47 protein-coding genes (2 of these 47 only partly in view) are annotated in these 57,356 nt (G+C 69.5%); 32 read left to right on the forward strand and 15 right to left on the reverse strand.

Annotated features, from left to right (window positions below):
- The 4 genes in view from LCHO_RS18025 to LCHO_RS22365 are tightly spaced (each overlapping or abutting the next) and all read left to right on the forward strand, a layout consistent with a single transcriptional unit that may run on beyond the window.
- Positions 1–1,165, forward strand: partial view of a glycosyltransferase family 2 protein gene (locus LCHO_RS18025; RefSeq protein WP_012348623.1) — the 3' portion only. 32 nt of this gene lie to the left of the window's left edge; 1,165 of the gene's 1,197 nt are visible here — the last part of the coding sequence; its start codon lies beyond the left edge, outside the window; it ends in the stop codon at positions 1,163–1,165.
- Positions 1,162–2,973, forward strand: coding sequence for an ArnT family glycosyltransferase (locus LCHO_RS18030; protein WP_012348624.1), 1,812 nt, complete (start codon positions 1,162–1,164; stop codon positions 2,971–2,973). The genes LCHO_RS18025 and LCHO_RS18030 overlap by 4 nt, the downstream gene beginning before the upstream one ends.
- On the forward strand, positions 2,970–4,733 hold the full coding sequence (locus LCHO_RS18035; protein WP_012348625.1) for a glycosyltransferase family 39 protein: 1,764 nt from the start codon (positions 2,970–2,972) through the stop codon (positions 4,731–4,733). The genes LCHO_RS18030 and LCHO_RS18035 overlap by 4 nt, the downstream gene beginning before the upstream one ends.
- A complete protein-coding gene (locus LCHO_RS22365) occupies positions 4,730–5,518 on the forward strand; it encodes a phosphatase PAP2 family protein (protein WP_012348626.1) in 789 nt (262 codons plus the stop codon). The genes LCHO_RS18035 and LCHO_RS22365 overlap by 4 nt, the downstream gene beginning before the upstream one ends.
- Here LCHO_RS22365 and galU read toward each other — a convergent pair.
- On the reverse strand, positions 5,494–6,360 hold the full coding sequence (gene galU, locus LCHO_RS18045) for a UTP--glucose-1-phosphate uridylyltransferase GalU (protein ID WP_012348627.1): 867 nt from the start codon (positions 6,358–6,360) through the stop codon (positions 5,494–5,496). The two genes, LCHO_RS22365 and galU, sit on opposite strands and share 25 nt — an antisense overlap.
- A 144-nt stretch (positions 6,361–6,504) precedes the next feature.
- Between galU and LCHO_RS18050 the strand changes: the two genes are divergently transcribed.
- Positions 6,505–7,533 (forward strand): NAD(P)-dependent oxidoreductase, encoded by a 1,029-nt coding sequence (locus LCHO_RS18050; RefSeq protein WP_012348628.1) that lies wholly within the window; start codon positions 6,505–6,507, stop codon positions 7,531–7,533.
- Here LCHO_RS18050 and LCHO_RS18055 read toward each other — a convergent pair.
- Positions 7,499–10,360 carry a valine--tRNA ligase gene (locus tag LCHO_RS18055; protein ID WP_012348629.1) on the reverse strand — a complete coding sequence of 954 codons (2,862 nt, stop codon included), beginning with the start codon at positions 10,358–10,360 and terminating at the stop codon, positions 7,499–7,501. The genes LCHO_RS18050 and LCHO_RS18055 overlap by 35 nt on opposite strands.
- Positions 10,361–10,465: 105 nt before the next feature.
- Here LCHO_RS18055 and LCHO_RS18060 point away from each other — a divergent pair, with 105 nt between their 5' ends.
- From LCHO_RS18060 to LCHO_RS18110, 11 genes are all read left to right on the forward strand, one after another.
- Positions 10,466–11,425 (forward strand): 3-hydroxybutyryl-CoA dehydrogenase, encoded by a 960-nt coding sequence (locus LCHO_RS18060; protein WP_150105631.1) that lies wholly within the window; start codon positions 10,466–10,468, stop codon positions 11,423–11,425.
- A gap of 41 nt (positions 11,426–11,466) precedes the next feature.
- Positions 11,467–12,477, forward strand: coding sequence for a diacylglycerol/lipid kinase family protein (locus LCHO_RS22370; RefSeq protein ID WP_012348631.1), 1,011 nt, complete (start codon positions 11,467–11,469; stop codon positions 12,475–12,477).
- Between the two features lie 31 nt (positions 12,478–12,508).
- Complete coding sequence (locus LCHO_RS18070; protein ID WP_012348632.1) at positions 12,509–13,429, forward strand: LysR substrate-binding domain-containing protein; 921 nt, start codon at positions 12,509–12,511, stop codon at positions 13,427–13,429.
- A gap of 80 nt (positions 13,430–13,509) precedes the next feature.
- Entirely contained in the window at positions 13,510–14,538 is a 1,029-nt protein-coding gene (locus LCHO_RS18075) for an amidohydrolase family protein (protein WP_012348633.1), read from the forward strand.
- A gap of 14 nt (positions 14,539–14,552) precedes the next feature.
- Positions 14,553–15,236, forward strand: a complete 684-nt coding sequence (gene ligK / locus LCHO_RS18080) for a 4-carboxy-4-hydroxy-2-oxoadipate aldolase/oxaloacetate decarboxylase (protein WP_476703320.1) — start codon at positions 14,553–14,555, stop codon at positions 15,234–15,236.
- Positions 15,237–15,246: 10 nt separating this feature from the next.
- Positions 15,247–16,188 (forward strand): NAD(P)-dependent oxidoreductase, encoded by a 942-nt coding sequence (locus tag LCHO_RS18085; protein ID WP_012348635.1) that lies wholly within the window; start codon positions 15,247–15,249, stop codon positions 16,186–16,188.
- Positions 16,189–16,191: 3 nt separating this feature from the next.
- On the forward strand, positions 16,192–17,136 hold the full coding sequence (locus LCHO_RS18090; RefSeq protein ID WP_012348636.1) for an amidohydrolase family protein: 945 nt from the start codon (positions 16,192–16,194) through the stop codon (positions 17,134–17,136).
- Between the two features lie 357 nt (positions 17,137–17,493).
- Entirely contained in the window at positions 17,494–17,934 is a 441-nt protein-coding gene (gene ligA, locus LCHO_RS18095) for a protocatechuate 4,5-dioxygenase subunit alpha (protein WP_012348637.1), read from the forward strand.
- A gap of 1 nt (position 17,935) precedes the next feature.
- On the forward strand, positions 17,936–18,793 hold the full coding sequence (locus LCHO_RS18100; RefSeq protein WP_012348638.1) for a class III extradiol dioxygenase subunit beta: 858 nt from the start codon (positions 17,936–17,938) through the stop codon (positions 18,791–18,793).
- 11 nt (positions 18,794–18,804) lie between these two features.
- On the forward strand, positions 18,805–19,761 hold the full coding sequence (locus LCHO_RS18105; RefSeq protein WP_012348639.1) for a Gfo/Idh/MocA family oxidoreductase: 957 nt from the start codon (positions 18,805–18,807) through the stop codon (positions 19,759–19,761).
- A 23-nt stretch (positions 19,762–19,784) separates the two neighbouring features.
- Positions 19,785–20,735 carry an AEC family transporter gene (locus LCHO_RS18110; protein WP_012348640.1) on the forward strand — a complete coding sequence of 317 codons (951 nt, stop codon included), beginning with the start codon at positions 19,785–19,787 and terminating at the stop codon, positions 20,733–20,735.
- A gap of 35 nt (positions 20,736–20,770) precedes the next feature.
- On the opposite strand, the gene LCHO_RS18115 is transcribed toward LCHO_RS18110, so the two are convergent.
- Entirely contained in the window at positions 20,771–22,096 is a 1,326-nt protein-coding gene (locus LCHO_RS18115) for a hemolysin family protein (RefSeq protein WP_012348641.1), read from the reverse strand.
- A gap of 141 nt (positions 22,097–22,237) precedes the next feature.
- On the opposite strand from LCHO_RS18115, the gene bioA reads away from it, so the two are divergent.
- The 5 genes from bioA to LCHO_RS18140 all read left to right on the forward strand — a co-directional run bounded on the left by bioA (position 22,238) and on the right by LCHO_RS18140 (position 27,975).
- Positions 22,238–23,659, forward strand: coding sequence for an adenosylmethionine--8-amino-7-oxononanoate transaminase (gene bioA, locus LCHO_RS18120; RefSeq protein ID WP_012348642.1), 1,422 nt, complete (start codon positions 22,238–22,240; stop codon positions 23,657–23,659).
- Positions 23,625–24,851 (forward strand): 8-amino-7-oxononanoate synthase, encoded by a 1,227-nt coding sequence (bioF, locus tag LCHO_RS18125; RefSeq protein ID WP_012348643.1) that lies wholly within the window; start codon positions 23,625–23,627, stop codon positions 24,849–24,851. Before bioA ends, bioF begins: the two co-directional genes overlap by 35 nt.
- A complete protein-coding gene (gene bioD / locus LCHO_RS18130) occupies positions 24,848–25,558 on the forward strand; it encodes a dethiobiotin synthase (RefSeq protein WP_012348644.1) in 711 nt (236 codons plus the stop codon). The genes bioF and bioD overlap by 4 nt, the downstream gene beginning before the upstream one ends.
- A gap of 90 nt (positions 25,559–25,648) precedes the next feature.
- On the forward strand, positions 25,649–26,686 hold the full coding sequence (bioB, locus tag LCHO_RS18135) for a biotin synthase BioB (protein WP_012348645.1): 1,038 nt from the start codon (positions 25,649–25,651) through the stop codon (positions 26,684–26,686).
- On the forward strand, positions 26,686–27,975 hold the full coding sequence (locus LCHO_RS18140; protein WP_012348646.1) for a cytochrome P450: 1,290 nt from the start codon (positions 26,686–26,688) through the stop codon (positions 27,973–27,975). Before bioB ends, LCHO_RS18140 begins: the two co-directional genes overlap by 1 nt.
- Before the next feature lie 88 nt (positions 27,976–28,063).
- On the opposite strand, the gene sugE is transcribed toward LCHO_RS18140, so the two are convergent.
- A complete protein-coding gene (sugE, locus tag LCHO_RS18145) occupies positions 28,064–28,378 on the reverse strand; it encodes a quaternary ammonium compound efflux SMR transporter SugE (protein WP_012348647.1) in 315 nt (104 codons plus the stop codon).
- A gap of 110 nt (positions 28,379–28,488) precedes the next feature.
- Entirely contained in the window at positions 28,489–29,490 is a 1,002-nt protein-coding gene (locus LCHO_RS18150; RefSeq protein ID WP_012348648.1) for an NADP-dependent oxidoreductase, read from the reverse strand.
- Positions 29,491–29,686: 196 nt separating this feature from the next.
- Here LCHO_RS18150 and LCHO_RS18155 point away from each other — a divergent pair, with 196 nt between their 5' ends.
- Positions 29,687–30,301 carry a TetR family transcriptional regulator gene (locus LCHO_RS18155; RefSeq protein WP_012348649.1) on the forward strand — a complete coding sequence of 205 codons (615 nt, stop codon included), beginning with the start codon at positions 29,687–29,689 and terminating at the stop codon, positions 30,299–30,301.
- A gap of 67 nt (positions 30,302–30,368) precedes the next feature.
- Here the strand turns inward: LCHO_RS18155 and LCHO_RS18160 are convergent, their stop codons facing one another.
- From LCHO_RS18160 to LCHO_RS18200, 9 genes are all read right to left on the reverse strand, one after another.
- Positions 30,369–31,082: an ABC transporter ATP-binding protein gene (locus LCHO_RS18160; protein WP_012348650.1), complete on the reverse strand. Its 714-nt coding sequence runs from the start codon at positions 31,080–31,082 to the stop codon at positions 30,369–30,371.
- 1 nt (position 31,083) lies between these two features.
- A complete protein-coding gene (locus LCHO_RS18165) occupies positions 31,084–31,932 on the reverse strand; it encodes an ABC transporter ATP-binding protein (protein ID WP_012348651.1) in 849 nt (282 codons plus the stop codon).
- On the reverse strand, positions 31,929–32,936 hold the full coding sequence (locus tag LCHO_RS18170) for a branched-chain amino acid ABC transporter permease (RefSeq protein ID WP_012348652.1): 1,008 nt from the start codon (positions 32,934–32,936) through the stop codon (positions 31,929–31,931). Before LCHO_RS18170 ends, LCHO_RS18165 begins: the two co-directional genes overlap by 4 nt.
- Positions 32,937–33,016: 80 nt before the next feature.
- Positions 33,017–33,898, reverse strand: coding sequence for a branched-chain amino acid ABC transporter permease (locus LCHO_RS18175; protein ID WP_012348653.1), 882 nt, complete (start codon positions 33,896–33,898; stop codon positions 33,017–33,019).
- A 126-nt stretch (positions 33,899–34,024) separates the two neighbouring features.
- Positions 34,025–35,197, reverse strand: coding sequence for an ABC transporter substrate-binding protein (locus LCHO_RS18180; protein WP_012348654.1), 1,173 nt, complete (start codon positions 35,195–35,197; stop codon positions 34,025–34,027).
- Entirely contained in the window at positions 35,194–36,012 is an 819-nt protein-coding gene (locus LCHO_RS18185; protein WP_012348655.1) for an alpha/beta fold hydrolase, read from the reverse strand. Before LCHO_RS18185 ends, LCHO_RS18180 begins: the two co-directional genes overlap by 4 nt.
- Positions 36,009–37,604: a benzoate-CoA ligase family protein gene (locus tag LCHO_RS18190; RefSeq protein WP_012348656.1), complete on the reverse strand. Its 1,596-nt coding sequence runs from the start codon at positions 37,602–37,604 to the stop codon at positions 36,009–36,011. The genes LCHO_RS18185 and LCHO_RS18190 overlap by 4 nt, the downstream gene beginning before the upstream one ends.
- Before the next feature lie 33 nt (positions 37,605–37,637).
- Positions 37,638–39,197, reverse strand: a complete 1,560-nt coding sequence (locus LCHO_RS18195) for a 3,4-dehydroadipyl-CoA semialdehyde dehydrogenase (protein ID WP_012348657.1) — start codon at positions 39,195–39,197, stop codon at positions 37,638–37,640.
- Between the two features lie 10 nt (positions 39,198–39,207).
- Positions 39,208–39,672: a DUF4863 family protein gene (locus LCHO_RS18200; protein WP_012348658.1), complete on the reverse strand. Its 465-nt coding sequence runs from the start codon at positions 39,670–39,672 to the stop codon at positions 39,208–39,210.
- A gap of 99 nt (positions 39,673–39,771) precedes the next feature.
- Here LCHO_RS18200 and LCHO_RS18205 point away from each other — a divergent pair, with 99 nt between their 5' ends.
- The 8 genes from LCHO_RS18205 (at position 39,772) to pcaF (ending at position 49,781) form a co-directional block, all read left to right on the forward strand.
- Complete coding sequence (locus LCHO_RS18205; RefSeq protein ID WP_012348659.1) at positions 39,772–40,728, forward strand: helix-turn-helix transcriptional regulator; 957 nt, start codon at positions 39,772–39,774, stop codon at positions 40,726–40,728.
- A 114-nt stretch (positions 40,729–40,842) separates the two neighbouring features.
- Complete coding sequence (gene boxC, locus LCHO_RS18210) at positions 40,843–42,510, forward strand: 2,3-epoxybenzoyl-CoA dihydrolase (RefSeq protein WP_012348660.1); 1,668 nt, start codon at positions 40,843–40,845, stop codon at positions 42,508–42,510.
- Between the two features lie 123 nt (positions 42,511–42,633).
- Complete coding sequence (gene boxB / locus LCHO_RS18215; protein ID WP_012348661.1) at positions 42,634–44,061, forward strand: benzoyl-CoA 2,3-epoxidase subunit BoxB; 1,428 nt, start codon at positions 42,634–42,636, stop codon at positions 44,059–44,061.
- Between the two features lie 205 nt (positions 44,062–44,266).
- A complete protein-coding gene (gene boxA / locus LCHO_RS18220; RefSeq protein WP_012348662.1) occupies positions 44,267–45,562 on the forward strand; it encodes a benzoyl-CoA 2,3-epoxidase subunit BoxA in 1,296 nt (431 codons plus the stop codon).
- A 143-nt stretch (positions 45,563–45,705) separates the two neighbouring features.
- On the forward strand, positions 45,706–46,509 hold the full coding sequence (locus LCHO_RS18225) for an enoyl-CoA hydratase-related protein (RefSeq protein ID WP_012348663.1): 804 nt from the start codon (positions 45,706–45,708) through the stop codon (positions 46,507–46,509).
- Entirely contained in the window at positions 46,506–48,053 is a 1,548-nt protein-coding gene (locus LCHO_RS18230) for a 3-hydroxyacyl-CoA dehydrogenase (RefSeq protein WP_043704468.1), read from the forward strand. Before LCHO_RS18225 ends, LCHO_RS18230 begins: the two co-directional genes overlap by 4 nt.
- Before the next feature lie 23 nt (positions 48,054–48,076).
- Complete coding sequence (locus tag LCHO_RS18235) at positions 48,077–48,532, forward strand: MaoC family dehydratase (RefSeq protein ID WP_012348665.1); 456 nt, start codon at positions 48,077–48,079, stop codon at positions 48,530–48,532.
- A 46-nt stretch (positions 48,533–48,578) separates the two neighbouring features.
- Complete coding sequence (pcaF, locus tag LCHO_RS18240; protein WP_012348666.1) at positions 48,579–49,781, forward strand: 3-oxoadipyl-CoA thiolase; 1,203 nt, start codon at positions 48,579–48,581, stop codon at positions 49,779–49,781.
- A gap of 61 nt (positions 49,782–49,842) precedes the next feature.
- Here the strand turns inward: pcaF and LCHO_RS18245 are convergent, their stop codons facing one another.
- Positions 49,843–54,588, reverse strand: a complete 4,746-nt coding sequence (locus LCHO_RS18245; protein WP_012348667.1) for a cupredoxin domain-containing protein — start codon at positions 54,586–54,588, stop codon at positions 49,843–49,845.
- A 670-nt stretch (positions 54,589–55,258) separates the two neighbouring features.
- Between LCHO_RS18245 and LCHO_RS18250 the strand changes: the two genes are divergently transcribed.
- Entirely contained in the window at positions 55,259–56,605 is a 1,347-nt protein-coding gene (locus tag LCHO_RS18250) for a hypothetical protein (protein WP_012348668.1), read from the forward strand.
- An 8-nt stretch (positions 56,606–56,613) separates the two neighbouring features.
- Positions 56,614–57,356: the beginning of a fibronectin type III domain-containing protein gene (locus LCHO_RS18255; RefSeq protein ID WP_012348669.1), read on the forward strand. It continues 1,768 nt past the right edge of the window; the window shows 743 of its 2,511 coding nt (coding positions 1–743); the start codon lies at positions 56,614–56,616; its stop codon lies off the right edge, out of view.

The following is a 57,356-nucleotide window of genomic DNA, read 5'->3' on the forward strand; positions in this document are numbered from 1 at the left end:
GCTGCTGCTGCCCGACACGCCCGGCGGCCCGAGCGCCCACCTGTCGCCGGACACGATCGCGGTGGCCCTCGCGGCCGACGCCGTCACCCTGCCGCCGCACCACCTGTCGGTGGTGGTGCCGATGTTCAACGAGGTCGACAACGCCGCGCGCCTGATCGACAGCGTGCAGGCCGCGCTGCAGCACTACCCGCAGCCCTGGGAGCTGATCGTGGTCGACGACGGCAGCCAGGACGGCACCGCCCGGGCGCTGGAGACCCGCGCCCGCCAGGTCGGCGGCCATGTGCGGGTGCTGCGGCTGGCGCGCAACTTCAGGCAGACCGCGGCGATGCAGGCCGGCATCGACGCCGCGCGCGGCGACGTCATCGTGACGATGGACGGCGACCTGCAGAACGATCCGCGCGACATCGCCACCCTGGTGGCGCGGCTGCTGCGCGACGACCTCGACGTGGTGGCCGGCTGGCGCCAGCAGCGCCAGGACGGCTGGCTGCTGCGCCGGCTGCCGTCGATGCTGGCGAACCGGCTGATCCGCCGCATCACCGGGCTGCCGTTCCAGGACCTGGGCTGCAGCCTGAAGGCGTTCCGCGCCGAGGTGCTGCGCGAGGTGCGGCTGTACGGCGAGATGCACCGCTTCATCCCGGCCTGGCTGGCCACGGTGACCTCGCCGTCGCGCATGGCCGAGGAGCCGGTGCGCCACCACGCGCGCCAGAACGGCACGTCGAAATACGGCCTGTCGCGCACGCTGCGGGTGCTGGTCGACCTGCTGGCGGTGAGCTTCTTCCAGCGTTTCGCAGCGCGGCCGGGGCATTTCTTCGGTGTCATCGGGCTGCTGGTGGTGATGGCCAGCCTGGCGGTGCTCGGCTACCTCGGCGTGCTCAAGCTGATGGGCGAGCCGATCGGCACCCGGCCGCTGCTGTCGCTGGGTTTCTTCGGCCTGATGGGCGGGCTGCAGTTCCTGACCACCGGCGTGCTGGCCGAACTGCTGATCCGCATCTACTACGGCGCCCGCCATGCCGCGCCGTATGTGGTGAAGGCCGCGGCACTGGCACCCGCGGCGGCCCCGACCCGTCCGGCCGTCACGCCCGACGAAGCGGCCGAACTCGTGGCGCCGCCCTGGGGCGGGCCGCCAGCGCCGGCCCGGGATCCGGCCCGAGCGGTGTCGGCATGACGGCGCAGCGCCAGCCCCTGCGCTCGGCGCGCTGGGTCTTCGTGCTGTGGGCCGCGCTGCTGCTGGGCCTGCAGGTGCAGGGCCTGGGCGACGCGGCGCTGTTCGACGTCGACGAGGGCGCCTTCTCCGAAGCCACCCGCGAGATGCTGGCCAGCGGCGACTGGGGCCACACCACGCTCAACGGCGAGCCGCGTTTCGACAAGCCGATGCTGACCTACTGGCTGCAGGCAGCCAGCGTGCGGGCGTTCGGGCTCGACGAGTGGGCGCTGCGGCTGCCGTCGGCGCTGGCGTCGTGGGCCTGGGCGGTGGCGCTGGCGTGGTTCGCCTGGCAGCGCTGGGGCCTGCGCGCGGGCATCGCCGCCGGCAGCGTGCTGGCCACCTGTGCCGGCGTGATGCTGATCGGCCGCGCCGCCACCGCCGACGCGCTGCTCAACCTCTGGCTGTGCCTGGCCACGCTGGACCTCTGGCGCGCCCTCGAACAAGGCGACGACGGCCGCGGCCGGTTGATCGATAGCCGCCCGCTGCGCCGTTGCGCGGTCTGGATCGGCCTGGGCCTGCTGACCAAGGGCCCGGTGGCGGTGCTGGTACCGGGCGCCACGCTGCTGCTGTGGACCGGCGCCGAGGCCCTGCAAGCCGGCCATCAGGGCGCCGGACAACGCCTGTGGCAGCGCCTGCGCCCGCTGCTCGCCGACCCGCCGGCCTGGGCGCTGCTGCTGGCGATCGCGCTGCCGTGGTACGTCTACGCGCTGCAGCGCCACGGCATGGCCTTCGTCGACGGCTTCTTCTGGCGCCACAACCTGCAGCGCTACGGCGGCACGCTCGAAGGCCATGCCGGGGCCTGGTTCTATTACCTGCTGCTGCTGCCGCTGCTGCTGTTTCCGTGGTCGGCCCTGCTGCTGCCGGTGCTCGGGCGCTGGCGCGAGGCCTGGCGGCAGCCGCTGCCGCGTTTCCTGCTGCTGTGGGCCGGCTTCGTGCTGGTGTTCTTCAGCGGCTCGGGCACCAAGCTGCCGCATTACCTGCTCTACGGCTTCACGCCGCTGGCGCTGCTGGCCGGACGCGAGCTGGCGCGCCGCACCGCACAAGGCGGGACCGCCCTGGCGCGGCTGCCCCGCACGCTGCTGGCGCTGAGCCTGGTGGCGTCGCCCGCGCTGGGCATCGCCGTCACCGAACTGGTGCGCCAGGGCCTGCGGGCACAGAAGCCGGCGGCCGACGCCTACACGCTGCAGCACGCCCTGCTGGCCGCGCCGGCGCCGACCCTCGGGCTGTGGTTGACCGCCATCGGCGTGGGCATGCTGGCGTGGATGCTCTGCGTGTCCAGCTCCGCCGACGCAGCCGAGCCCGCCGGCTCGCCGGACAGCCGCTGGTTCGGCCGCGCCGCGCTGGCCGGTGCGCTCGGCGTGCTGTTCCACGTCCACGGGCTGCTGCCGTGGTGGGCGGACCGGCTGCAGGCGCCGGTGCAGACGCTGGCGCGACAGGCCCGCGCGCTGAATCACCCGCCTGCGAACCGCCCGCCGGCCACCGTCGTGCAGTGGGGGCTGCACCTGCCCAGCTTCGCGCTCTACCTCGGCCAGGCCTGCCCAAGACGTGCACCCCAGGCCGGCGAGCTGGCGCTGGTGCGCAGCGACCAGCTGCACGCGCTGGCCGAACGGCACGGCAACGCCACCGGCGCCGCGCCGGGCTCGCGCCCCTGGCAGGCGCTGTACAGCCAGCCCGGCCTGACGCTGATCCGCTGGATCGGCGTGCCGCCGGACACCCAGCCCGCCACGGCCCTCGCCACCTGGCAAGCCGGCCCGAACGAGCACCGATGAGCCACCCGCGGTCAGATGCGGCCTGCTGGCTGCCGGTGCTGGCCGTTGTGATCGGCCTGGCGGCGCTGCGGCTGGCCACCTTGCTGCTGGCGCTGCAGGACGGCGACATCGGCCTGCATGTCGACGAAGCCCAGTACTGGCACTGGGCGCAGACCCTCGAATGGGGCTACTACTCGAAGCCGCCGCTGATCGCGGCCCTGATCGCCGCGCTGACCGCGATCGGCGGCGACGGCCTGATCGCCGTCAAGTCCGCCGGCTGGCTGCTCTACCCGCTGACGGCGCTGGTGCTGGCGTGGCTGGCGCAGTCGCTGGCGCGCGCCGATCGGCACGACGGGCCAGCGCGCCCCGGCCCGTCGGACCCGCCCGGGATGGCGCCCACCACGCTGGCGGCGCTGCTGGCCGCGACGATCTTCCTGACCAGCCCGCTGGCCGCCCTGCTCGGTCTGGCCGCCACCACCGACGCGCCGCTGCTGCTGTTCTGGAGCCTGGCCAGCGCCTTGTTGTGGCGCGCCGGCCAGGCCACGGATCGCCGCGAGGCGCTGATCGCCTGGGCGCTGCTGGGGCTGGTCTGCGGCCTGGGTCTGCTGTCGAAATACAGCTTCGCGGCCTGGCTGCCCGGCGCGGCGTGGTGGCTGTGGCTGCGGCACCGGTCTGCGTCGCAAGGCGCCAGGCCGCCAGGCCTTGGCGCCGGCCCCTGGCTGGCGGGTGGGCTGATGGTGTCGATGCTGCTGCCGCATCTGCTGTGGAGCGCAGGACAGGGCTGGCCGACGCTGCAGCACACCGTCGAGATCACGACCGCCGCGGCGCCGGCGGGCGACACGGCCGGCCGGGGCGATGCGTCGTGGGCCGGCGCGCTCGCCCGCGTGGGCACCGTGCTCGGCGGCTTCTGCGTCATGCTGGGGCCGCTGTGGCTGCTGTGGCTGCCCGTCTGGTTGCGCCCGGCTCCGGCACGCCGCGCCGCGGTCGACCGGTCGGCACGCCATTTCGTCCTGACGCTGCACCTGCCGCTGCTGCTGCTGGGCCTGGCCCAGGCCGTCGGCAGCACGCCGCAGATCAACTGGACGGCGCCGCTGCAGCTCGGCGGCGTGCTCTGGCTCGCGCTGCAGCTCTCGGCCCGGGCCCATGCCGCCACGCGCTGGCAACGCACCGCGCTGCTCGTCACCCTGGCGCTGCACCTGCTGGCCGGCACGGCGGTGCCGCTGGCGCAGCGCCTCTGGACCGCACCGGTGTGGGCCGCCACCGGCATCCCGACCGGCGAGCCCGGCACGGCGCTGCCACGCCGCCTCGACATCTGGGCCCGCATGCGCGGCTGGCCGCAGGCCTTTGCGCAGCTGCATGACGCCGCGTCGGCCCACCTGCAGCACTGGCCCGGCAGCCCGGTGATCGCCAGTTCGCGCACGCTGATCGCCCAAGGTGCCTACGAATGGCGCGACCTGGGCGCGCACTGGATGGCCTGGGCGCCACCCGGTCCGGCCCACAACCACTACCAGCTCACCGCGCGCTGGCCGCCTCCGGCCCGCGAAGGACCGCGACCCGACGGCGCGCCGTGCGACGAGTCGGCCGAGCCGCTGCTGATCGTCGCCGACGCACCGCTGCCGGCGGGCCTGCTGGCGCAACTGGCGGCGCCGCGCCTGCTGGCCGAGGCCCGTGCCGCAGCGGCCGGCCACTCGGTGGTCCGGCTGCAGCTCTGGAGCGCCCGCAGCCGCTGCGCCGGCCGGTCCGCCCACCCCATCCGCATCGACAGCCCCGCCCGCCCATGAACCGCTCGACGACCCCGGCCCAGTCACTGCCCCCACGGGCCGCGCCCGCCCTGGCCTGGACCCATCTGCGCCTGCGCCATCGCCGGATGCTGGTCTGGCTGATGGCGACGGCGTCGGCCTGGATGCTGTTCGCCAACTGGCCCGGCATCGACCTGTCGATCAGCACCGAACTGATGAACGCAGGCGGGCCGGATCAGCCGCGTTTTGCCTTCGGCCAATGGACCGCCGTGCGGGTGGTCTACGAGGTCGTGCCCTGGCTGGGCCGTGGCGCCCTGCTGGCGTGCCTGGTGCTGCTGATGCTGCCGCGACCGGGCCGCCACAGCAGCGCCGCGCTGGGCCGCTGGCGACAGCGCGCACCCGCGATGCTGCTGGTGCTGGTGGTGGGCCTGTGGCTGGTGGTCAATGCCGGCTTCAAGGAGCACTGGGGCCGGCCGCGACCGCAGCATGTGGAGGTGCTGGGCGGGCATCAGCCGTTCCGCTCGATCGCCGAGCCGAGCTCGCTGTGCGGCCGCAACTGCTCGTTTCCCAGCGGCCACGCCGCCACCGGTTTCGTGGTGATGGCCGCCGGCCTGCGGGCCGGTGCCAGCCGCCGGCGCCGCTGGGCCTGGGCGGGGCTGATCCTGGGCACGCTGGTCGGCCTGGGCCGCATGCTGCAGGGCGGCCATTTCGCCAGCGACGTGGTGTTCGCCGGCCTGATGATCTGGGGCGTGACCCTGGCCGCCCAGCAGATGCTGCTGCGCTGGCGCGCAGCACGCGGGCCTCAGAACTCGAGCTGGCGCAGATAGCTGCGGAAGTGGTCGCCCAGTTCGCGGTGCTGCAGGGCCAGCTCGACGTTGGCCTGCAGCCAGCCTTCCTTGCTGCCGCAGTCGTAGCGCTTGCCTTCGTAGCGGTAGGCGAACACCTTCTCGCGGCGCAGCAGCGCGGCGATGCCGTCGGTCAGCTGGATCTCGCCGCCCACGCCGCGCGGCTGGGTGGCGATCTCGTGGAACACGCCCGGCGTCAGGATGTAGCGCCCGGCCACGCCCCAGCGTGACGGCGCTTCTTCAGGCGACGGCTTCTCGACGATCTTGGTCACGTCCATCACGCGGTCGTTGACCAGCGTGCCGGCGACGATGCCGTAGCGCTTGGTGTGCTCGGCCGGAACCTCCTGCACCGCCAGGATCGAGGCGCGCCACTCCTTGTACTGCTCGGCCATCTGCGCCAGCACCGGCGGCTCGCCGATCATCAGGTCGTCGGCCAGCAGGACCGCGAACGGCTCGTTGCCGACCAGCCGCTGGCCGCACAGCACCGCGTGGCCCAGGCCCAGCGCCTGAGCCTGGCGCACGTAGATGCACTCCATGTCCTTGGGCTTGACGCTGCGCACCACCTCGAGCAGTTCGAGCTTGTTGGCCTGCTCGAGCGCCACTTCCAGCTCGAAGGTCATGTCGAAATGGTCCTCGATCGGGCGCTTGTGGCGGCCGGTGACGAAGATCATCTCCCGCACGCCAGCCGCGTAGGCCTCCTCCACCGCGTACTGGATCAGCGGCTTGTCGACCACCGGCAGCATCTCCTTGGGTTGCGCCTTGGTGGCCGGCAGGAAGCGGGTTCCGAGGCCCGCGACGGGAAAGATCGCCTTCTTGACTTGCATGGTTTCGTGCGCCCTGACGCTGGAAATGGACAAACGAAATCATTCTGGCATGTACCCCCCGGCGATCGGCCCCCGTTCGCGGGGGCCAGCCACAGGCACCCTCTGCGTACCATCAAATATCCCGAAAGATTGCCTCGAAACCGCATGGACCTGCTCATTGCCGAACCACTCGAAGCCGAGGTGCTGCAATGGCTCGATGCGCGTCACGAGCTGTTCTACGCACCCCGCCTGGCCCAGGATCGCCGGGTCTTTCTCGATGCCCTGTCGCAGGCCCGCGCGGTGCTGCTGCCGCCCCAGCTGCCGGTCGACGCCCGCGTGCTGGCCGGTGCGCCGCGCCTGCGGGTGATCGGGCGCATCGTCGGCGGCCAGGAGAACATCGACCTCAGCGCCTGCACCCGCGCCGGCATCGAGGTGGTGCGCTGCGTCGACGCGGCCGCGCCGGCCGAGGCCGAGTTCATCCTCGGCGCGCTGCTCGCGCTGCTGCGGCCCAGCCCCGAGGAGATGGGCCGCGTGGCAGGCCGCGAACTCGGCACCAGCGCGGTCGGTCTGGTCGGCATGAGCGCCACCTCGCGCAAGATCGCGCGCATGCTGCAGCCGCTGGGCTCGCGCGTGATCGGCTACGACCCGACGCTGCACGCCTCCGACCCGAGCTGGTCGCGCTGGGGCATCCAGCCGGTGAGCCTGCGCGAGCTGTTCGAGAACGCCGACGCGGTCTGCGTGCAGATGACCTACTTCAGCCGCTACCGCGGCCTGCTGGGCGAACGCACGCTCGGCCACGCCCGCCGCGGCCAGGTGCTGGTGAGCGTGTCGCCGCTCGACCTGTTCGACGAAGACCTGCTGGCCGAGATGCTCAAGAGCGGCCAGCTGACCGCCGCCTGGCTCGACAACGTCAGCCCCGGCGCACTCGAGCCCGGCCAGCCGCTGCACGCGGTGCGCGGGCTGCTCGCGACACCGCGGCTGGCCTCCTACACCCGCGAGGCGCGGGTGCGCAGCGCCTGGGGCGTGGCCAAACAGGTCGACGAGGTGCTGCGCACGGCACCCAACACCGCACGGCCCGGCGCCCGCCGCGCCAGCACCACCGCCGAAGCGGCCCAGCGCGCGGCCGGCGCGCCGGCCGCCGGCGAGCGCAACGACTGGTTCAGGCCAGACGCTGCAGCTGGTCTTGCAGCTTGATCACGGTGGCCGCAAAGTCCGCCAGCCGCGCGCGCTCCTGAGCCACCACCGCGGCCGGCGCCCGCGCCACGAAGCTCTCGTTGCCCAGCTTGGCCTCGGCCTTGGCGATCTCGCCGGTCAGGCGCGCCACTTCCTTGCCCAGGCGCTCGCGCTCGGCCACCACGTCGATCTCGACCTTCAGCGCCAGCCGCGCGGCACCGGCCACCACCACCGGCGCGGCCTGCGTGGCGGCGTTGAAGGCGGTCTCGTCGGTCAGCACCTGCACCTCGCCCAGCTTGGCCAGCGCCTTGAGCACCGGCGCGGCCTGGGCGATGAACTCGGCATCACCGAAGGTCAGCAGCGGCACGCGTTCGGCCGGTGACAGCCCCATCTCGCTGCGCAGCGTGCGGCACACGCCGACCAGGCTCTTGAGCTGAGCCACCCAGGCGTCGGCCTTGGCGTCGATGCGTTCGGGCTGTGCCTTCGGGTAGGCGGCCGTCACCAGCGACTCGGCACCGCCCACCGTCTTGCGACCGGCCACCGGCGCGACCACGTCCCACAGCTCGGCGGTGATGAAGGGCGTGACCGGGTGCAGCAGGCGCAGGATGGTTTCGAGCACGCGGATCAGTGTGCGGCGGGTGGCGCGTGCGGATGCTTCATCGCCCGCCGCCTTGGCCTCGTTGAGCTGCACCTTGGCGATCTCGAGGTACCAGTCGCAGTATTCGTCCCACACGAACTGGTAGATGGCGCTGGCGACGAAGTCGAGCCGGTACTCGGCAAAGCCCTGCTCCACCGTCGACTCGACACGCTGCAGCTCGCTCGTGATCCAGCGGTCGGCCGGGCTGAAGTTCAGATAACCGTGTGCCGGGCCACCCACGCTGCACTCGGCCTGGGTGTGCGCCATCAGGCCGCAATCCTGGCCCTCGGTGTTCATCAGCACGAAGCGGGTCGCGTTCCAGAGCTTGTTGCAGAAGTTGCGATAGCCCTCGCAGCGCTTGCTGTCGAAGTTGACGCTGCGGCCCAGACTCGCCATCGACGCGAAGGTGAAACGCAGCGCGTCGGCGCCGTAACCCGGGATGCCGTCCGGGAACTCCTTCTCGGTCGCCTTGCGCACCTTGGGCGCGTTCTCGGGCTTGCGCAGGCCGGTGCTGCGCTTGTCGAGCAGCTCGGGCAGCGCGATGCCGTCGATCAGGTCGACCGGGTCGAGCACGTTGCCTTCGCTCTTGCTCATCTTCTTGCCGTGCGCGTCGAGCACCAGGCCGTGGATGTAGACGTGCTTGAACGGCACGCGGCCGGTGAAGTGCTTGGTCATCATGATCATCCGGGCGACCCAGAAGAAGATGATGTCGTAGCCCGTGACCAGCACCGAACTCGGCAGGAACAGGTCCTGCTCGAGGGTCTGCTCGGGCCAGCCGAGCGTGGAAAACGGCACCAGCGCCGACGAGTACCAGGTGTCGAGCACGTCCTCGTCGCGCGTCAGCTCCCCGGTGTAACCCGCGGCCGTGGCCTTGGCGCGGGCCTCGTCCTCGTTGCGCGCGACGAAGAGCTCACCCGATGAGCCATACCAGGCCGGGATCTGATGGCCCCACCAGAGCTGGCGGCTGATGCACCAGTCCTGGATGTTCTTCATCCACTGGTTGTAGGTGTTGACCCAGTTCTCGGGCACGAACTGGACGTCGCCCGAATCGACCGCCTCGATCGCCTCTTCGGCGATCGACTTGCCGTTCGCGCCCTGCTTGGTCATCGCGACGAACCACTGGTCGGTCAGCATCGGCTCGATGATCTGGCCGGTGCGCGCGCAGCGCGGCACCATCAGCTTGTGCTTCTTGACCTCGACCAGCAGGCCCTCGGCTTCGAGCTGGGCGACGATCTGCTTGCGCGCCACGAAACGATCCAGCCCGCGGTAAGCCTCGGGCACGTCGGCATGTTCGTCGTTGACCTTGGCGTCGAGCGTGAAGATCGTCAGCATCGGCAGCTGGTGGCGCAGGCCGACCTGGTAGTCGTTCTGGTCATGCGCGGGCGTCACCTTGACCACGCCGGTGCCGAAGGCCTTGTCGACGTAATCGTCGGCAATCACGGGCACGAGCCTGCCGGTGATCGGCAGCTTGACGCTCTTGCCGATCAGGTGCGTGTAGCGCTCGTCTTCCGGGTGCACCATCACCGCGGTGTCGCCGAGCATGGTCTCGGGACGGGTGGTGGCCACCACCAGCGATTCATCCGAGCCATCCACCGGATAGCGGATGTGCCACAGCGAGCCGTCTTCTTCTTCGCTCTCGACTTCCAGGTCCGACACCGCCGACTTCAGGATCGGATCCCAGCTCACCAGCCGCTTGCCGCGGTAGATCAGGCCTTCGTCGAACAGCCGCACGAAGGTCTCGGTGACGACCTTCGAGAGCTTCGGGTCCATCGTGAAGTACTCGTGCGGCCAGCTCACGCTGTCGCCCATGCGGCGCATCTGGGTGGTGATGGTCGAGCCCGATTGCTCCTTCCACTCCCAGACCTTGGCGACGAAGTTCTTGCGGCCCAGGTCGTGGCGGCTCACGCCTTGCGCCTGCAGCTGGCGCTCGACGACGATCTGGGTGGCGATGCCGGCGTGGTCGGTGCCGGGCACCCACAGCGTGTTGTCGCCGCGCATGCGGTGGTAGCGCGTCAACGAGTCCATGATGGTCTGGTTGAAGGCGTGGCCCATGTGCAGCGTGCCGGTCACGTTGGGCGGGGGCAGCTGGATGCAGAAGCTGGCCTTGGCCGGATCGAGCGTGGGCTGGTAGGCGCCGCTGGCCTCCCAGAGCGGGGCCCACTTGGCTTCGATCGGGGCGGGTTCAAACGATTTGGTCAGGGCGTCGGTCATGTCGGTGCGGCTCGTTGGACGGCAGAAGTGGCGCGGCCACAGCACGGTCGCGGGGGGCCGGAGATCGGTTTGGGGGGCGGGTTCGGGATCGGAACAACGGATTTTATGGACTGCGGGTGCATACCCGGGCGCCGACCGTGCCGGCAACGGCAGAATCGCCCCCAGAGAGGCGGGGGGCGCGCCCTCCGCACGCCATCAACCGTTCGGAGCAATCAAATGAGCATTCAGACCGTGGGCATCATCGGTGCCGGCACCATGGGCAATGGCATCGCGCAGGCTTGCGCGGTGGTCGGCCTGCGGGTGGTGATGGTGGACATCAGCGAGACGGCCGTGGCCAAGGGCCTGGCCACGATCGCCGGCAGCCTCGATCGCCTGATCAAGAAGGACAAGCTGACCGCCGCGCAGAAGGACGCCGCGCTGGCGCTGATCACCACCGCCACCGACTACGCCGCGCTCGCCGGCGCGCAGATCGTGATCGAGGCCGCCACCGAGAACGAGGCGCTCAAGGTCAGGATCCTGCAGCAGCTCGACGCCCAGCTGGCGCCGGAGGTGATCGTCGCCACCAACACCAGCTCGATCTCGATCACCAAGCTGGCCGCCGCCACGCAGCGCGCCGACCGCTTCATCGGCATGCACTTCTTCAACCCGGTGCCGATGATGGCGCTGGTGGAGATCATCCGCGGCCTGCAGACCAGCGACGCCACCCATGAGGCGGTCAAGGCGCTGTCGCAGCGGCTGGGCAAGTCGCCGATCACGGTCAAGAACGCACCGGGTTTCGTCGTCAACCGGATCCTGATCCCGATGATCAACGAGGCCTTCTTCGTGCTGGCCGAAGGCATCGCCACGCCCGAGGACATCGACGCGGGCATGAAGCTCGGCTGCAACCAGCCGATCGGCCCGCTGGCGCTGGCCGACATGATCGGCCTGGACGTCTGCCTGGCGGTGATGAACGTCTACATGGCCGAATACAACGACAGCAAGTACCGCCCGGCGCCGCTGCTCAAGGAGATGGTCGCCGCCGGCTGGCTCGGCCGCAAGAGCGGTCGCGGCGTCTACACCTACTGAACGGGACCCAGGCGGCACCCCCGAGCGACAAGCCCCCACCCATGTCCGCCACCTCCCAACCCAGCGGCGTGGTGCTGCTCAATCCGCATGCCAACGGCGGCAAGGCGCTGGCGCTGCGCCGCCCGATCGAGGCCTGGCTGGCGCGCAACAGCCCCGGCGTGTCGCTGCTGGTGCCCGACGGCATCGACCAGGCACTGGCCACGCTGGCGATCCTGGCCGCGCGCAGCCGGGTCGTGCTGGTGGGCGGCGACGGCACGCTCAACCGCATGCTGCCGGCGATCCTGCGCTGCGGCCACCGCATCGGCCTGGTGCCGGCCGGCAAGCGCAACGACACCGCCCGCGCGATCGGCATCGACACGCTGCAGTGGCCCGAAGCGCTGGCCTACGCACTGCACGCGCCGACCGGGCCGGTCGACCTGGGCCAGCTCGACACCGAAACCGAGACCCGCCACTTCATCTCCGGGCTGAGTGCCGGCTTCGACGCCCACATCGCGCGGGGCGTGACCGACGCGCCGCTGTGGCTGCGCGGCGCGCCGCGATACCTGTGGGCCGGCGCCCAGGCCTGGCCCGGCCTGCATCTGCGCGAGCTGCGGGTCTGGATCAACGGCCAGCTCGAACACGACGGCAACACGCTGATGGTGTCGGTGCACAACACCGCCAGCAGCCACGGCGGCGTACCGGCAGCGCCCGGCGCGCGCATCAACGATCACCGGCTCGACACGCTGGTGGTCGGCAGCGTCGGCCGTCTGGGCGTGCTGCCGCTGATGTGGCGGGTGGCCCGGGGTCGCCATGTGCGACCGCCGCGGGTCAGCCTGCACGGCACGCGCAAGATGCTGGTCGACGCCACCGAGCCGATGTCGGTGGTGATCGACGGCGAGGCACTCGCGCCGGTGGCGCGCTTCTCGGTGCACGTGCTGACGCGTGGACTGCATCTGGCCGGCGCCCACATGCTGGGCGAGCAGCTGGCCGACAGCCACATCGTCAACCCCGCCGTCGTCAGCACGATCATCGAGGGCGACGGCCCCTCGACCCTGCCACCCGCCGCCACCTGAAACCGCCGGACCCGCACCCGATGCACGCCGGATGAACCTCAAGCAGCTCGAATACTTCGTGCAAGTGGCCGAGCTGGGCAGCTTCAGCAAGGCCGCCGTGGTGCTCGACATCGCCCAGCCTGCGCTCAGCCGCCAGGTGCGCGCGCTCGAGATCGAGCTGCACGAGACCCTGCTGCTGCGCAACGGCCGCGGCGTGACGCTGACCGAAGCCGGCCAGCGCCTGTTCGAACACAGCGTGGGCATCCTGCAGCAGGTGGCGCTGGCGCTCGAAGACCTGGGCGAACGGCGCGACGCGCCGGTCGGGCGCATCACCATCGGCCTGCCACCGAGCATGAGCCGGCAGCTGACGCTGCCGCTGGTGGAGGGCTTTCGCCACCAGCTGCCGCAGGCCCGGCTGGCGATCGTCGAGGGCCTGAGCACCCACATCGCCGAGTGGATCACCACCGGCCACGTCGACATGGGGCTGATGTACAACCCCGACGCCCAGCCCTCGCTGGCGATCCGGCCGGTGCTCGAGGAGCGGCTGTGCCTGGTCGAAGCGGTCCGCGGCAGCCAGGGCGTGACAGGCAAGGCCGGCGCCACCCTGCCCCTGCGCGAACTCTCGCGTTACGCCCTGATCGTGCCCGAGCGCCAGCACGTCATCCGCCGCCTGCTCGACGCCCAGGCCACGCTGGCCGGGCTGCAGCTCGACATCGCCTGGGAGGTCTCGAGCGTGCCGGCCATCATCGACCTGGTCTGCGCCGGCCACGGCCACGCCGTGCTGACCGCAAGTGCCGTGGCCGCCTCGGGGCGGGCCGGCGAACTGGCGGTGCGCACGCTGGTCGACCCCAGCCTGGTGAGCGTGCTGTGCCTGGCCACGGCGGCCCATCGGCGCCCGACCCCGCTGATGCGCCACGCCGCGGCGATGCTCACCGAGCTGGTCGGCCGGCTGCCTCAAGCCATGCCGGATTGAGATAACTGCTAGTCAGAATCAGAACTTGCCGGCATGGCTTGGGCTGGTCAGAATTCGCCGCATTCTCAGGAGACAAACCGATGATCATCGACGTCCACGGCCACTACACCACCGCCCCGGCCGCCCTCGGCGCCTGGCGCGACCTGCAGATCGCAGCGCTCAAGGATCCGTCCAAGGCGCCCAAGGCGTCGGATCTGAAGATCAGCGACGACGAGCTGCGCGAGACCATCGAGACCAACCAGCTGCGCCTGATGAAGGAACGCGGCTCGGACCTGACGATCTTCTCGCCGCGCGCCAGCTTCATGGCCCACCACATCGGCGACTTCGAGACCTCGAGCACCTGGGCGGCGATCTGCAACGAGCTGTGCTTCCGCGTCAGCGAGCTGTTCCCGGACCACTTCATCCCGGCCGCGATGCTGCCGCAGAGCCCGGGCGTCGACCCGGCCACCTGCATCCCCGAGCTGGTCAAGTGCGTCGAGCAGTACGGCAACGTCGGCATCAACCTGAATCCGGATCCGTCGGGCGGCCACTGGACCTCGCCGCCGCTGTCGGACAAGAGCTGGTACCCGATCTACGAGAAGATGGTCGAGTACGACATACCGGCCATGATCCACGTCAGCACGAGCTGCAACGCGTGTTTTCACACCACCGGCTCGCATTACCTGAACGCCGACACGACGGCCTTCATGCAGTGCCTGACGTCGGACCTGTTCAAGGACTTCCCGACCCTGAAGTTCCTGATCCCGCACGGCGGCGGCGCGGTGCCCTACCACTGGGGCCGTTTCCGCGGCCTGGCGCAAGAGCTCAAGAAGCCGCTGCTGAGCGAGCACCTGCTCAACAACATCTTCTTCGACACCTGCGTGTATCACCAGCCCGGCATCGACCTGCTGACGAAAGTGATCCCGGTCAAGAACATCCTGTTCGCCTCGGAAATGATCGGCGCGGTGCGCGGCATCGACCCCGAGACCGGCCACTACTACGACGACACCAAGCGCTACGTGGCCGCCACGGCGAACCTGACCGACGACGAGCGCCACCAGATCTTCGAAGGCAACGCGCGCCGCGTGTTCTCGCGCCTGGACACCGCCCTCAAGGCCAAAGGACTCTGATCATGAATCTGCCCATGAACCAGCTCGGCATCGTCAAGCGCAACATCGTGCGCGCCGACCGCGCGGCGGTCGACCGCCTGGCCAAGCTCGGCGTGGCCACCATCCACGAAGCGATGGGCCGCGTCGGCCTGATGAAGCCCTACATGCGCCCGGTCTACAACGGCGCCCGGATCTGCGGCACCGCCATCACCGTGCTGCTGCAGCCCGGTGACAACTGGATGATGCACGTGGCGGCCGAGCAGATCCAGCCCGGCGACGTGGTCGTCGCGGCCTGCACCACCGACAACGAAGACGGCTTCTTCGGCGACCTGCTGGCCACCAGCTTCCAGGCCCGCGGCGCCCGCGGCCTGATCATCGACGGCGGCGTGCGCGACGTGGCCGAGCTGGAATCGATGAGCTTCCCGGTCTTCAGCCGCGCCATCAACGCCAAGGGCACGATCAAGGCCACGCTGGGCTCGGTCAACATCACGGTGGTCTGCGCCGGTGCGATCGTCAACCCGGGTGACGTGGTGATCGCCGATGTCGACGGCGTGGTGGTGGTGCCGGCGGCGCTGGCAACCCAGGTGGCCGATGCCGCCGAACACCGCGAGAGCTTCGAGGGCGAGAAGCGCGCCAAGCTCGCTGCCGGCGTGCTGGGCCTGGACATGTACAAGATGCGCGAGCCGCTCGAGAAGGCCGGCCTCAAGTACATCGACTGAGGCCACGGCGATGGCGGATCCGAAGCTCTGGCATGTCGGCCTGATCGGCTACGGCGAGGTCGGCCGCATCCTGGCCGAAGACCTGCGCGCACAGGGCGTGCACGTCACCGCCTACGACCTCAAGCTCGACCACGCCGACAGCGCCGAGGCCTTGCGCATCCACGCACAGGCTCACGGTGTGAGCCTGGCCGAGTCGCATGCCGAACTGGCCCACGGCACCGACTTCATCGTCAGCGCGGTGACCGCCAGCCAGGCGGTGCCGGTGGCGCAGGCCTGCGTGGCGGCGATCAAGCCGGGCGCGTTTTTCCTCGACTTCAACTCGGCCTCGCCGGGCGCCAAGCAGCGCGCGGCAGCGCTGATCGACACCGCCGGGGCGCGTTATGTCGAAGGCGCGGTGATGACCAGCATCCCGCCGTATCGGATCAAGGTGCCGCTGCTGCTGGGCGGCGCGGCGGCGGCCGAGCTGTCGCCGCTGATCAACGCGCTGGGTTTCGCGTCCCGGGTGGCGAGCGAGCGCCTCGGCGTGGCCTCGGCCACCAAGATGTGCCGCAGCGTGATGATCAAGGGCCTGGAGGCGATGGTGATCGAGAGCTTCACCACGGCGCGCCACTACGGTGTCGAGGATGCGGTGATCGCCTCGCTGCACGAGACCTTCCCCGGCATCGACTGGGAGAAGCAGGCTGCCTACTTCTTCCAGCGCGTGATCGAACACGGCCGCCGGCGCAGCGAAGAGGTTCGCGAAGTGGCCGAGACCGTGCGCGATGCCGGCCTCGAACCCTGGAGCGCCGCCGGCACCGCCGAGCGCCAGGCCTGGATCGCCGATCGGGCCGACGACGGCCTGTTCGGCAGCAAAGGCACCCCCGAATTCGCCCGCAGCGCCGACTGGCGCACGGAGGCCGACCGCATCCTCGGCCATGTGCAGGCGTCGGCCTCCCCATCCAACAAGGATTGAACGATGAGCAAGCCCACCACAGGTGACTTCACCAAGACCCCCGGCTGGATGGACTGGTACACCGGCCCCAGCAAGCCCCGCTTCCAGGTGCCCGCCGGCGCGGTCGACGCGCACTGCCACGTCTTCGGCCCCGGCGCCGAGTTTCCGTACGCACCCGAACGCAAGTACACGCCGTGCGACGCCAGCAAGGCGCAGCTCTACGCCTTGCGCGACCACCTCGGCTTCGCCCGCAACGTGGTCGTGCAGGCCACCTGCCACGGCGCCGACAACCGCGCGATGGTCGATGCGCTGGTCAGCAGCGGCGGCAAGGCACGTGGCGTGGCCACGGTCAAGCGCAGCGTGTCGGACGCCGAGCTGCAAGCCATGCACGACGCCGGTGTGCGCGGCGTGCGCTTCAACTTCGTCAAGCGCCTGGTGGACTTCACGCCCAAGGAAGAACTGATGGAGATCGCCGGCCGGATCGCGAAGTTCGGCTGGCACGTGGTGATCTATTTCGAGGCGGTGGACCTGCCGGAGCTGTGGGACTTCTTCACCGCGCTGCCCACCACGGTGGTGGTCGACCACATGGGCCGCCCGGACGTGAGCAAGCCGGTCGACGGCCCCGAGTTCGAGCTGTTCGTGAAGTTCATGCGCGAACATCCGAACGTGTGGAGCAAGGTCACGTGCCCCGAACGGCTGTCGGTCACCGGGCCGAAGGCCATGGCTGGGCCAATGAGCGGCGAGCAGTCGGCGTACACGGACGTGATTCCTTTTGCCAAGCGCATCGTCGACGAGTTCCCGGATCGCGTGCTGTGGGGCACCGATTGGCCGCACCCGAACCTGAAGGATCACATGCCGGATGACGGGCTGCTGGTGGATTTCATCCCGCACATCGCAACGACCGCCGAGATGCAGAAGAAGCTGCTGGTGGACAACCCGATGCGGCTGTATTGGCCTGAGGAAGTTTGAGCGGTTGTGGTGGCGGACGGCATGCCAAGGTTTGAGCGGGCGGCGAGCGGGGCATGCGCTCCGCGGGTGACGCAAACTCGCCCTGCGGGCTCAAACATGCGCCCCCCGCGTATCGCACACCCCACTCACCACCTGATGAAGCACTGGACTCTGGGCACGCCGAAACCCGGGGACGTGGACTGACTCGGTTGGCGCGGGGTGGGTGGGGCGTCTGCGTAGCGGGGGCAGATGTCTGAGCCCGCAGGGCGAGTTTCTGACACCGCCTAGCAGATGCCCCGCCCGCCCCGCGGCCAGCACGCCACCACCCTTCGTCGATCACAAACCGCCACCGATTCATCTAATAAAAGGAGACCCGCCATGGCCCTACAAAAGCCGTATCTCGACGTACCCGGCACGACCATCTTCGACGCCGAACAGTCCCGCAAGGGCTACCACCTGAACCAGTTCTGCATGAGCCTGATGAAGGCACAGAACCGTGCCCGCTTCAAGGCCGATGAACGCGCCTACCTCGACGAGTGGGCCATGACCGAAGAGCAGAAGCAGGCCGTGCTGGCGCGCGACCTGAACCGGTGCATCGCGCTCGGCGGAAACATCTACTTCCTCGCCAAGATCGGCGCCACCGACGGCAAGAGCTTCCAGCAGATGGCCGGCAGCATGACCGGCATGACCGAAGACGAATACCGCAACATGATGATCGGCGGCGGCCGCTCGGCCGAAGGCAACCGCTACATCGGCGAAGACGGCGACGCCCAGGCACACCACCAGCCACAAGGCGCCGCAGGAAAAAAAGGGACCTGACATGGCCAAGATCACCGCATCCGTTTTCACCTCGCATGTGCCCGCCATCGGCGCGGCCATCGATCTCGGCAAGACCACCGAACCCTACTGGGTGCCGCTGTTCGCGGGCTACGAGCCCAGCAAGCAGTGGATGAAGGACAACAAGCCCGACGTGATCTTTCTGGTCTACAACGACCACGCCACGGCCTTCAGCCTGGAGATGATCCCGACCTTCGCGATCGGCTGTGCGGCCGAGTTCCAGCCGGCCGACGAAGGTTACGGCGCTCGCCCGGTGCCCACCGTGATCGGCCACCCTGACCTCGCCTCGCACATCGCGCAGAGCGTGATCCAGGACGACTTCGACCTCACCATCGTCAACAAGATGGACGTCGACCACGGCCTGACCGTGCCGCTGAGCCTGATGTGCGGCGAGCCTGATGCCTGGCCGTGCCCGGTGATCCCGTTTGCCGTCAACGTGGTGCAGTACCCGGTGCCGTCGGGCCAGCGCTGCTTCAAGCTCGGCCAGGCGATCCGCCGCGCGATCGAGAGCTACGACCAGCCGCTGAACGTGCAGATCTGGGGCACCGGCGGCATGAGCCACCAGTTGCAAGGCCCGCGTGCCGGCCTGATCAACCGCGAGTGGGACAACGCCTGGCTCGACAAGCTGATCGAGGACCCCGAGGCAGCCGCCGCCACGCCGCACATCGACTACGTGCGCGAAGCCGGCTCGGAAGGCATCGAGCTCGTCATGTGGCTGATCGCGCGCGGTGCGATGGCCGATGTGGCCGGCGGCCCCAAGCCGACCGTGCGGCACCGCTTCTATCACGTGCCGGCATCGAACACGGCCGTGGGCCACGTGATTCTCGAGAACAACGTTTAAGGATTTCGTTCATGACCAAGACCATCAAAGTGGCGCTGGCCGGCGCCGGCGCCTTCGGCATCAAGCACCTCGACGGCATCAAGAACATCGACGGCGTCGAAGTGGTGTCGCTGATCAGCCGTGACATCGAGAAGACCCGCGAGACCGCCGCCCAGTACGGCATCGGCCACGTCACCACCGAGCTGGCACACAGCCTGGCGCTGCCCGAGGTGGACGCGGTGATCCTGTGCACGCCCACGCAGATGCACGCCTCGCAGAGCATCGCCTGCCTGAAGGCCGGCAAGCACGTGCAGGTCGAGATCCCGCTGGCCGACAGCTGGACCGACGCGCAGGCCGTGGCCGATCTGGCCAGGAGCAGCGGGCTGGTGGCGATGTGCGGCCACACCCGCCGCTTCAACCCCAGCCACCAGGCGGTGCACAACAAGATCGTGGCCGGCGAGTTCAACATCCAGCAGATGGATGTGCAGACGTATTTCTTCCGCCGCACCAACATGAATGCGCTCGGCCAGGCGCGCTCGTGGACCGACCACCTGCTGTGGCACCACGCCGCGCACACGGTCGATCTGTTCGCCTACCAGTGCGGCTCGCCGATCGTGAAGGCCAACGCCATCCAGGGCCCGATCCACCCGACCCTGGGCATCGCGATGGACATGAGCATCCAGCTGCAGGCCGCCAACGGCGCGATCTGCACGCTGTCGCTGTCGTTCAACAACGACGGCCCGCTGGGCACCTTCTTCCGCTACATCGGCGACAGCGCGACCTACATCGCGCGTTACGACGACCTGTTCACCGGCAAGGAAGAGAAGATCGACGTCTCCCGCGTGGCCGTGTCGATGAACGGCATCGAGCTGCAGGACCGCGAGTTCTTCGCCGCGATCCGCGAGGGCCGCGAGCCCAATTCGAGCGTGGCGCAGGTGCTGCCCTGCTACCAGGTGCTGCATCAGCTCGAACAGCAGCTGCTCGCCTGATGTCCTGAGCACGAACGGCCCGCATGCGCCACATCCTCTCGGTCACGATCCCGATCTACCTGCTCATCGCGGTGGGTTTCATGGCCGTGCGCGGCGGGCTGTTCAGCAAGGCCGACATGCGGGTGCTGGGCCGCTTCGTCGTCAACTTCTGCCTGCCGGCGCTGGTGTTCAACGCGCTGTCGCAGCGCAGCCTGTCGGAGGTGGTGCACCCGGCCTACCTGGCCGCCTACGCCGGCGGCACGCTGGTGATGCAGCTGGGCACCGTCTTCGTGCTGCACCGCTTGCGCGGCAAGGGACTGACGGTGGCGGCGGTGCGCGGGCTGGGCGTGTCGGCGTCCAACAGCGGCTTCGTCGGCCTGCCGATCGTCCAGCAGCTGATCGGCCCGGTGGCCGCCGTGGCGCTGGCGCTCAACATGCTGGTCGAGAACCTGATCGCGATTCCGCTCGCGCTGGCCCTGGCCGACAGCGGCCAGCAGCAGCGCAGCCGGATGTGGCCGATGGTGTCGTCGTCGTTGCGCGGGCTGCTGCGCAATCCGCTGATCCTGGCGATCCTGGCCGGCCTGCTGTGCGCGCTGCTGGGCCTGCGCCTGCCCGAGCCGCTGGCGCGCACCGTGCAGCTGGTGTCCACCGCGTCGAGCCCGCTGGCGCTGTTCCTGATCGGCGGCACGCTGGTCGGGCTGCGGCTGCACGGCATGCTGGCCGAGGTGATGCAGCTGGTGCTGAGCAAGCTGCTGCTGATGCCACTGGCGGTGTTCGGCATGCTGTGGCTGCTGCCGCCGATCGACCCGCTGCTGCGCACCGCCGCCGTGCTGCTGGCGGCGATGCCGATGTTGAGCGTCTACCCGGTGCTGGCCCAGAAGTACGACCAGGAGGAGTTCTGCGCCGCCGCGCTGCTGGCCGCCACCGTGACCTCGTTCTTCACGATCAGCGCGCTGATCTGGGGCCTGGGCGAGCTGGACGGCTGGCTGCCCTGAGCCGCGGCCGCATGCGCGGCCCCAGCCCTCGTCGTTCAGCCGGTAGACACCTCGGAGCCGTCCGTCGCGGCCTCTTCCGGGATGCGGCTCGCCAGCACCTTGTCGATGGTCTTGCCGTCCATGTCGACGATCTCCAGCCGCCAGCCTTCCCAGCTGGCGGTGTCGGCCACCTTGGGCAGGCGCCCGGTCAGCAGCATCAGCATGCCGCTGAGCGTGTGATAGCGGCCGCGGTCTTCTTCGGGCACCGAATCGAGGCCGAGCCGGTCCTTCAGCTCCGGCACCGGGATGTGGCCGTCGAGCAGCCACGAACCGTCGTCGCGCTGCACCGCCCACGAGGTTTCCGGATCGCGCGGGCGGAACTCGCCGGTGATCGCCTCGATCAGGTCCTGCAGCGTGACGATGCCCTGCACCTCGCCGTATTCGTCGATCACGAAGGCGATGTGCACGTCCGACAGGCGGAAGTTGTCGAGCAGTTCCATGCCGGTGAGCGTCTCGGGCACGTACAGCGGGTGCTGCAGCGGCTGCTCGGCGAGGTTGCGGTCGTCGAGCCGCAACGAGCGCGACAGCCACTGGCGGGCGTTGACGACGCCCAGCACGTTGTCGAGGCTGCCGCCCTTGACCACCGGGAACCGTGCGTGATCGGCCTGCTCGATGCGCGCCAGGTTCTGCTCGAACGGCAGGTCGACGTCGAGGAAGGTGACGTCGCCGCGCGGCACCATCAGCGAGCCGATCTGGCGGTCGTCGAGGCGGAAGACGTTGCGCACCATCGCGTGTTCGTGCGACTCGATCACGCCGGCGTTGGTGCCCTCGGCGAGCATGGCGTGGATCTCTTCTTCGGTGACGGCGCTGCCGCCGTTGTCCTTGACACCCAGCAGGCGCAGCAGCGCGTGGGTCGACACCGACAGCAGCCGCACGAAAGGCTTGGTGCCGATCGCCAGCCAGTTGATCGGGCGCGCCACCAGCCGGGCCAGCGTCTCGGGGTGGGTCTGGCCGACCCGCTTGGGCACCAGCTCGCCGACCACGATCGAGAAGTAGGTGATCAGCACCACCACCAGGCCGGTGGCGGCGTAGGTCGAATACAGCTGCGACAGACCCAGCGACTCCAGCCACAAGGCCAGCGGCTTGGCCAGCGCGGCCTCGCCGACGATGCCGTTGAGCACGCCGATCGAGGTGATGCCGATCTGGATCGTGGAGAGGAAACGGGTCGGATCTTCCCCCAGCTTGACCGCCGCCTCGGCGGATCGGTCGCCCTCATCGATGAGCTTCTGCAGCCGGACCTTGCGGGCCGTGACCAGCGCGATCTCCGACATCGCGAACAGGCCGTTGAGCAGGATGAGGGCGAAAAGTATGGCGATTTCCATCGGGTGGGCCCGGTCGGTGCCCCTGCGTTGTGAACGACCCGCGATTGTATTGGCGCGGTTACCGGCAGCGTCTCCGAGCAAGCCGGCGGGTTTTCGGCTGTGTACAGTGCACCACCCGATTGCCGGTTTGCCCGAACGCCCATGACCGCCCACGCCCCATCGAACCCCGAGCGCAACAGCGCCAACCGGCCGTGGCAGCAGCGCAGCCTCGCGCACGTCTGGCACCCCTGCACGCAGATGCAGCGCGCCGCCGCCCTGCCGCCGCTGCCGATCGCGCGCGGCGAGGGCCCGTGGCTGATCGACCACGACGGCGCGCGCTACTTCGACGCCACCAGCTCGTGGTGGGTCAACCTGTTCGGCCACGCCGACGCGCGCATCAACGCCGCCGTCAAGGCCCAGCTCGACCGCCTGCCGCACGTGATGCTGGCCGGCTGCACGCACGCGCCGGCGGTCGAACTGGCCGAGCGGCTGTCGGCGCTGACCGGCGGCGTGCTCGACCACTGCTTCTTCGCCAGCGACGGCGCCTCGGCGGTCGAGATCGCGCTGAAGATGAGCTTCCACCACTGGCGCAACGTCGGCCGCGCCGACAAACGCGAGTTCGTCTGCCTGCGCCACGGCTATCACGGCGAGACGCTGGGCGCGCTGGCCGTCACCGACGTGGCGGTGTTCCGCGACGCCTACGACCCGCTGCTGATGCGCTCGCACCAGGTGATGTCGCCCGATGCGCGCCAGGCGCTGCCGGGGGAATCGGCCGCCGACGTGGCTCAACGCGCTGCGGCCGAACTCGAGGCGTTGCTCGAAGCCCGTCACGAGCAGATCGCCGCGCTGATCCTGGAGCCGCTGGTGCAAGGCGCCACCGGCATGGCGATGCACGACCCGGCCTACCTGCGCGCCGCGCGTGCGCTGTGCGACCGCTACGAGGTGCACCTGATCGCCGACGAGATCGCGGTCGGCTGCGGGCGCACCGGCACCTTCTTCGCGTTCGAGCAGGCGGCGTTGCCGGGTGAAACGCCGATCTGGCCCGATCTGGTCTGCCTCTCCAAAGGCATCAGCGGCGGGCTGCTGCCGCTGTCGCTGGTGCTGTGCCGCGAGCACATCTATCAAGCCTTTCTCGACGATGACGTGGCGCGCGGCTTCCTGCACTCGCACTCGTACACCGGCAATCCGCTGGCGTGCAGCGCGGCGCTCGCCGTGCTCGACCGCTTCGAGCACGACGGCGTGCTGCAAGCCAACCGCCAGCGCGCCGCCTGGCTGACGGCGGCGCTGGCGCCGCTGCGAACGGATCCGCGCATCGAACACTTCCGCCAGATCGGCATGATCTGGGCCTTCGACGTGCGCGAGGCGTTTGCCGGCAACCGCTTCCCGGACCGCTTCCATCTGGCCGGCCGCGCGCACGAGCTGCTGATCCGCCCGATCGGCCGCACCGTCTACCTGATGCCACCGTACGTGTTCGACGAGCCGCTGGCCCGATGGCTGGCGCAGCGCCTGATCGCCACGCTCGACGCCGTCACCCAACAGCCCCACACCGATGCTGATCGAGCACCTGAACCGCCAACTGCGTGAGCGCGAAGCGCAGTCGCTGCGGCGTCGGCGGCGCATTGCCGAGACGCCGTGCGCGCCGCACCAGCGTGTGTCGCTCGACGGCCAAACTGCCAGCGAGGCGCGCGAGCTGCTCGCCTTCTGCAGCAACGACTACCTCGGCCTCGCCAACCATCCGGCGCTGATCGGGGCGCTTGCCGAAGGCGCGCGGCTGTGGGGCGCCGGCGCGGGCGCGTCGCACCTGATCAGCGGCCACACTCGCGCCCACGCCGCGCTCGAAGACACGCTGGCCGAATGGGCCGCGCCCAACATCCCGGGCGCGAAGGCGCTGAGCTTCTGCACCGGCTACATGGCCAACCTGGCGCTGCTGACCGCACTCGGCGATGCCGAGGCGACCCTCTTTGCCGACAAGCTCAACCACGCCTCGCTGGTCGACGGCGCGCTGCTCGCCAAGGCGAAGCTGCAGCGTTACGCGCACCGCCAGTTCGACGTGCTGGAGCGCCAACTGGCCGCCTGCACCACGCCGATCAAGCTGATCGTCACCGACGCCGTCTTCAGCATGGACGGCGACCTGGCCGAACTCGATCAACTGCTGTCGCTGGCCGAGCGGTTCGACGCCTGGCTGGTGATCGACGACGCGCACGGCTTCGGCGTGCTCGGGCCGAAAGGTCGCGGTTCGCTGGCGCACTTCGGGCTGCGCAGCGAGCGGCTGATCCTGATGGGCACGCTCGGCAAGGCCGCCGGGCTGGGCGGCGCGTTCGTGGCCGCGCACCCGAGCGTGATCGACTGGCTGGTGCAGTCGGCGCGTGCCTACATCTACACGACGGCCGCGCCGCCGGCGATCGCGCACGCGCTGAGCGCCAGCCTGGCGCTGATCGCCGGCGACGAGGGCGAGGCGCGCCGCCAGCATCTGCGCGAGCTGATCGCCGCGCTGCGATGCCAGCTCGCCGCGCTGATCGCCGCGCAGCCTCAGCTCGGCTGGCGGCTGGCCGAGTCGGACACCGCGATCCAGCCGCTGATCGTCGGCAGCAACGACAGCGCGCTGGCGCTGGCGGCCGCGCTCGACGCGCAAGGCCTGTGGGTGCCCGCGATCCGCCCGCCGACGGTGCCGGTCGGCACGGCGCGGTTGCGCATCACGCTGAGCGCGGCGCACAGCCAGGCCGACGTCACGCGGCTGGTCGCGGCGCTGGCCACGACGGCACGGGAGTTGGCATGACATTCAAAGGTGTGTTTGTCACCGGCACCGACACCGAGGTCGGCAAGACCTGCGTCAGCGCCGGCCTGCTGCACTGGTTCGGCCAGGCCGGCCATCGCAGCGCCGGGCTCAAGCCGGTGGCCGCGGGCACCATGCTGATCGACGGCGTGGCGGTCAACGAAGACGTGCGCGCGCTGCGCGACGCCAGCTCGGTCACGTTGACCGACGCCGAGGTCGGCCCCAACCAGTTCACGCAAGCCTGCGCGCCGCACATCGCCGCCGCGCACGAGGGCCGCGCCATCGACCGACAGGCCTTGCGCGACGCCGCGCAAACACTCGCCGCCCGCGCCGACTGGCTGGTGGTCGAAGGGGTCGGCGGCTTCTGCGTGCCCTTCGGCGCCGACTGGGACAGCGCCGACCTGGCCTGCGACCTGGCCCTGCCGGTGGTGCTGGTGGTCGGCCTGCGGCTGGGCTGCCTGAACCACGCGCTGCTCAGCGCCGAGGCCATCCGCAGCCGCGGCTTGCGGCTGGCCGGCTGGGTCGGGAATGTGCTGACCGAGCCGATGCTGCACTGCAGCGAGAATGTCGCCACCCTGAACCACGAGTTCGGGCGGCGCCACCAGGCGGTCTGCCTGGGCCTGATCCCGCGGCTTGCCGACACCCGTCCGGCGGCCGTGGCCGCCCATTTCGATGCCGCGGCGCTGCGCCGGGCATTCGCGTTGAAGTGAGCGCCTGCGCGTTGACGGCCCTGCCGTTCGACCCGCCAGGCTCACGCTGTTCACTCGCTGTTTCCTGTCACCCCTGAGGATTTCCCGACCATGACGACGGCCACCATCTCCCTGTCCACCCTGCAAGCGTCGCGCCCCAGCGTGGCGGCGCGCGCCGATGCGGCGGCGCGCTGGCGCGTGGCCGACGTCGAGGCGCTCTACGCGCTGCCCTTCATGGACCTGCTGTTCCAGGCCCAGCAGGTGCACCGCGCCCACTTCGACGCCAACGAGGTGCAGCTGTCGACGCTGCTGTCGATCAAGACCGGCGGCTGCGCCGAAGACTGCGGCTACTGCCCGCAGTCGGCCCACTTCGACACCGCCGTCGAGGCCAGCAAGCTGATGCCGATCGACGAGGTGCTCGATGCCGCCAACGCCGCCAAGGCGCAGGGCGCGACCCGCTTCTGCATGGGTGCCGCCTGGCGCAGCCCGAAGGAGCGCGACATGGAACGCGTGACCGAGATGGTGCGCGAGGTGCGTGCGCTGGGCCTGGAGACCTGCATGACGCTGGGCATGCTCGACGGCGAACAGGCGCGTGAACTCAAGGACGCCGGCCTCGACTACTACAACCACAACCTCGACAGCGCGCCCGATTTCTACGGCCAGGTCATCAGCACCCGCACCTATCAGGACCGCCTCGACACGCTCGGCAACGTGCGCGACGCCGGCATCAACGTCTGCTGCGGCGGCATCGTCGGCATGGGTGAAAGCCGCACCCAGCGCGCCGGGCTGATCGCGCAGCTGGCGAACCTGTCGCCGTATCCGGAGTCGGTGCCGATCAACAACCTGGTGCCGGTGCCGGGCACGCCGCTGGCCGATGCCGAGCCGATCGACCCGTTCGAGTTCGTGCGCACGATCGCGGTGGCGCGCATCACGATGCCGACCACGATGGTGCGGCTGTCGGCCGGGCGCGAGCAGATGGACGAAGCGCTGCAGGCGCTGTGCTTCGCCGCCGGCGCCAACTCGATCTTCTACGGCGACAAGCTGCTGACCACGAGCAACCCGCAGGCCGCCCGCGACCGCGCGCTCTTCGAGCGCCTGGGCCTGCGCGTGCAGGGCGAGCGCCCGGCCGTGCGTACATCGGACAACTGATGAGCGCCGTGCTGCGGCCGGTCGGTCAGCCGCTCGGCCGGCCCATCGTCGACGCCGCTTTCCTCGCCGACCCCTACCCGACCTACGCCGCGCTGCGCGAGGCCGGGCCGATGCACTGGAGCGACGAGTTCTTCGGCGGCGCCTGGGTGTTGACGCGGCATGCCGACGTCGACGCGGTGCTGCGCGACGACGCCCGTTTCTCGGCCCAGCGCACCGGTGGCTGGGTGATGGGCAGCGACGACACGACCAGCCCGGACGCGCTCAACAGCCGCGCCGAGCTGCAGGACTTCCAGCGCCTGTTCGCCCGCGCGATGCTGTTCATCGACGCGCCCGATCACCAGCGCCTGCGCGGCGTGATGAACGCAGGCTTCCGTGGCGATCAGCTCGAACGGCTGCGCCCGGGCATCGAGCGCTGGATCGACCAGCGCTTCGATGCGATCGACGCCAAGGGTCAGGCCGGCAGCGGGTTCGATTTCATGGCACAGATCGCCCGGCCGATGCCCGCGCAGGTGATCGCCACGCTGATGGGCATCACCGAGGCCGACCGCGGCGACTTCATCGCCTGGTCGGACGACCTGGCCGATTTCATCGGCGCGCCGATGCCCACGCGCGAGCTGACCCGGCGTGCGCGCATCAGCCTGCTGGCGATGGCGCGCTACTTCGAGCAGCTCACCGCGCAGCGCCGCCGGCAGCCCGGCGACGACCTCGTCAGCCGGCTGGTGCAGGGCGAGGCACGCGGCCAGATCCAGCCCGGCGCCGAGATGCTGGCGCAGTGCGCGATGCTGCTGTTCGCCGGCCACGAGACCACCCGCAACCTGCTCGGCAACGGCCTGCACGCGCTGCTGGCCGAGCCGGGGCACTGGCAGCGCCTGCAAGACGAACCGGCCTTGCTGCCGGGCGCCGTGCGCGAGCTGCTGCGCCACGAGAGCCCGGTGCAGTACACCGGCCGACGGGTCGCGACCGACCTGGTGCTGCACGGCCAGCTGCTGCGCCGCGGCGATCTGGTGGTCGGGCTGATCGGCTCGGCCAACCGCGATCCGGCGCGTTACGAGCAGCCCGATCGGCTCGACCTGGCACGCCGCGCCGCGCCGTCGCTGTCGTTCGGCGCCGGGCCGCACGTGTGCATCGGCGCGTCGCTGACGCTGATGGAGGCGCAGATCCTGTTCAGCCGCGCGCTGCAGCGCTGGCCGGGGCTGCAGTTGGTGGATGCCACGCCGCGCTGGAACGGCAACCCGGTGTACCGCGGGCTGCAGTCGCTGCGGGTGATCGCGCCGGCCACGCCCGACTGATCCGCCGTCAGATCACCGGGCGCAGCGTCTGCGCCGTCTCCAGCAGCGCCGGCACCAGCCGGGCGGCGAAGTGATCGGTCGCCCGACTTCAGCTCAACACCTTCAGGCCCACGATCCCGAGCAGGATCAGCCCCAGGCACACGAGACGCAGGGCAGCCGCCGAGTCGCCCATCAGCACGATGCCGAGGATCACCGTGCCGACGGTACCGATGCCGGTCCAGACCGCATAGGCGGTGCCGACCGGCAGGTCCCGTATCGCCAGGCCGAGCAGACCGACGCTCGCGACCATCGAGGCCAGCGTGAGCGCGGTCGGCAAGGGCTTCGTGAAACCCTCGGTGTACTTGAGGCCGATGGCCCAGCCGATCTCGAACAGGCCGGCGAAGAAGAGGAGTGTCCAGGGCATGCGAAGCAGTCTACCGGCCCGGGATCCGTGCTGCAGCTGTGGCGCGGCAACCACCCATGCAGGCCAGGGCAGTCAGGGCCGCCAATGGGCGCCGCAGCCGATGGAGGGCGTCAACGCATCGTCACGACGACCTTGCCCCTGGCGTGCCCGAGGGCCAGGTAGTCGAGTGCCTCCTTGGCCTGTTCGAACGGGAACACCTGGTCGATCACCGGCCGGATGCGCCCTGATTCGAGGAGGTCGCCGATGCCCTTGAGCTGTTCGCCATCGGGACGCACGAACAGGAACGAGTAGTCGACCTCCCGCTTCCCGGCGAGCCGCCGGACCTTGCGGCTCATCAGCCCGAAGACGAAGGTCAGGATGAAGTTCAGGCCTCTGGCGCGGGCGAATGCCGCATCCAGCGGACCGACGAGCGAGACGATCCGGCCCCCCGGCTTGAGGATGCCGATGGACTTCTCGATCGCGTCGCCCCGGACCGTGCCGAGCACCGCGTCGCAGCCCTGCAGCACCTGCTCGAACGCCTGCGTCCGGTAGTCGACGATCTCGTCGGCGCCCAGGCCACGCACGAGTTCGACGTTACCGGTGCTGACGGTCGTTGCCACCTTGGCGCCGAGGTGCTTGGCCAGCTGGATGGCAAAGGTGCCGATGCCGCCCGATCCAGCCGGGATGAAGACCTTCTTGCCCGACCCGAGTCCGGCGCGCTCCTTCAGCGCCTGCCACGAGGTGAGGCCGACCATCGGGACCGACGCGGCCTGCACGAAGTCGAGGTTGGGCGGCTTCAGCGCAGCCACGCGCTCGGGCACCACGGCGAACTCGGCCAGCGTTCCGGTACCGAGGTCGAAGACGCTGGCGAAGACCGCGTCGCCCGGCTTGAACCGGGTGACGCGGCTGCCCACTTCGATCACCACCCCGGCGAGGTCGCTTCCCAATGTGGCGGGCAGCTTGAAGTGCAGGACGGGCTTGAAGGTGCCCTTGGGGATGATGTTGTCGATGGGGTTCAAGCCCACGGCGTGAACCTGCACCAGCAGTTCATCGGGCTTGAGCGTGGGGCGGGGGATGTCGGCAAACCCGATGTCGGGCGACTTGCCATAGCGTTGGAAGGTCAGTGCTTTCATGTCTGCTTGGGGTACCGGGTCGTGCGCCTCGCGCCTGAGACGGCGGACGCTGTCGGGCTTGGAGCCGAGCGTGTTCGGCGGCGCTTGCGGCACTCAATGATGATGACCATCATCTTAGAAGTCAAGACATTGATGACGAACATCATCAATGTATAGTCTGTACCGGACAGCACGAACCATCCCATAGCGGGCAGAGATGAAAGTCACCAAGGCACAGGCGCAAGCCAATCGAACCCATGTCGTCGAGACGGCTTCCCGGCTGTTTCGCGAGCGGGGCTTCGATGGGGTCGGCGTTGCCGATCTGATGGCCGCTGCGGGCTTCACTCACGGCGGTTTCTACAAGCACTTCGGCTCCAAGGCCGACCTGATGGCGGAGTCGACAGCTTGCGGCATCACGCAGACCCTGGCGCTGACCGAAGGCGTGGAGGTATCGGAGTTCGTCCGGCACTACCTCTCGCGCGAGCACCGCGACGGACGCAGCACCGGCTGCACGATGGCTGCGCTCGGTGGAGACGCCGCACGGCAACCGGAGTCGGTCCGGGGCGCCTTTGCGGACGGCGTCGAGAGCCTGCTGGCGGCACTGAGCCACCAACAGAGCAGCCCGTCGGACGCGGTCGACGCTGCGCAGGCGCGAGCCAGGATCCTCGATGCCTTGACGCACGCGGTGGGGGCCCTCGTCGTGTCGCGGGCCTGCCCGGACGATTCACCGCTGGCCGATGAAGTCCTGGCGGTCAGCCGGGATGCCATCCTCGCGTCGCTGCAACCGCGACTGGCCGCGAGGCCCAGCTCCCGCAGGCGCAACACGGGCTGATCGGTCGGACTTGGCGCCCGCGTTCGCTCGGTTCAGCGCCACGCCCGCACCATCCGATCCGCCCGTCTCAAACCCCCAGGTACCCCGCCAGCGCCGCACTCCCCGACACCTCGTCGGCCCGCCCCTGCAGCACCACCTGGCCCTTCTGCAGCACCAGCGCGCGGTCGCTGCGGGCCAGCACCTTGCGGTAGTCGCGGTCGACGATCAGCGTGGCAATCCCGCTGCCGCGGATTTCTCCGATCACGCGCCAGATCTCCAGCACGATCAGCGGCGCCAGGCCTTCGGTGGCTTCATCCAGGATGATCAGCTCGGGATGTGTCATCAGCGCGCGGCCGATCGACAGCATCTGCTGCTCGCCGCCCGACAGTTGCGCACCGAGGTTGCCGAGCCGCTCCTTCAGGCGGGGAAAGGTCTCGAGCACGCGCTCGTACGACCAGTCGTTGCGGCCGTCACGACCGCGCCGCGCGGCCATGATCAGGTTCTCGCGCACGCTCAGGTTGGGGAACACGCCGCGGCCTTCGGGCACGTAGGCCACGCCCAGGCGCGCGGCCTCGTGCGGCTTGGCTTTCGACATGTCCTGCCCGAACAGGCCGATGCGGCCCTCGCGCTGCGTGACGTGGCCCAGCAGCGTGCGGATCAGCGTGCTCTTGCCCATGCCGTTGCGGCCGAGCAGGCCGACGGTCTCGCCGCGGCCGATGGCCAAATCGACGCCGTGCAGCACGTGGCTGGAGCCGTACCAGGCGTGGATGCCGCGGGCGTCGACGATCAGGTCGCTACTCATCTCAGTGCCCGCCCAGGTAAGCCGTGCGCACCTCGGCGCTGTTGCGCACGAAGTCGGGCGTGCCCGACGCGATCACCGCGCCGTTGACCATCACGGTGATGCGGTCGGCGATGCGGAACACCGCGTCCATGTCGTGTTCGACCAGCAGGATGGCGTGCGCGCCCTTGAGTTCGGCCAGCAGCGCCAGCATGCGTTCGGTCTCTTCGGCGCCCATGCCGGCGAGCGGCTCGTCGAGCAGCAGCACCTCGGGGCCGGTGGCCAGGCACATGGCGATCTCGAGCTGGCGTTTCTGGCCGTGCGACAGCAGGCCGGCGCTGCGGTCGAGCAGGTCGTCCAGGCCCGCACGCGAGGCCGCCGCGCGGGCCGCAGCGGTGCTGGCTTCGCAGCGCTGCGCGCTCTGCCACCAGCTCCACGGTTTCTGCGTGCGCGCCTGCGCGGCGAGGCGGCAGTTCTCGAACACGCTGAAGCTCGGGTAGATGGTGTTGCGCTGGTAGCTGCGGCCCAGGCCGGCGCGGGCGCGCCTGGGCTGCGTCCAGCTCGTCACGTCCTGGCCGAGCAGTTCGACCTGGCCGTCCGACGGCGGAATCTCGCCCGACAGGATGTTGATCAGCGTCGACTTGCCCGCACCGTTGGTGCCGATCACGGCGTGCACCTGGCCACGTTCGAGTTCGAGCGAGACGCGGTCGACGGCGACCAGGCCGCCCCAGCGCCGCGTGATCTCGCGACCCCGTAGAAGTATCGGCCCCTCGGCTGACGGGTACGTCCCCCGATCCCCCGAGGGGATAGGGGCCGGCTTGGGAGCGGCCCGGCGCTCGGCCCCCTGGGCGCGTTCGAATTGATCTTCAGTCATGCACGACTCCCATCGGCGCGACGCGCCCCCGTGAGCCGACCTTCGAGCCGTTCACGCAGTTGTTGCGGCACGCCCACCAGCCCGCGCGGCAGCAGGGCCACGCTGGCGATGATGGTCAGACCCAGGCCCAGGTGCCAATGTTTGGCGAAGGCGCCGAAGATCGCCTCCGACTTGAAGAACTCCTGCAGCAGCGCGAACGCGAATGCACCGATCAGCGCGCCGCGCAAGTGGCCCAGGCCGCCGAGGATGATCATGATCAGCACAGCGCCCGACATGTGCCAGCTCATCAGCTCGGGATTGACGAAACCGTCCTTCACGCCGAACAGGAAACCCGCCAGCCCGGCGATGCCGCCCGAGATCACGAACGCCGCCAGCTTGTACGGATAGGTCGAGAAACCGGTGGCGCGCATGCGCTGCTCGTTGACCTTGATGCCCGCCAGCGCGCGGCCGAAGCGCGAGCGCAGCAGCAGCGCCAGGAAGCCGAACACGCCGAGCAGGCAGGCCCAGGTGAAGGCGTAGAACAGCATCGGCCGGTCGAGGTCGATCAGCGTCGCGCCGCCCAGCGCAAGCACCGGCTTGACGTAGAGGTAGATGCCGTCGGTGCCGCCACCCAGCGGCGTGTCGTGCACGATGTAGTAGGCCATCTGCGCAAACGCCAGCGTCACCATGATGAAGTACACGCCCTTGGTGCGCAGCGACAGCGCGCCCATCAGCAGCGCGAACAGCGCCGCCGCCAACACACTGGCCGGCAGCACCCACCACAGCGCCGCGGCCTCGCCTTCGGGCGACAGCAGCACCGCCGCATAGGCACCGATGCCGAAGAACGCCGCCTGGCCGAAGCACACCAGGCCGGTGCTGCCGACCAGCAGTTCGAGGCTCAGCGCCAGCACCGCAAAGATCATGATCTTGCTGACCAGGTCGATGCCGTAGCTGCCCGAGACCAGCGGATAGACCGCCAGCAGCGCGAAGCACAGCGCGACGAAGAGAGATTTGGGATTTGTCATGTCGTCAGTCCCGCCGGGCCGCCCCAAGGGGCTGACGCGCCCCTCGGGGGCCGCGAACGAAGTGAGCTTGGGGTCGTCATTTAGCCGGCTTTAAAAAGTCCGTCCGGCTTCCACAGCAGGATCAGCGCCATCAGCACATAGACCAGCACACCCGCCGCCTGCGGAAAGATCACCTTGCCGAAGGTGTCGACCACGCCGATCAGCAGCGCCGCCAGCAGCGCGCCGCGGATCGAGCCGATGCCGCCGATCACCACCACCACGAAGCAGATGATCAGCACCGTGCTGCCCATGCCCGGGTAGACCGACGACACCGGCGCGGCCACCATGCCGGCCAGCACCGCGATCGCCACGCCGGCCGCGAACACCACGCGATACAAGAACTTGATGTCGATGCCCAGCGACTGCACCATTTCGCGGTTGGTGCTGCCGGCGCGGATCATCATGCCCAGCCGCGTGCGCGTGAACACGAAGTACATGCCCAGCGCCAGCACCAGGCAGACCGCCGAGATGAACAGGCGGTAGACCGGGTAGGTCATCATGTCGCCGAGCGGCAAGGTGCCCGAGAGAAACGCCGGCGGCTGCACGCCGTGCACGTCGTCGCCCACCAGCAGGCTGCGCAACTCCTCGAACACCAGGATCAGGCCGTAGGTCATCAGCACCTGCTGCAGGTGTTCACGATCGTAGAGAAAGCTGAAGAAGGCCCACTCCAGCACGTAGCCGAAGATCACCGCCAGCACCAGCCCGATCGCCAGCACCGCGAAGAAGCCACCGCCGAAGGTGCGCTCGACGACCGGCGCCAGCGCGTACGCCATGTAGGCGCCGATCATGTAGAAGCTGCCGTGCGCCAGGTTGATGACGCCCATGATCCCGAAGATCAGCGTCAGCCCCGAGGCGACCAGGAACAGCAGCAGGCCGTACTGCAGCGCGTTGAGGCACTGGATGAGAAAGGTGGCTAAGTCCATGAGCACAGACGCAGGTAAGGCATTGCAAAGTCTCGTCGCGGCGGGGCCCAACCGGCGCCGGGCCGCCCCAAGCCGGTTGCTCCCCCTCGGGGGGACGACGCCGTACCCGGCGTCCAGGGGGCTGCATCACATCTTGCAGCCGCGGGCCGGGTCGGTCAGCGCCTTGCTTGCCACGCCGATGGTCTTGTTCTCCTTGCCGACCACCTGGCGCAGGTAGATGTCCTGCACCGGGTTGTGCGCCTTCGACACGGTGAAGGCGCCACGCGGGCTGTCGATCTTCGCCTTCTCGACGGCAGCGGCGAACTCGGCCTTCTTGCCCACGTCACCCTTCACCGCTGCCAGGCCGACCGCCAGCATCTGCGCCGCGTCGTAACCCTGCACCGCATAGACGTCGGGCTGCAGCTTGTAGGCCTTGGCATAGGCCAGGCGGAAGCTGCTGTCGCGCGGCGTGGCCAGGCTGTCGGCGTAATGCAGCGTGGTCAGCAGGCCGTCGGCATCGGCGCCTTGCGCATCGAGCGTGCCATCGGTCAGGAAACCCGCACCGTACAGCGGGATGCTCTTCTTCAGGCCCGCACCGGCGTAGTCCTTGACGAACTTGACCGCGCCGCCACCGGCAAAGAAGGTGTAGACGGCATCGGGCTTGGCCGCCGCGATCTCGGTCAGCAGGGCCTGGAACTCGACGCCCGGGAACGGCAGGTTCAGCTCCTTGATCACCTCGCCGCCGGCCTTCTGGAAGGCCTCCTTGAAGCCGCGCACCGACTCGTCGCCGGCGGCGTATTTCCAGGTGATGGTGACGACCTTCTTGTGGCCCTTCTTGGCCATCACCTCGCCCATCGCGTAACCCGGCTGCCAGTTCGAGAACGAGCTGCGGAAGATGTTGGGCGCGCACATCGGGCCGGTCACCGCGTCGGCGCCGGCGTTGGGCACGATCAGCAGTGTGCCGGTGTCCTTGGCGACCTTGGCCATGCCCATCGCAACGCCCGAGTGCACGCTGCCGATCAGCACGTCGACGGCGTCGCGCTTGATCAGCTTGTTGACGTTGTCGGTGGCCTTGGACGGGTCGGATTCGTCGTCGACCTTGAAGAACTCCACCTCGCGCCCGCCGAGCTTGCCGCCCTGCTCGGCCACGTGCAGGCGAAAGCCGTTTTCGATCGCCGTGCCGAGTGCGGCGAAGGTGCCGGTGTAGGGCAGCATCAGGCCGACCTTGAGCTTGGGCGCGGCCTGCGCATGGACCAGCGGCGATGCGAAAGCGGCGAGTGCGACGGCGCTGGCGATGAGGGTTCTGCGGGTGGTGTTCATGTCTTGTCTCCGGCGGATTGTTGTGTGATGAAAGCGGTGACGGCGGCGATCAGCGGGTCGGTCTGATCGCGATGCGGCGAGTGGCCGCAATCGGCCAACTCCAGCAACTCGGTCTGCGGCACGCGGCGCGCGATGCCGCGGATCTGTTCGAGCGTGCCGTATTGATCGTCGAGCCCCTGCACCGCCAGCAGCGGGCAGGTGATGGTGCGGATCTCGGCCTCGATCGACCACTGCTTGAACGGCGGGTGCAGCCAGATGCCGTTCCAGCCCCAGAAGGCCGAGTCGGGGTCGTCGTGATGGCGTGCCAGGCGCTGGCGCAAGTCGGTTTCGAGATAGGCGATGCGGGCCTTCTCGATGCTCGCCACCGACAGATCCTCGACCAGGATGTGCGGCGCCAGCACGATCGCGCCGGCGATGCGATCCGGGAAATGCGCCGCGTACAACAGCGTGATCGAGCCGCCGTCGCTGTGGCCGAACAGCCAGGGCGGATGCGCCTGCGTGTCGACATCGAGCGCCTGCAGCAAGGCCGGCAGCACCTCGTGCGCCTGGCGGTGCATGAAGTCCAGGCCCCAGGCCTCCTCGACCGCACGCGGCGTCGAGCGGCCATAACCGGGGCGCGAATAGACCAGCCCGCGGCAATGCGCCGCCTCGCACAGCCGCTGCGGGAAATCGCGCCACATCGACAAGGAGCCCAGCCCCTCGTGCAAAAAGACGATCAGCGGGGCGAGCGAGCGCTCCGGCGCGATCCATTGATGCTCGATGCTGACGCGGCGGCCGCGCCAGTCGATCTCGACGAATTGCGGGCCGGTGTTCATTTCGAAGTGGCCTCTTTTTCGCGCAGCTTGAAACGCTGGATCTTGCCGGTGGCGGTCTTGGGCAGGTCGCGCAGGAACTCGATCACGCGCGGGTACTTGTAGGGCGCGAGGCGATCCTTGACGAACTGCTTGAGCTCGTCCTCGCTGGCCTCGGCACCGTCCTTGAGCACCACGAAGGCCTTGGTCTTGGTCAGGCCCTCGGCATCGGGCACGCCGATCACCGCGGCTTCGAGCACCGCCGGGTGCTGCACCAGCGTGGCTTCGACCTCGAAGGGCGAGACGTAGATGCCGCTGACCTTGAGCATGTCGTCGCTGCGGCCCGAGTAGGTGTAGCTGCCGTCGGCATTGCGCACGTACTTGTCGCCGCTCTTGGTCCAGCCGCCCTGGAAGGTCTCGCGGGTCTTGGTCTGGTTAGCCCAGTACATCATGGCCGCGCTCGGGCCGTGGATGTAGAGGTCGCCCGGTTCGCCGTCCGGCACCGGGCCGCCGTCCTCGCCGCGCAGCGCGATCTCGTAACCCGGCACCGGCCAGCCGGTGGTGCCGTAACGCACGCGCTCGGGGCGGTTGCTCAGGAAGATGTGCAGCATCTCGGTCGAGCCGATGCCGTCGACGATGTCGACGCCGAAATGGCGCTTGAAGCGCTCGCCCAGCTCGGCCGGCAAGGCCTCGCCGGCGGAAGACACCAGGCGCATCGCCACCTCCGATTGCGCCGGCAGCTTGGGCGAGGCCAGCATGCCGGCGAAACCGGTCGGCGCGCCGAAGAACACCGTCGGCTTCGCACCACCGACCTGACCGAGCCAGCGCTTGAAGGTGGCGTCGGGTGTCGGCCGTTCGGCCATCAGGAGGGTGGTGGCACCCACGCTCATCGGGAAGCTCAAGCCGTTGCCCAGTCCGTAGGCGAAGAACAGCTTGGCAGCCGAGAAGCAGACGTCGTCCTCGCGCAGCGCCAGCACGCCCTTGCCGTACAACTCGGCCGTCCAGTACGGATTGGCGTGCGAATGCACCGTGCCCTTGGGACGGCCGGTCGATCCCGACGAATAGAGCCAGAAGCCGGCGTCGTCACGCGCGGTGGTGGCCGGCTTGGCGAGCGGCGCCTGCGATTGAAGAAAGGTCTCGAACTCGACCTCGGCCGGATGCAGCGGCGCGACCGGGCGCGACACGATCACCTTCTGCACCTCGTGGTCGCTCTTGACCATCGCCGCGGTCAGCGCCGGCAGCAGCGCGCCCGACACCAGCGCGGCCTGCGCGCGCGAGTGTTCGAGCATGTAGGCGTAATCGTCAGCCGTCAGCAGCGTGTTGACCGCCACCGGCACCAGGCCGGCGTACATCGCGCCCAGAAAGCTCACCGGCCAGTCGTTGCAGTCGTGCATCAGCAGCAGGACGCGTTCTTCGCGTTTCAGCCCCAGCGCGCGCAGGCCCGCGGCGACGCGGCGCACACGTTCTTCGAGCGCGCCGTAGCTGAGCGTGCCGAGGTCGTCGATGAACGCGGCCTTGTCCGGGCGCGCGGCGTTGCATTCGATCAGGTGCTGCGCGAAGTTGAAGCGCTCGCCGGGCGGCGGCACCTGCAGGTCGGGGGTCGATTCGATGGACATGGCTTGTCTCCTCTTCTGTGGCACGAGGCCGGCTCAGGCGGCCGGTGCTTGCAACGCGGCGAGCACGGCGGTGCTGGCCTGCACGGCGCTGCGGCGGTGATAGAAGTTCAGGGCGCGTGCGCCACCGAGTTCCTCGCCGCCACCGGCGCGGCCGGGGCCGCCGTGCAGCGATTGCGGCATCACGTTGCCGTGGCCGGTGTGCAGCGCGCCGACGTCGGGCGAGATCACGTGCACGCGGCCGTGGCTGTCGGCCAGTTCGAGTGCCGCGGCGGCCAAGGCGGCCGGGTCGCTGCCGTAGATCGACGTCACCAGCGAACCCTGGCCGCGGCGCACCAGCGCCAGCGCGTGGGCCATGTCGCGATAGGGCAGCAGCGTGGCGACGGGGCCGAAGACCTCGGTGTCGTGAACGAGGTGGGCGGCGTCGGCATCATGTGCGCCGAGCAGCGTCGGGCCGACACAGCAGGCCAAGGCTGGATCGGCGTCGACCAGCGCGTGCGCAGCGCCGTCGTGCAGCACCTCGGCCTGGGTGCGCAACAAGGCGAGGCCTTCGCGCACCGCGTTCAACTGCGCACGATTGACCAGCGCACCCATGCGCACGCTCTCGTTGCGCGGGTTGCCGACCGTCGTCTTGCCCAGCCGCGCCGAGATCGCTTCGGCGGCCGGCGCATACAGCGCCTCGGGCACGAAGACGCGCCGGATCGCGGTGCACTTCTGGCCCGACTTGACCGTCATCTCGCGCACCACCTCCTTGACGAACAGGTCGAACGCGGCGCTGCCGGGCACGTCGCCGGGCAGCAGCAGCGCCGAGTTGACGCTGTCGGCCTCGATGTTGACGCGCACCGAGCGCTGCACCACCGCCGGGTGCGAGCGGATCACCGCGGCCGTCTCGGCCGAGCCGGTGAACGACACCACGTCGAAGGGCTGCAGCTGATCCATCAGCCCGGCCGACGAGCCGCAGATCACCGACAGCGCACCCGCGGGGAAGATGCCCGCGTCGACCACGTCCTTGACCATGCGTTGCGTCAGCCACGCGGTGGCGGTGGCCGGCTTGACGATCACCGGCACGCCCGACAGCAGCGCGGGCGCAGCCTTCTCCCACAAGCCCCAGCTCGGGAAGTTGAAGGCGTTGATGAACAGCGCAACGCCACGCGTGGGTGTGAGCACGTGCTGCGACTGGAACAGCGGATCCTTGCCCAGCCGGGCCGCGTCGCCGTCGAGCATGCAACGCTGGTCGCCGAGTGCGTCACCCAGCTTGGCGTAGGTGCCGAGCGTGAACAGGCCGCCGTCGATATCGACCGCGGAGTCGTTCTTGACCGTGCCGCTGTTGGCGGTGGCGATCTCGTAATAAGCGTCGCGGTTCGCCTGCAGCACCTTGAGTGCAGCGGACAGCATCGCGGCGCGCTGACGGTAGGTCAATGCACGCAAGGCAGCGCCGCCCTGTTCGCGGGCGAAGTCGAAACCGGCGGCAAGGTCGAGGCCGGTGGCATCGACGCGGACCAGTTCGGTGCCGAGCACCGGGTCGAACAGCGCGGTGCCCGCGCCGCTGCCCTGTTGCCAGCGACCGGCGATGAAGTTGGAAAGCAGTTCGGTCATGGTGTCTCGATCACTTCGTGAATTCGATGCTGCCCGCGGGCAGCAGATACAGCACCAGCGCGCGGCCGTTCGAGACGGTCGGGCGGTGCGCGCTGCCGGGCGGGCAGACCAGCCAGCCGGCGGGGCGGCCGTCGAACAGGGCGCCGTCGTCGATCGGCATGATCAGGTCGATCTCGCCGTTCGGGTGGGCGTGGTGCGGGCCGGCGATGTCGCGCATGTCGACCACGTCGACCGAGAAACCATCCAGGTCGTCGGCCGGCTTGAAGATGCGGCCGTAGCGCAGGCCGCCGCCTTCGCGGTTGCACAACCAGCCCTCGGCGACACCCTGCTCGCAGGACTGCTTGAGCTGCGCGTAGCTGGCGCTGCCGGCGCCGTGTTCGGCGTTGAGCCAGGCGTCGAGGGCGGCGTCGATCGGGCGGCCGGCGATCTGGCCGGTGATCTGGGCGATCCGGGTTCGGAAGGATTCGACTGACATGGGGACGGCTCCGTTCGATGGCCTTTGATGCATCCGGCTTGCGGGTCTCAGGCAGATGAATTATTGTGCTTGCGTGAACGATAGAACTCCCAAAACACCATGTCAAGCAATATAGTGCATGCACCCGGGTTAACACCGAGCGCACTGCCCGGCCTCGACGGCGAGGACAAGAATCCCTTTCTGGTCGCGCTGGGCGAGCGGGTGCGCTCGCTGCGCGCGCGTCGCGGCATGACACGCAAGGCGGTGGCGATCGCCGCCGACGTGTCCGAGCGGCACCTCGCCAATCTGGAATACGGCATCGGCAACGCCTCGATCCTGGTGCTGCTGCAGGTGGCCGGCGCGCTGCAGTGTTCACTGGCCGAACTGATCGGCGACATCACGACCTCGACACCCGAATGGCTGATGCTGCGCGAGCTGCTCGACGGCCGCGACGAGGCCACCTTGCGCCGGGTGCGCGTGGCGGTGGGCGACGTGCTCGGCATGGGCGGCGACGGCAGCCGCGAGCGCGGCGGCAGCGCCGCTCAGCGCAGCCCGCGGGTGGCGCTGATCGGCCTGCGTGGCGCGGGCAAGTCCACGCTCGGGCAGATGCTGGCCGACGACCTGGGTTACCCGTTCGTCGAGCTCAGTCGCGAGATCGAGAAGTTCGCCGGCTGCAGCATCAGCGAGATCCAGGCGCTCTACGGCCAGAACGCCTACCGGCGCTACGAACGGCGCGCGGTCGAGGAGGCGATCCAGATCTACCCCGAAGCCGTGATCGCCACGCCGGGCGGCCTGGTGTCGGACGCCGCCACCTTCAACCTGCTGCTCGAACACTGCACCACCGTCTGGTTGCAGGCCGACGCCGAAGACCACATGAAGCGGGTGCGTGCGCAGGGCGACCTGCGGCCGATGGCGGCCAGCCGCGAGGCGATGGAAGACCTGCAGCGCATCCTGGCCGGCCGCGCCGCCTTCTATTCGAAAGCCGAGTTTCGGCTCGACACCAGCGCCCAGGCGCTTGAACAGACGTTCCGGGCGCTGCGCCAGATGGTGCGCGCAGGACTGCAAATCCCCGGGTAAACACCCGGCACAAAGATGCAATAGAGTGCTTGACCAGGCCAATACATGCAATATGATGCGTGCATCGGATTTCAGTTCATTGCACTTTGTGCTTCACCCTGAGGAGATCACCCCGTGAGCACCACCGCCCCCGTCAGCCGCGTCGACTACCAGACCCACCCGTCGCAATACCGTCACTGGAAGCTGAGCTTCGAGGGCTCGGTCGCCACGCTGGCCGCCGATTTCGATGAAAACGCCGGCCTGCGCCCGGGCTACAAGCTCAAGCTCAACAGCTACGACCTGGGCGTGGACATCGAGCTCAACGACGCCATCAACCGCGTGCGTTTCGAACACCCCGAAGTGCGCACCGTGGTGCTGACCAGCGCCAAGGAAAAGGTCTTCTGCTCGGGCGCCAACATCTTCATGCTGGGTGTTTCGAGCCACGCCTGGAAGGTGAACTTCTGCAAGTTCACCAACGAGACCCGCAACGGCTTCGAAGACTCCTCGGCCAACTCGGGCCTGAAGTTCCTGGCCGCCGTCAACGGCGCCTGCGCCGGCGGCGGTTACGAGCTGGCACTGGCCTGCGACGAGATCATCCTGGTCGACGACCGCTCCAGCGCCGTCAGCCTGCCCGAAGTGCCGCTGCTGGGCGTGCTGCCCGGCACCGGCGGCCTGACCCGCGTGACCGACAAGCGCAAGGTGCGCCACGACCTGGCCGACATCTTCTGCACCACCACCGAAGGCGTGCGTGGCAAGAAGGCCAAGGACTGGCGCCTGGTCGACGACATCGTCAAGCCGGCCGCGTTTGCCGCCAAGGTGCAGGAGCGTGCACTCGAACTGGCCGCGCTGAGCGACCGCCCGGCCGACGGCAAGGGCGTGACGCTGGGCCGCCTCGAATGCACGATCGAAGCCGACGCGCTGCGTTATTCGAACGTCACAGTCGAGATCGACCGCACCAAGCGCACCGCCACCTGGACCGTCAAGGCCCCCACCGGCGCACAGCCCACCGACATCGCCGGCATCGAAGCCGCGGGCGCCGCCTGGTATCCGCTGCAGATGGCGCGTGAACTCGAAGACGCGATCCTGCAGATGCGCACCAACGAACTCGAGATCGGCACCTGGCTGATCAAGACCGAAGGCGACGCCGCCGGCGTGCTGGCAATGGACGCCACGCTGCTGGCGCACAAGGACCACTGGCTGGTGCGCGAAACCACCGGCCTGCTGCGCCGCACGCTCAGCCGCCTGGACGTGTCCTCGCGCAGCCTGTTCGCGCTGATCGAAGCCGGTTCGTGTTTTGCCGGCACCTTCCTGGAACTCGCGCTGGCCTGCGACCGCAGCTATCAGCTGGCGCTGCCGGATGACGAAGCGCGCACGCCCAGGATCACCGTCGCCGAGACCAACTTCGGCCTCTACCCGATGGTCACCGGCCAGAGCCGCCTGGGCCGCCGCTTCTACGACGAAGCCGAACCGATGGCCGCCGTGCGCGCCGCGATCGGCCAGCCGCTCGACGCCGACGCCGCCTTCGCGCTGGGCCTGGTCACCAGCAACCCCGACGACATCGACTGGGCCGACGAGACCCGCATCGTGATCGAGGAGCGCGTGGCGATGAGCCCCGACGCGCTGACCGGCATGGAAGCGAACCTGCGCTTCAATGGTCCCGAGAACATGTTCACGCGCGTGTTCGGCCGCCTGACGGCCTGGCAGAACTGGATCTTCCAGCGCCCGAACGCGGTCGGCGAAAAGGGCGCCCTCAAGGTCTACGGCAAGGGCGACAAGGCCGCCTTCGACTGGAACAGAGTTTGACGCCCACCCCCGTTGCGGCTTGACGCCGCTCCCCCTCAAGGGGGCGCACCTGGCAGCCCGGCAAAGCCGGATCTGCGGGTGCTGCTTGATGAGTCCACCCACGATTTCCTGACGGAGCGATCCATGTCCAACATCGACTACAGCGAGAAGATCCCCAACAACGTCAACCTCGGCGAAGACCGCACGCTCAAGCGCGCGCTCGAGCAGTGGCAGCCCAACTACCTCGAATGGTGGAAGGACATGGGCCCGGATGGCTCGCAGGATTTCGACGTCTATCTGCGCACCGCGGTGAGCGTCGACCCGCAGGGCTGGGCCCAGTTCGGCCACGTCAAGATGCCCGATTACCGCTGGGGCATCTTCCTGAACCCGGCCGAGAAGGACCGCAAGATCCATTTCGGCGACCACAAGGGCCAGGACGCCTGGCAGGACGTGCCCGGCGAATACCGCGCCAACCTGCGCCGCATCATCGTCACGCAAGGTGACACCGAGCCGGCCTCGGTCGAGCAGCAGCGCCATCTGGGCCTGACCGCACCGAGCCAGTACGACCTGCGCAATCTGTTCCAGGTCAACGTCGAAGAAGGCCGCCACCTGTGGGCGATGGTCTACCTGCTGCACAAGTACTTCGGCCGCGACGGCCGTGAAGAAGGCGAAGCGCTGCTGGAGCGCCGCAGCGGTCAGCAGGACAACCCGCGCATCCTGGAAGCCTTCAATGAAGAGACGCCCGACTGGCTGTCGTTCTTCATGTTCACGTACTTCACCGACCGCGACGGCAAGTTCCAGCTGTGCGCATTGGCCGAGTCGAGCTTCGACCCGCTGGCGCGCACCACCAAGTTCATGCTGACCGAAGAGGCGCACCACATGTTCGTGGGCGAGTCGGGCATCAGCCGCGTCATCAGCCGCACCTGCGCGGCGATGAACGAACTGAAGACCGACGATCCGGCCAAGCTGCGCGCCGCCGGCGTGATCGACCTGCCGACGATCCAGCGTTATCTGAACTTCCATTTCAGCGTGACGATCGACCTGTTCGGCACCGACGAGTCGAGCAATGCGGCCACCTTCTATTCGACCGGCCTGAAAGGCCGTTTCGAAGAAGGCAAGCGCAATGACGACCATCTGCTCAAGGGCCAGACCTATCGCGTGCTGAACGTGCAGAACGGCCAATTGAGCGAGAAGGAAGTGCCGATGCTCAATGCACTCAATGAAGTGCTGCGCGACGACTACATCAAGGACAGCGTCGGTGGTGTCGAGCGCTGGAACAAGGTGATCGAGAAGGCCGGCATTCCGTTCAGGCTGAAGGTGCCGCACAAGGCTTTCCACCGCAACATCGGCGCGCTCAAGAGCGTCAAGGTGTCGCCGGATGGTCGCGTGATCTCCGAAGCCGAATGGGCGGCGCACGTCGACCAGTGGCTGCCTTCGGGTGGCGACCGCGCCTTCGTCGCCAGCCTGATGGGCCGCGTGGTCGAGCCGGGCAAGTTCGCCAACTGGATCGCCCCGCCGGTGATGGGCATCAACCGCCAGCCGGTGGATTTCGAGTACGTGCGATTCAACTGACCCGCGGCACGGCCCTGACCGCATCCAGCGATGCGGTCCGCCGCCCGGGAGCGTGAGCCCGGGTGGCCGACGTAGCGAAGTCAAGGAGGAGCCGGCCCCAGGCCGGCGGGGGACATGAGCGGAGTCGGTTACCCGGGCTCACGCGGTGCCACGAACCGACGACCAGCCAGACGACAGTGAACCCATAAAAAGCCGGAGACCCCCGATGAACGCCCCCACCGACGCCGCCGTCATCAAGCAACACCTGATCGACCCCGAGATCTGCATCCGCTGCAACACCTGCGAGGCGATCTGCCCGGTGCAGGCGATCACGCACGACTCGCGCAACTACGTGGTCGACGCGGTCAAGTGCAACCTGTGCATGGCCTGCATCTCGCCCTGCCCGACCGGCTCGATCGACAACTGGCGCACCATGCCACGCGTGGTGGCCTACAGCATCGAGGATCAGTTCGGCTGGGACGAACTGCCGGCTGAACTGACCGCCGACCAGTTGGCCGAGGCCGGCGTGTCCGCCGATGCGGCGCCTGCGCTCGAACCCGTCACGCCGTCGCTGCCGGCTGCGGCCACGGGCGAGACGGCGTTCAACAGCGCGCAGTACGGCGCGTCGCTGCCGCCCTGGTCGGCCGCGCATGCCTACACCAACCTCTACGGCGCCAAGGCGGCCGAGAAGTCGATCACCGCCACCGTGACCGGCAACGTGCGCGTCACCGAGGTCGGCACCCAGGCCGGCCACGACTACGACACCCACCACATCGTGCTCGACTTCGGCGCGATGCCCTTCCCGGTGCTCGAAGGCCAGTCGATCGGCATCGTGCCACCCGGTGTCGACGCCAAGGGCCGCCCGCACCATGCCCGCCAGTATTCGATCGCCAGCCCGCGCAACGGCGAGCGGCCGGGCTACAACAACCTGTCGCTGACCATCAAGCGGGTGCTCGAAGATCACGCCGGCAACGCCGTGCGCGGCGTCGGCAGCAACTACATGTGCGACCTGCAGGTGGGCGACAAGGTGCAGGTGATCGGGCCGTTCGGCGCGAGCTTCCTGATGCCCAACCATCCGCGCAGCAACATCGTGATGATCTGCACCGGCACCGGCTCGGCGCCGATGCGGGCGATGACCGAATGGCGCCGCCGTCTGCGCAGTTCGGGCAAGTTCGAGGGCGGCAAGCTGATGCTGTTCTTCGGCGCGCGCACCAAGGAGGAGCTGCCCTACTTCGGCCCGCTGCAGAACCTGCCGAAGGATTTCATCGACCTGCACTTCGCCTTCTCCCGCACGCCGGGCCAGCCCAAGCGCTACGTGCAGGACCTGATGCGCGAACGCGCCGCCGACCTGGCGCCGCTGCTGGCCGACCCGAACACCTGCTTCTACGTCTGCGGCTTGAAGAGCATGGAAGAAGGCGTGGTGCTGGCGCTGCGCGACGTGGCGCAGCAGGCCGGGCTGAACTGGGACACGGTCGGTGCCGCGCTGAAGCAGCAGGGCCGCCTGCACCTCGAAACCTATTGAGCCGGCCCGGCTCGGGGGTTGGCCGCCGGATTGCGGCAAACCCCCAGACAATCGACCGACCGGTCGGTCGAGAATAATGAGCTCGCCGCGGCCATCCTCAGCCGCGGCCGTTGCATGTCCACTTCTTACGGAGTACCCCGCCGATGTCCGATCGACATGATCTGCAGACCCTGGTGCTGAGCCAGCGCCAGGCCGGCGTCGTCCAGCTGACGATGAACCGCCCGGCGGTGTTCAACGCCTTCGACGAGGCCATGATCGGCGAGCTGGGCGCCGTGTTCGCCCGCCTGTCCGACGACGCCTCGGTGCGCGTGATCGTGCTGGCCGGCGAGGGCAAACATTTCAGCGCCGGCGCCGACCTGCAGTGGATGCAGCGCGCCAGCACCGCCTCCGTCGAGTGGAACCTCGAGGACGCGCGCCGCTTCGCCGGCATGCTGGCGCTGATCGAGAACTGCCCCAAGCCGACCGTGGCACGCATCCAGGGCGCCGCGCTCGGTGGCGGCGTCGGCCTGGCCTGCGCCTGCGACATCGCGATCGCGGCCGACAACGCCAGCTTCGCGGTCAGCGAGGCCAAGTTCGGCATCCTGCCGGCCGTCATCGGGCCCTACGTGACCAACGCGGTCGGCAAGCGCCAGGCGCGGCGGCTGGCGCTGACGACCACCCGCATCAAGGCCGCCGAGGCGCTGGCGATCGGGCTGGTGCAGCAGGTGGTGGCGCTCGACCAACTCGACGCCGCGGTCGACGCCACCGTGGCCGAGCTGCTGGCCGGCGGCCCGAACGCGCAGCGTGAGATCAAGCAGCTGTTCGCACAACTCGAAGTCGGCCCGATCACCGCCGAGGTGCGCGAGCTGACGGCGATGACCATCAGCCGCGTGCGCGGCACCGACGAGGCCCGCGAGGGCTTCGCGGCCTTCCTGGGCAAGCGGCCCGCCAACTGGATTCCGCAATGAGTTCACTCTCTCTTCAAGGTGCGCCGATGCTGGTGATCGGCGCCGGCATCATGGGCGCCGGCATCGCTCAAGTTGCCGCGCAATCCGGCCACGCCGTGATGCTGTTCGACGCCCGCGAAGGCGCCGCCGCCGAGGCCAAGGGCAAGCTCGCGCAGACGCTGGAGGCGCTGGTCGCCAAGGGCAAGCTGAGCGCCGACAGCGTGGCGCAGACCCTCGATCGCATCGAGCCGATCGCCTCGCTCGAAGCCGCCGCCTCGGTGCGGCTGGTGGTCGAGGCCATCGTCGAGAGGCTCGACGTCAAGCGCGCGCTCTTCAAGCAGCTCGAAGCCATCGTGGCCGACGACTGCGTGCTCGCCACCAACACCTCGTCGATCTCGGTCACGGCCATCGCCAACGGCCTGCAGCGCCCGCAGCGGCTGGTCGGCATGCACTTCTTCAACCCGGTGGCGTTGATGAAGCTGGTCGAGGTGGTGTCGGGCCTGCAGACCGACGCGGCGGTGGCCGAGGCGATCTTCGAGCTGAGCAAAGCCTGGGGCAAGACGCCGGTGCACGCGCGCTCGACGCCGGGTTTCATCGTCAACCGCATCGCCCGGCCGTATTACGCCGAGACGCTGGCGCTGCTGCTGGAGCAGGCCGCCACGCCGGCGGTGTTCGACGCCTGCCTGCGCGCGGCGGGTTTCCGCATGGGGCCGTGCGAGCTGATGGACCTGATCGGCCACGACACCAACTTCTCGGTGACGACCTCGGTCTACGAGGCCAACTTCTTCGACAAGCGTTTCGTGCCCTCGCTGGTGCAGCGCGAGCTGGTCGACGGCGGCCTGCTCGGGCGCAAGAGCGGGCGGGGGTTCTACCGCTATCCCGAGGGCGCCGGCAGCCTGCCGGTGGCCGTGCACGAAGCGCCCGCCACGGCGCGCGAGATCAGCGTGCACGGCGAGGGCGCGATCGCCGATCAGCTCGAACAGGCGGCCACCACGGCCCTGTCGGCGCAAGGCTGGGGGCCGGCGCGGGTGCGCGGCAGCGGCTGGACGGGCCTTGCGATCGACGGCGCCCGCCTGGTGCTGACCGACGGCCGCTGCGCCGATGAACTCGCGGACGCGCTCGGCACGGCCGACGTCGCGGTGTTCGACCGGCCGCTGCTGCTGCCCTCGCCACCCGGCACGGCGCTGGCGTTTGCGGTGGCCGGTGCGGCCAGCCACGCCTGGCGCAAGCAGGCGCCGGCCTGGCTGGCCGCGCTCGGTTTTGCGCCGATGCCGGTGGCCGATGCGCCGGGGCTGGTGGTGGCGCGCACGATCGCGATGCTGATCAACGAAGCGGCCGACGCGGTGCAGCAAGGCGTCTGCACACCCGAAGGCGCCGACGCGGCGATGAAGCTGGGCGTCAACTACCCCGCCGGCCCGTTCGAGTGGCTGGCGCGCTGGGATGCGCGCGGCGTGATCGGCCTGCTCGACGCGCTCGATGCGCATTACCGTGGCGAGCGCTATCGCGCCAGCCCGTGGCTCGGCCGGCGCGCGGCGCTGGACCGCGCCACCAGCCGCCACGCTTGATCACGACCTGAAAGCCACCGCCGATGAAGTTCGCCGAATTCCAGCCCGGGCAACAGCTCGAAGCCGGCCCCTATGACGTCACCGAAACCGAGGTGCTGCAGTTCGCCACCGCCTGGGACCCGCAGTGGTTCCACACCAACGTCGAGGCCGCGGCTGACGGCCCGTTCGGCGGCCTGATCGCGAGCGGCTGGCACACCTGCGGCATCGCGATGCGGCTGGCCGCCGACGCCTTCCTGCGCGGTTCGGAGTCCTACGCCTCGCCCGGCCTGGGTCACGTCAAGTGGCCGAACCCGGTGCGCCCCGGCGACCGCCTGACGCTGCGCTGCACCGTGCTGGAGGCGCGCACCTCGCGCAGCCAGCCGCAGCTGGGCATCCTGCACTGGCGCTGGCAGCTGTTCAACCAGGCGGGCGCCGAGGTGCTCGACATCGACGCCACCAGCCTGTTCGACCTGGTCCGCAACGCCCATCCGCCGGTCTGACCGCACACGCGCCGACCCGCGACCCGAACACCCGGAGACACGACACATGACCCACGCCTACATCTGCGACGCCATCCGCACGCCCTTCGGCCGCTACGGCGGCGCGCTGTCATCGGTGCGCGCCGACGACCTCGGCGCCATCCCGATCGCCGCGCTGATGGCGCGCAACCCGGGCGTCGACTGGGCCCAGGTCACCGACGTGCTCTACGGCTGCGCCAACCAGGCCGGCGAGGACAACCGCAACGTCGCCCGCATGTCCGCGCTGCTGGCCGGCCTGCCGCTGGACGTGCCGGGCTCGACCATCAACCGCCTGTGCGGCTCGGGCATGGATGCCGTGGGCACGGCCGCGCGCGCGATCCGCGCCGGCGAGGCCGGCCTGATGATCGCCGGCGGCGTCGAGAGCATGAGCCGCGCACCGTTCGTGATGCCCAAGGCCGAGAGCGCGTTCAGCCGCAGCAACGCGGTCTACGACACCACCATCGGCTGGCGTTTCGTCAACAAGCTGATGAAGGCGCAGTACGGCGTCGACTCGATGCCCGAGACGGCCGAGAACGTCGCCACCGATTTCGGCATCGACCGCACCGCGCAGGACCGCATGGCGCTGGCCTCGCAGCTGAAGGCGGTGGCGGCGCAGAAGTCGGGCTACTTCGACGCCGAGATCACGCCGGTGACGATCGCGCAGAAGAAGGGCGATGCGGTCGTCGTTTCGAAGGACGAACACCCGCGCGAGACCTCGATCGAATCGCTCGCCAAGCTCAAGGGCGTGGTGCGCCCGGACGGCACGGTGACGGCCGGCAATGCGTCCGGCGTCAACGACGGCGCCTGCGCGCTGCTGCTGGCCAGCGAGACCGTCGCGGCGATGAACGGCCTGACGCCGCGCGCCCGCGTGGTCGGCATGGCCACCGCCGGCGTGGCGCCGCGCATCATGGGTTTCGGCCCGGCACCGGCCACCCGCCGCGTGCTGGCGCTGACCGGCCTGCGGCTCGACCAGATGGACGTGATCGAGCTCAACGAAGCCTTCGCCGCGCAGGGCCTGGCGGTGCTGCGCGACCTCGGCCTGGCCGACGACGATGCGCGTGTCAATCCGAACGGCGGCGCCATCGCGCTGGGCCATCCGCTGGGTGCCAGCGGTGCACGGCTGGTGACCACGGCGATCAACCAGCTGCATCGCATCAAGGGCCACTACGCGCTGTGCACGATGTGCATTGGCGTCGGGCAAGGGATTGCGCTGATCGTCGAGCGGGTCTGACACCGCCGCGCCGCACAACTCAAGAAAAAACCGGGCCTTGCGAGCCCGGTTTTTTTATTCCTCACTGCACCTTGAACAAGCCCCACAGACCGCTGTTGACGAACTGGGTCGGGCCGTCGCGGTAGTGCCAGTAGCCGCGTTTCGCACCGCCGTAGAGGCTGGCGCTGACGCCCTTGCCCGGGGCGATCAGGCTGGCGCCGGTGGCGACGAAGCGCTCGATGCCGAGGTCGGCATAGCTGTGGCCGATGACGCGGAAGCTGTGCTGGCGCGCCCGGCCGTCGGCCTGCAGCACCCGGAAGGTCACGGCCTCGCCGGCCTTGGCACCGAACACCGGCGTCTCCACCGGCAGGCCGCGCAGGTCGGACGGCAGGCGGGCGTCGTTGTCGGTCATCAGCGTGGGCGCCAGTACGCAGGGGTTGATGTCGCCCGACACGGTCAGCGCCAGCTGGCACTCGGCGTTGGGCTGGCCGTTGTAGTCGATGCGTGACCACAGCGGCTCGGCGCGGTAGTTGAGCGCGCGCTCGCCCATGTCGTAGGAATCGTCGCCGGTGTCGTGCTGGCGGATCGCGGCGCGCTCGGCGCCCAGGCGCAGGTTCAGGCCGTCCTGGTAGTGCAGCACGAACTCGCGGTAGCGGCTGCCGTCGCTCCTGCGGATGACGGCCTCGGTGGCGCGGTCGGCACCGGTGGTGCTGGTGTTGGCCGCGTTCCACCAGGTGGCGCCACGCGGCTCGACGATCAGGCTGCCGACCAGGCCCTGGCTGCCGTGCTTGACGACGTCGCTCATCGCGCGCAGCGGCACGGTGCCGAACTCGCGCGGCGTGCCGCCCTTGGCCACACCGTTGAGCAGGTCCCAGTCGATCGTGCCGGCGTACCAGACGTAGCTGCGGCTCTGGCCCGGCGCAACGAGCTGCTCGGGGTTGAGGCCGACGTTGGCCGAGTCGCTGCTGCGCGGGTCGAAGTGCACCAGCTGGGCGTGGATGCCGACCTGGCGCGAGGGCTTGATGTCGTCGACGCCCAGCGAGGTGACCTGCGGCAGCGGTGCATCGCCCGGCAGGTCGGGCACCGGCAGGTTGGCCGGCAGGCGGTTGCGCAGGTTGACGGTGATGCAGTCGCCGGCATTGGCGCGCATCACCAGCGGCTCGGGCGCCTTGCTGCCGGCGCGCAGGGCGGCGACATCGGCGGCGTGCACGTACATCAGCGCGCTCGGGTCGCTGATGCCGGCACGCCGGTTGTAGACCAGCGCGCCGCCGGGCAGCAGGTCGCGCGCGGCCCAGACCTCGAGGTTGTAGGTGCGCGCGGTCGAGCCGACCGGGCAGCCGTTGAGGCCCAGCGCCGAGGTGGTGGTGTTGAGCAGCCCGCCCAGCAGGCCGCCGAGCAGGTTGCCGGTGCCCTGCACCAGGCGGGTGGACAGCGGCTGGATCAGGCCGGTGGCCAGCGTGCCGGTCAGGCTGTCGAGCGCGTTGGCATCGGCGTAGGTGCGCAAGATGCCCCAGGCGCCGTTCCACAGCGCGTCGGTGCTGCCGTAGTGGAACAGGTGGTCGACCTGCCTGGCGCCGCCGGTGACCTTGGCGAGCAGGCCGAGGTCCATCTCCATGTGCTCGGAGATGCCCAGCTCCTGCGCGGCCACGTAGGGCGCGTTGGCGTCGGAGATCTCGCGCTTCCAGCGCTGGCCGTGCAGCGTGAAGACGTGCTGCACCTCCTGCGCGCCGTGGATCAGCTTGAGCTGCACCCGCTCGCCCTCGAAGGCGCGCAGCACCGGCGTGTACGGGTCGCCGTGCAGACGCGAGCTGAACAGGTTGGCCGGGTCGGCGCGCGAATCGGTGTACAGGCCGGACTTGTCGCCGTTGCTCGACAGGCGCAGCGGCAGCGGCTCGTTCTTGTAGTTGACGAGGTAGGGGTTGTGGTGGCTGGCCGAGATCGCCTCGGGCCTGGCCGGCGGATCGACCGGGCGGCCGTCGGCGGTGTAGAGCAGCGCGAAGTCGGCGCTGGCGAGCAGGAACTCGCGGAAGTCCGGGTGCGTGGCCGGATCCTGCGCACCCTTGACCAGCGCCTCGGGGCCGACACCGCCGGCCAGCGGCTGGCCGCTGCGGGTGTCGAGCCACTGCGTGCCCTTGGGCTCGACCACCAGCGCGTTGTAGAAGCCGTGCTGCTGGATCGACGACGGGCCGAAGTGGTCGTGCGAGAACACCGTGCGCAGGGTGCGATCGCGGCCGTCCTTGTCGAACAGTTCGTCGGCCCACCAGCGCTGCACGCTGGTCTGGTAGCCGATGGCCGCCGGCTCGGGCAGCACGGCGTGGCCGTCGACCAGGCGCACGCTGCCGTCGTCGGCCATCTGGCGCACCGAGCCGCCGGGCGCCAGCGCGGCCTCGGCGCGCTCGATCAGCGCGCCGCGCGCGAAGGTGCCGTCCTCGTAGTTCCAGCCGTTGCCGCCGCCGTCGGAGGCCATGACGTCGAACTTCACCAGGTGGATGTGCTGGCTGATGGTGTCGGTGGGCGTGAGGGCCTGGAAGTCGTCACGCGCCAGCACCTCGGGCGTGCGGTTGGTGTGGAAGAAGTTGATGCAGTCGCCCGAGTGGGCGCGGAAGAAGAACGGCTCGGCCGGACGGGTCTTGCCCTCGTAGGCCGAGACCTCGCTGCTGAGCACGTTGATGCGCGCCTGCGGGTCGTGCCAGCCGGCCTTGTTGACGACCAGGTCGAGCTGGATCGCCGAGACGTCGTAGCGGCGCGTCGGCGCGGTCGCCGGGCAGGGGTCGGCAAACGGCGCCCCCGGTGCGGCCGGGCGGCCGTTGACCTTGAAGGTGGCGCCGGCACCGGCGGGGGTGCGGCTGGCGTGGCCGGCGCTGCGGGCGTGGAAGGCCATCGCGGCACGTTCGAGCGGCGTGCCGGCGTCGGGCAGCAGCGTCAGGTCGGCGCTCAGGATGTGCGACGACAGGTCGGCCGCGGCCACGCCGGCGCCCAGTTCGCGGGTGCCGGCGGTGATGATGTGGCGGCCCAGGCCGGTCTCGCCGAGCCGGCTGTCGGCACTCAGGTCGAGCGGCGGCTGCGGCGGGCGATGGCCGGCCACGCCGGGCACGAAGAACGGGAAGCCGGGCGTCGCCGCCGCGCCGTAGGTCGGCGCGGGCGCCAGCGCCACGCCCTGGATCGGCAGCAGCGCCGGGCTGTAGGCGCCGCCGTCGGTCTGGCCGCTGAGCGGGTCGGTGCCACGGCCGAGTTCGCCGTCGGGCAGGCGCCGGCGGCCGTCCTCGAACACGTCGTGCACCCGCCACAGGCCCCACATGCCTTGGGCGAAGTGCGGGTACATGTGGCAATGGAAGATCGCGTCGCCGACCGCCAGGTTGCGGTTGCTGCCGGTGTAGGCGATGTCGAAGCTCAGGCCCTGGCGCGGGCCGATGGTCTGGCTGTCGAGGTAGGCCGACTTGCCGTCACCGGCGCCGCTCTTGGCGAACCACTGGTTGGCGTGCAGGTGGAAGACGTGGGTTTCCTTGACGCCGGCCTGCAGGGTGCGGAACTTGACCGGGTCGCCGAGGTAGCTGTGGTGCACGTTGCCCGGATCGTCCGGGTAGCGCTGCACCGGCCGGCCGTCGAGCCCCTGCTGCACGATCATGGCCGGGTCGCCGTTGGCCCACGAGGTCAGGAAGAAATCTTCCAGCGCGCACTCGGCGCAGTTGGCCGCCGGGCCGACACCGGCGCGGTTGGCCGCCACGATGGCGCCCAGGCCGCTGGCGCCGTAGTTGATCGCGAAACCGTCGCGCAGGCCGGCGCCGGCGCCGGTGGCATCGAAGGCGTCGCCGTAGGCCTGCACGGTCTTGAGCTCGTCGTGCAGGATCACGGTGAACTCGCGGAACCAGTTCTCGTTGGTGACCGCGTAGCCGTCGGAGACCACGTTGTAGCCCTGCACCACCGCGTTCAGGTCGCCGTGCACCAGCTGCCAGCGACCGGCACCGAGCGGCTGGTGCATGTTGAACAGCGGCAGGCCGGCGCGCCCGGTGAGCGCACCGTCGGGGTCGACCGCTTCGTAGTTCAGGAACGCCGAACCGCCGGCCTGGGCCCGCGCGGCGGCCAGCACCTCGGCGCTGACCTCGCTGCGGTAGACGTCCGCGCCGGCCGGCTCGACGTTGACGCTGCCGAACAGGCCCAGCACCGTCGAGCCACCGTCGGCCTGGCCGCCTGCGGGCGCGCCGTTGTCGTGGAAGATCTGCGCGCCCTCGCGCTCGAGCAGCAGCCGGTAGGTGATCGACCGGCCCGGCTCGATGCCGGCGATGCCGGTCACGCGCGGATCCCAGGCGTCGTAGCCGGTGGCCGTGGTGTCGTGGCTCAGGCCGTTGAACATCATCGAGGCGATGCGGGTGGCCGGGCGGTCGAAGCCGCCGCCGGCCTCGGCATCCGCGTCGCCGTCGGGCAGGTCGGGGGCTGTCGGCAGGTCGTTGCCGGGCACGCCCGGCGCGTCACGGCACAGCAGGTTGGTGAAGTTGACCTCGAGCCGGTCGCCGACGTTGCCGCGCAGCACCAGCGGCCGCGGGCGCTTGTCCGAGCGCAGCGCCACCTGGCAGGGCGTGGCCACCACGCCGGGCTGATCGAGCGTGCGACCGCTGACGAGGTCGACCACGTCGCGCTTGAGCGCGTAGACCATGCCGTAGGGGTTGTACGAGCCGAAGCGGTTGTAGACCAGCGGCTGGTCGAGTGCCACCACGTCGGCCACCACGGTGCCGCTGCTGCGTGCCCAGACGCTGCCGCTCCAGCCCAGCCCGAGGCTGGCGGTCACGGCCAAGGCGGTGTGCAGAGGCACCCGCATGAAATTTCGCTTCATCGTGATTCCTGAAGCCAGCCCACGGAACCGGCCGGATTCGGGGGCGGATCACGCGACAGGCCGGTTACTTTGCGTTTCTTATGTGCGAGTCATTTTTCACGAATAAGGTTGATCGAGATCAAACACACAAAAATTTGACGGTTTTTGTGCGTGCACCGAATCGACTGCACCAACACGCCCGTCCGGTGTCACGAACCACCCGCCATCCGAGCCATCGAACGACCTCCGCCAGAGGGAGAACAGCACGTCAAACGGCCTCTGACCGGCCACGTCCTATGAGCTCAAGTGGCTGATTTCGTTCACTTTCTCGGCCTGGTGCCTGAACCGATCCTGAACCGGATTCCTGCGCTCACCCCCTCTGATGCGGCCCTGCGAAGCGCCCGGCCGAGCCGCTCGATCACCCCTTGTTCGAGCGATCCGCAGCCGCCGCTCCTGCGGAAAGCACCGTCGACACGGGGGGTCAACGCCCCAGGACGGTGCGAAAAATCATCTCAATTCACACCAAAAAGTAACTGTATGTTTCTCGCTACACCCAGAACCGGCACCCGTGACAACCCACACATCCTTTAATCTGAATTAAGGAATTTCACTGGACACCGGACAAGAAATCCTCAACAGCGCGCGGCCGCACATGGCCGCAGCGCCCCCAACGACCCACAGGAGAAACGCAATGACGATGCGCATGAAGCCGCTGGCGCTCGCGTTGGCGCTGGCCAGTGCCGCCGCCTCGAGCCCGATGGCACAGACGCTGTGCCGCCCCGACAACACGACGCCGTTCACCGCCGGCCCGGTCGATCCGGTGCACGGTTTCGCGAACACGGTGACCGATTCGGAAGGCGTCTCGCTGGTGATCTGCACCGACAGCGTCGACGGCCTGGGCAACCCGCCGCCCTGCTTCTTCGACCCGGTGGTGGCCGGCAATGCGCAGTCCGAGGCCTCCGGCTTCGGCGGCGAGGGTTTCTGGTTCCTGGCCGACAACCAGATCGCCACCACCGGCGCCGCCGCGATCGACGCGCTGGTCGTGATGGCCACCGAAGCGGCCTACCTGACCGAGATCCCGGCCGCCGGCGAGCAGTTCTCGTTCACCCGCCTGCGCGTGCGCATCGACGTCACCGTGCCCGGCATCTACACCGTGCAGTACCCGTGGGGCGAGAAGCGCTACACCGTCAACGCGGTGGTCGACGACCGCAACCGCCCGCTGTCGCGCGAGGTCAACGACACCACCGACATCGAGTTCACGCCCAACGGCGCGCGCACCGGCAGCGTCGGCCCCTGGCTGCGCTGGGATCCGGCGGCGGCCCCGGCCGCGCCGGCCGGCTACATCGGCGACGGCGCCACGCTGCACCGCGTGGTCGGCAGCCCGTGCGGGCGCAACTTCGTGCGCATCAGCGCCACCACGCTCAACGGCACCACGCCGCTGGCGATCGACCCGACCGACGCCGACGGCGACGGCAGCACCAGCGTGATCAGCAACCCGCTGTTCACCGTGATGGGCAAGCTCGCCCCGCAAGGCATCACGCCGCTGACGGTCACGGGCGCCTACTACAGCCGCAGCGCCGGCCAGTCGATCAGCCTGTTCGCGACCGCACCGAGCACCGCCACCGTCACCGCCACCCCGGGCGGCACGCTGGCCAGCGACGGCACCGGCCGCTTCTTCGTCCACACCGCGCTGGCCAGCGTGCCGGCCACGGTGGCGTTCAACGCCAGCAACGCCGCGCAGGGCAACGGCCCGGCGCCGACGCAGAACGTGCCGATCACCGACCTCGTGACGGTCGGCAGCGCCAGCGCGGTCTGCAGCGGCACGCCGCGCAGCTGCACGCTGAGCGTGAGCGCCACGTCCAGCGACCAGGCCGCAACCGGCGCGCCGACGCTCAGCCTGCTGCTGGGCGGCAGCGCCACCCCGCTGGTCGACGGCGCCCTGACCCTGTCCGGCCTGAGCGTGCTGCCGGCGGCCGTGACCATCCAATCGAGTGCAGGCGGCGTGGGCAGCAAGCCCCTGACCGTCGTCAACCAATGAGCCGGGGAATGACCACCATGTTCAACCGCAAACTTTCCGTGGCACTGGTGGCCGGCGCGCTGGAGCTGTACGCCGCCTCGGTCGCCCACGCCGCCTGCCCGGTGCCCAACGGCGCCACGCCCTACGCCACCGGCCCGCTGAACCCGGTCGACGGCTACGCCGAATACGTCAGCGACAGCCGCGGCACCTCGCTGCAGATCTGCCGCAACGCCGACCTGTGCTTCTTCGACGAGCCGGTGCCCGGCAACCTGGTGTCGGCACAGACCGGCACCGGCGGCGAGTCGTTCTACTGGCTGGCCGAAGCCTCGGTGGCCGATGCCACCGCCGGTTTCGAGGCCCTGCTGGTGATGGCCGCCGAGGCTACCTACGCCACCGCCGAGCCGACCGCCGGCGAGCAGCTCACCTTCACGCGCTTTCGCCTGCGCCTGGACGTGCCGCAGCCCGGCGTGTATCAGGTCGAGCACCCGTACGGCGTCGACAGCTACCGCATCGAGGCCCTGGAAACCGGCCGCGACCTGAGCGAGACCTTCGACATCAGCTTCGTGCCCGACCAGCCCGACGCACGCGGCAAGGTCGGCCCCTGGCTGACCTGGGATCCGGTGCTGGCACCGCCGCCACCAGCCGGCTACATCGGTGACGGCGCCACGCCGCAGCCGGTGGTGGGCAGCCCCTGCGACACCAACTTCGTGCGCATCACCGCGACCGACTTCAACGGCCTGCCGATCGTCATCAACGCCAACGGCAGCAACGT

Source organism: Leptothrix cholodnii SP-6 (assembly GCF_000019785.1).
Classification (GTDB): Bacteria; Pseudomonadota; Gammaproteobacteria; order Burkholderiales; family Burkholderiaceae_C; genus Sphaerotilus; species Sphaerotilus cholodnii.

What these genes read in the sequence shown, in the direction of transcription:
- LCHO_RS18030 (WP_012348624.1), top strand. Translation starts at nt 1,162, where the DNA reads ATGACGGCGCAGCGCCAGCCCCTGCGCTCGGCGCGCTGGGTCTTCGTG.
- LCHO_RS18035 (WP_012348625.1), top strand. Translation starts at nt 2,970, where the DNA reads ATGAGCCACCCGCGGTCAGATGCGGCCTGCTGGCTGCCGGTGCTGGCC.
- LCHO_RS22365 (WP_012348626.1), top strand. Translation starts at nt 4,730, where the DNA reads ATGAACCGCTCGACGACCCCGGCCCAGTCACTGCCCCCACGGGCCGCG.
- galU (WP_012348627.1), bottom strand. Translation starts at nt 6,360, where the DNA reads ATGCAAGTCAAGAAGGCGATCTTTCCCGTCGCGGGCCTCGGAACCCGC.
- LCHO_RS18050 (WP_012348628.1), top strand. Translation starts at nt 6,505, where the DNA reads ATGGACCTGCTCATTGCCGAACCACTCGAAGCCGAGGTGCTGCAATGG.
- LCHO_RS18055 (WP_012348629.1), bottom strand. Translation starts at nt 10,360, where the DNA reads ATGACCGACGCCCTGACCAAATCGTTTGAACCCGCCCCGATCGAAGCC.
- LCHO_RS18060 (WP_150105631.1), top strand. Translation starts at nt 10,466, where the DNA reads ATGGACTGCGGGTGCATACCCGGGCGCCGACCGTGCCGGCAACGGCAG.
- LCHO_RS22370 (WP_012348631.1), top strand. Translation starts at nt 11,467, where the DNA reads ATGTCCGCCACCTCCCAACCCAGCGGCGTGGTGCTGCTCAATCCGCAT.
- LCHO_RS18070 (WP_012348632.1), top strand. Translation starts at nt 12,509, where the DNA reads ATGAACCTCAAGCAGCTCGAATACTTCGTGCAAGTGGCCGAGCTGGGC.
- LCHO_RS18075 (WP_012348633.1), top strand. Translation starts at nt 13,510, where the DNA reads ATGATCATCGACGTCCACGGCCACTACACCACCGCCCCGGCCGCCCTC.
- ligK (WP_476703320.1), top strand. Translation starts at nt 14,553, where the DNA reads ATGAACCAGCTCGGCATCGTCAAGCGCAACATCGTGCGCGCCGACCGC.
- LCHO_RS18085 (WP_012348635.1), top strand. Translation starts at nt 15,247, where the DNA reads ATGGCGGATCCGAAGCTCTGGCATGTCGGCCTGATCGGCTACGGCGAG.
- LCHO_RS18090 (WP_012348636.1), top strand. Translation starts at nt 16,192, where the DNA reads ATGAGCAAGCCCACCACAGGTGACTTCACCAAGACCCCCGGCTGGATG.
- ligA (WP_012348637.1), top strand. Translation starts at nt 17,494, where the DNA reads ATGGCCCTACAAAAGCCGTATCTCGACGTACCCGGCACGACCATCTTC.
- LCHO_RS18100 (WP_012348638.1), top strand. Translation starts at nt 17,936, where the DNA reads ATGGCCAAGATCACCGCATCCGTTTTCACCTCGCATGTGCCCGCCATC.
- LCHO_RS18105 (WP_012348639.1), top strand. Translation starts at nt 18,805, where the DNA reads ATGACCAAGACCATCAAAGTGGCGCTGGCCGGCGCCGGCGCCTTCGGC.
- LCHO_RS18110 (WP_012348640.1), top strand. Translation starts at nt 19,785, where the DNA reads ATGCGCCACATCCTCTCGGTCACGATCCCGATCTACCTGCTCATCGCG.
- LCHO_RS18115 (WP_012348641.1), bottom strand. Translation starts at nt 22,096, where the DNA reads ATGGAAATCGCCATACTTTTCGCCCTCATCCTGCTCAACGGCCTGTTC.
- bioA (WP_012348642.1), top strand. Translation starts at nt 22,238, where the DNA reads ATGACCGCCCACGCCCCATCGAACCCCGAGCGCAACAGCGCCAACCGG.
- bioF (WP_012348643.1), top strand. Translation starts at nt 23,625, where the DNA reads ATGCTGATCGAGCACCTGAACCGCCAACTGCGTGAGCGCGAAGCGCAG.
- bioD (WP_012348644.1), top strand. Translation starts at nt 24,848, where the DNA reads ATGACATTCAAAGGTGTGTTTGTCACCGGCACCGACACCGAGGTCGGC.
- bioB (WP_012348645.1), top strand. Translation starts at nt 25,649, where the DNA reads ATGACGACGGCCACCATCTCCCTGTCCACCCTGCAAGCGTCGCGCCCC.
- LCHO_RS18140 (WP_012348646.1), top strand. Translation starts at nt 26,686, where the DNA reads ATGAGCGCCGTGCTGCGGCCGGTCGGTCAGCCGCTCGGCCGGCCCATC.
- sugE (WP_012348647.1), bottom strand. Translation starts at nt 28,378, where the DNA reads ATGCCCTGGACACTCCTCTTCTTCGCCGGCCTGTTCGAGATCGGCTGG.
- LCHO_RS18150 (WP_012348648.1), bottom strand. Translation starts at nt 29,490, where the DNA reads ATGAAAGCACTGACCTTCCAACGCTATGGCAAGTCGCCCGACATCGGG.
- LCHO_RS18155 (WP_012348649.1), top strand. Translation starts at nt 29,687, where the DNA reads ATGAAAGTCACCAAGGCACAGGCGCAAGCCAATCGAACCCATGTCGTC.
- LCHO_RS18160 (WP_012348650.1), bottom strand. Translation starts at nt 31,082, where the DNA reads ATGAGTAGCGACCTGATCGTCGACGCCCGCGGCATCCACGCCTGGTAC.
- LCHO_RS18165 (WP_012348651.1), bottom strand. Translation starts at nt 31,932, where the DNA reads ATGACTGAAGATCAATTCGAACGCGCCCAGGGGGCCGAGCGCCGGGCC.
- LCHO_RS18170 (WP_012348652.1), bottom strand. Translation starts at nt 32,936, where the DNA reads ATGACAAATCCCAAATCTCTCTTCGTCGCGCTGTGCTTCGCGCTGCTG.
- LCHO_RS18175 (WP_012348653.1), bottom strand. Translation starts at nt 33,898, where the DNA reads ATGGACTTAGCCACCTTTCTCATCCAGTGCCTCAACGCGCTGCAGTAC.
- LCHO_RS18180 (WP_012348654.1), bottom strand. Translation starts at nt 35,197, where the DNA reads ATGAACACCACCCGCAGAACCCTCATCGCCAGCGCCGTCGCACTCGCC.
- LCHO_RS18185 (WP_012348655.1), bottom strand. Translation starts at nt 36,012, where the DNA reads ATGAACACCGGCCCGCAATTCGTCGAGATCGACTGGCGCGGCCGCCGC.
- LCHO_RS18190 (WP_012348656.1), bottom strand. Translation starts at nt 37,604, where the DNA reads ATGTCCATCGAATCGACCCCCGACCTGCAGGTGCCGCCGCCCGGCGAG.
- LCHO_RS18195 (WP_012348657.1), bottom strand. Translation starts at nt 39,197, where the DNA reads ATGACCGAACTGCTTTCCAACTTCATCGCCGGTCGCTGGCAACAGGGC.
- LCHO_RS18200 (WP_012348658.1), bottom strand. Translation starts at nt 39,672, where the DNA reads ATGTCAGTCGAATCCTTCCGAACCCGGATCGCCCAGATCACCGGCCAG.
- LCHO_RS18205 (WP_012348659.1), top strand. Translation starts at nt 39,772, where the DNA reads ATGTCAAGCAATATAGTGCATGCACCCGGGTTAACACCGAGCGCACTG.
- boxB (WP_012348661.1), top strand. Translation starts at nt 42,634, where the DNA reads ATGTCCAACATCGACTACAGCGAGAAGATCCCCAACAACGTCAACCTC.
- boxA (WP_012348662.1), top strand. Translation starts at nt 44,267, where the DNA reads ATGAACGCCCCCACCGACGCCGCCGTCATCAAGCAACACCTGATCGAC.
- LCHO_RS18225 (WP_012348663.1), top strand. Translation starts at nt 45,706, where the DNA reads ATGTCCGATCGACATGATCTGCAGACCCTGGTGCTGAGCCAGCGCCAG.
- LCHO_RS18230 (WP_043704468.1), top strand. Translation starts at nt 46,506, where the DNA reads ATGAGTTCACTCTCTCTTCAAGGTGCGCCGATGCTGGTGATCGGCGCC.
- LCHO_RS18235 (WP_012348665.1), top strand. Translation starts at nt 48,077, where the DNA reads ATGAAGTTCGCCGAATTCCAGCCCGGGCAACAGCTCGAAGCCGGCCCC.
- pcaF (WP_012348666.1), top strand. Translation starts at nt 48,579, where the DNA reads ATGACCCACGCCTACATCTGCGACGCCATCCGCACGCCCTTCGGCCGC.
- LCHO_RS18245 (WP_012348667.1), bottom strand. Translation starts at nt 54,588, where the DNA reads ATGAAGCGAAATTTCATGCGGGTGCCTCTGCACACCGCCTTGGCCGTG.
- LCHO_RS18250 (WP_012348668.1), top strand. Translation starts at nt 55,259, where the DNA reads ATGACGATGCGCATGAAGCCGCTGGCGCTCGCGTTGGCGCTGGCCAGT.